Annotated in this window: 13 protein-coding genes (1 of these 13 only partly in view); 4 read left to right on the forward strand and 9 right to left on the reverse strand. The window is 68.0% G+C overall.

Annotated elements, in window-relative coordinates:
* A protein-coding gene (locus tag AAF604_09585) for a non-ribosomal peptide synthase/polyketide synthase (protein ID MEM7049902.1) crosses the window boundary here: on the forward strand, positions 1-27,455 show its 3' portion. Its footprint begins 23,113 nt before the window's first position; only the last 27,455 of its 50,568 coding nucleotides appear in the window; the start codon falls outside the window, past its left edge; its stop codon occupies positions 27,453-27,455.
* A gap of 108 nt (positions 27,456-27,563) precedes the next feature.
* Positions 27,564-29,972, forward strand: coding sequence for an ABC transporter permease (locus tag AAF604_09590; GenBank protein MEM7049903.1), 2,409 nt, complete (start codon positions 27,564-27,566; stop codon positions 29,970-29,972).
* Between the two features lie 43 nt (positions 29,973-30,015).
* On the opposite strand, the gene AAF604_09595 is transcribed toward AAF604_09590, so the two are convergent.
* Both AAF604_09595 and AAF604_09600 read right to left on the reverse strand, forming a co-directional pair.
* Complete coding sequence (locus AAF604_09595) at positions 30,016-30,996, reverse strand: GNAT family N-acetyltransferase (protein ID MEM7049904.1); 981 nt, start codon at positions 30,994-30,996, stop codon at positions 30,016-30,018.
* A complete protein-coding gene (locus AAF604_09600) occupies positions 30,993-31,397 on the reverse strand; it encodes a rhodanese-like domain-containing protein (protein MEM7049905.1) in 405 nt (134 codons plus the stop codon). The genes AAF604_09595 and AAF604_09600 overlap by 4 nt, the downstream gene beginning before the upstream one ends.
* Positions 31,398-31,500: 103 nt before the next feature.
* Between AAF604_09600 and ftrA the strand changes: the two genes are divergently transcribed.
* Together ftrA and AAF604_09610 are read left to right on the forward strand one after the other, a co-directional pair.
* Positions 31,501-32,490: a transcriptional regulator FtrA gene (ftrA, locus tag AAF604_09605; GenBank protein MEM7049906.1), complete on the forward strand. Its 990-nt coding sequence runs from the start codon at positions 31,501-31,503 to the stop codon at positions 32,488-32,490.
* Between the two features lie 88 nt (positions 32,491-32,578).
* Complete coding sequence (locus tag AAF604_09610) at positions 32,579-33,004, forward strand: prepilin-type N-terminal cleavage/methylation domain-containing protein (protein MEM7049907.1); 426 nt, start codon at positions 32,579-32,581, stop codon at positions 33,002-33,004.
* A gap of 201 nt (positions 33,005-33,205) precedes the next feature.
* On the opposite strand, the gene AAF604_09615 is transcribed toward AAF604_09610, so the two are convergent.
* The 7 genes from AAF604_09615 to AAF604_09645 form a co-directional block, all read right to left on the reverse strand.
* The gene (locus tag AAF604_09615; protein MEM7049908.1) at positions 33,206-33,427 is read right to left on the reverse strand and encodes a hypothetical protein; all 222 of its coding nucleotides are present in this window, start codon (positions 33,425-33,427) and stop codon (positions 33,206-33,208) included.
* 85 nt (positions 33,428-33,512) lie between these two features.
* The gene (locus AAF604_09620) at positions 33,513-34,037 is read right to left on the reverse strand and encodes a hypothetical protein (GenBank protein MEM7049909.1); all 525 of its coding nucleotides are present in this window, start codon (positions 34,035-34,037) and stop codon (positions 33,513-33,515) included.
* Between the two features lie 28 nt (positions 34,038-34,065).
* A complete protein-coding gene (locus AAF604_09625) occupies positions 34,066-34,566 on the reverse strand; it encodes a hypothetical protein (GenBank protein ID MEM7049910.1) in 501 nt (166 codons plus the stop codon).
* Positions 34,567-34,843: 277 nt separating this feature from the next.
* A complete protein-coding gene (locus AAF604_09630; protein MEM7049911.1) occupies positions 34,844-35,371 on the reverse strand; it encodes a barstar family protein in 528 nt (175 codons plus the stop codon).
* Positions 35,372-35,407: 36 nt separating this feature from the next.
* Positions 35,408-35,785: a hypothetical protein gene (locus tag AAF604_09635; GenBank protein ID MEM7049912.1), complete on the reverse strand. Its 378-nt coding sequence runs from the start codon at positions 35,783-35,785 to the stop codon at positions 35,408-35,410.
* A gap of 1,387 nt (positions 35,786-37,172) precedes the next feature.
* The gene (locus AAF604_09640) at positions 37,173-37,535 is read right to left on the reverse strand and encodes a hypothetical protein (protein MEM7049913.1); all 363 of its coding nucleotides are present in this window, start codon (positions 37,533-37,535) and stop codon (positions 37,173-37,175) included.
* On the reverse strand, positions 37,532-41,168 hold a 3,637-nt coding region (locus AAF604_09645), incomplete at its 5' end, for an RHS repeat-associated core domain-containing protein (GenBank protein MEM7049914.1). The genes AAF604_09640 and AAF604_09645, both read right to left, overlap by 4 nt.

Raw genomic sequence — 41,168 nt, forward strand, 5'->3', positions numbered from 1 at the left:
CCCTGGCAGGACACCTCGCCGAGCAGCGGGTCGAGACCCTCTACTTGCCCTTCGTCGCCCTCCAGGGGCTGGCCGAGGCGGTGCGCGGCGGGGCGCCCGTGCCGCACAGCCTGCGCGACATCATCACCGCCGGCGAGCAGCTGCGGGTGACGCCACAGGTGCGGGCATTGCTCGATCGCCTGCCGGGGGCGCGGTTGCACAACCACTACGGTCCTTCCGAGACCCATGTCGTCACCGCCTGGACCGGCGAGGCCGGCGAGGCGCTGCCGGAGCTGCCGCCGATCGGTGGTCCGGTGGCCAACACGCGCGTCCAGGTGCTCGCTACCGGCGGCACCCTGGCCCCCCTCGGCGTCCCCGGAGAGCTCTGCTTCGGCGGTGAATGCCTGGCCCGCGGCTACCTGCATCGGCCTGCTCTGACGGCGGAACGCTTCGTTCCCGACCCTTGGGGGCCGCCCGGCGGACGCCTCTACCGCACCGGCGACCTCGGCCGCTGGCTCGGCGCCGGCGAGCTCGAGTTCCTCGGTCGCCTCGATGGCCAGATCAAGGTGCGCGGATTCCGCGTCGAGCCCGGCGAGATCGAACAAGCGCTGGGCGCCCATCGGGCCGTCGAGCAGGCGGTGGTGGTGGCTCACGGCGAGGCTGGCGGCCGGCGCCTGGTGGCCTACGTGACCCTCACCGAGGATGGACCCGAGGCGAGCAGCGAAGAGCTCATCGATCACCTCGTCGACCGCCTGCCGGAGCCCCTGGTGCCGTCTGTCGTGGAGATTCTCCCGGCGTTGCCGCTGACGCCCTCGGGCAAGATCGATCGCCGCTCTCTACCGGCTCCTTCCTTTGCCGACGCGGCTTCCGGAGGCGCCTCGCGGCCGCCCCAGGGGGCCGTCGAGGAGCAGGTGGCGGCCATCTGGGAGGAAGTCTTGGGAATCTCTGGCATCGGCGCCGAAGAATCCTTCTTCCGGCTCGGCGGCCACTCTCTCCTCGCCACCCAGGTGGCCTCGCGGTTGAGCAGCGCTCGGGGACGCCAGGTGCCCGTCCGGCTGCTCTTCGAGGCGCCCACCGTCCGACAGCTGGCGCGGCGCCTCGACGACCTCTCGGCGGCGGTCGAGGCGGTGACCGTGGGGGAGCTCGAGGATTCCGCCCCGCCGCTCTCTTTCTCCCAACAGAGGCTGTGGTTCCTGGAGCAGCTCACTCCCGGCAAGGCGACCTACAACCTGGCGGCGGCGGTAGCCCTCGAGGGCGATCTGGCGGTCGGACCGCTGCGGGCCGCCCTGGGCGAGATCTATCGTCGACACGAGGCTCTGAGGACCACCTTCGCGACGGTCGCTGGCAGTCCAGTCCAGGTGGTCCGAGGAGCCCGGTCGACGACCTTCCCGGTAATCGACCTGAGCCGATTGCCGGCGCCGCTGCGCGACGCCGAGGCCGATCGCTGGCGCCGCTTCGAGGTCGCCACCGGCTTCGACCTCGAGCGCGGGCCTCTGCTGCGCGTCCGCCTGCTGCGCCTCGACAAGGGCTGTCATCACCTGCTCTTCGCCATGCACCACATCATCTCCGACCTGTGGTCGATGGGTGTCTTCGTAGGCGAGCTTTCGACCCTCTACGAGTGTGCCCGGGCGGGCCAGCGGTCGCCCTTGGCGGAGCTGGAGATGCAGTATCCGGAGTTCGCCCGCTGGCAGCGTCGCTGGCTTTCGGGCGAAGTCGAGGAGGAGCTCGCCAGCCACTGGCGCGAGCACTTGGCCGGTGCACCGGAGAGCCTCGACCTGCCCTTCGATCGGCCACGACCGGCGCTGCCGACCTATCGCGGCGACAACCTCGAGATCACCCTGCCGGAGGATCTGTCGGCCTGGATGTCTGACTTGGCGCGGCAGCACGACGGCACCCTGTTCATGGTGCTGGTGGCGGCTTTCTCGGCGTTGTTGAGTCGCTACAGCGGTAGCGACGATCTGCTCCTCGGAACCCCCGTCGCCAACCGCAACCGTCTCGAGACGGAGCCCCTGATCGGCTTCTTCGTCAACACCCTGGTGCTGCGTGTCGGCGTCGAGCCGGGGCTCACCTTCGGCGAGCTCCTGGAAGGCGTTCGGTCGACTACCCTCGACGCCTACGGCCATCAGGACTACCCCTTCGAACGTCTCGTCGAGGCGGTCGGCGCGCAGCGCGATCTGCGCCGCGAGGCGCTCTTCCAGGTGCTGGTGGCGGTGCAGAACGCTCCCCTCAGCAGGTTCGAGCTGCCGGGCCTCGAGCTGCGCTCCCTCGACCTGCCGAGCCCGGTCGCCAAGTTCGACCTCTCCCTCTACGGGGCGGAGCGGTCCGGTGGCGTCGAGCTCGACTTCAACTTCAGCACCGACCTCTTCGACCGGGTCACCATCGAGCGTCTGGCGGGGCATCTGACGGAGCTCCTCGAGGCGGTGCGTAAGGAGCCCGCCACGGCGCTACGCCGGCTGCCTCTGCTGACCTCCGGCGAGCGCCTCCAGCTCAGCTCCATGGGGCGCCGCCGCGCCACCTTCGAGGACCGCCGCTCGCTGCCCGATCTGTTCCGCCGGGTGGTGGTCTCGGCTCCCGATCGGGTGGCCTTGGTGTGCGGCGAGCGTCAGATCACCTACGGCGCCCTCGACCAGCGATCGACGGCCCTGGCGATCCGCCTCGGCGTCGCTCCGGGGGCACGGGTCGGCCTCGCCGTCGAGCGCAGCGAGGACATCGCCGTGGCGATCTTGGCGATCCTCAAGGCCGGCGCCGCCTACGTGCCGCTCGATCCCGCCTATCCGGCCGAGCGCCTGCGCTTCGTGGCGCGCGATGCCGACCTGGCGGCGTTGGTGGTGGCGGGCTCGGGGGACGATGCCGCTTGGAACGACGGGCCTTGGGACGACCTGCCCAGAATCGACCTGGAACGGGTCGACCTGGCGGCGCAGCCGTCTTCGGGGCCCTGGCGACCGCCGGCGATCGCCGCCGACAGCCTGGCCTATCTCATCTACACCTCCGGCTCGACCGGGCGACCGAAGGCGGTGGGTGTGTCGCACCACAACGTCATTCGGCTGTTGCGGGCGGCGGAGGAGGGTTTCGACTTCGGGGCCGACGACGTCTGGACCCTGTTCCACTCCTACGCCTTCGACTTTTCCGTTTGGGAGCTGTGGGGCGCTTTCGCCTGGGGTGGCCGTCTGGTGGTGGTTCCTCACTGGACCAGCCGCTCACCGGAAGATTTCTGGCAGCTCCTGGTGGCGCAGCAGGTGACGGTTCTCAACCAGACCCCGTCGGCCTTCCTGCAGCTGGTGCCGGCGGCCCTGGAAGATCGCGCTGGGGACGGTGGCTCGACGGCGGGCGATGCCCTGCGCGAGGTGATCTTCGGGGGCGAAGCCCTCGAGCCCTCTCTGCTGACTTCCTGGGCCCAAGACTTCGCCCTCGGCCGGCCTCGGTTGGTCAACATGTACGGCATCACCGAGACCACCGTCCACGTTACGTTCCGGCCCCTCGTCGCGGCCGATCTGGAGCGGTCCGAGCGCAGTCCCATCGGTGCGCCGCTGGCCGATCTCTCGCTGCAGGTGGTCGAGGCCAGCGGGGAGCCGGCGCCCTTCGGCGTCGCCGGCGAGCTGCGGGTCGGTGGCGCCGGCCTGGCCTGGGGCTACCTCGGCCGTCCGGCCCTCACCGCCGAGCGTTTCGTCCCCGATCCCGAGGTCGCCGGCGGCCGGTCGTACCGCAGCGGCGACCTGGCACGCCGTCGGCCGGACGGCGAGATCGAATACCTCGGGCGCATCGATCAGCAAGTGCAGCTGCGCGGCTTCCGGGTCGAGCTGGGTGAGATCGAGGCCGTCCTCGCGGAAGACCCGCGGGTGTCGCGGGCGGTGGTTCTGGTGGTCGAGCCGGGCAGCCGTCTGGTGGCCTTCTGGACCACCCGCGAGGGTGGTGACCAGGCGCCGATCGGAGACCTCCGGGAGCTGCTGCAGCGGCGCCTGCCGGACTACATGGTGCCGGGGCAGCTGGTGCCCATCGAGCGCCTGCCGTTGACTGCCAACGGAAAAGTCGATCGCGCTCGCTTGGTCGCCGCCGCCGAGGCCGGTGCGGAGGCCGCGATGGCGCCGCGCAACGATCTCGAAGCGAGTCTGGCCGAGATCTGGTGCGAGGTCCTCGGGCGGTCCGAGGTCGGAGTCTTCGACAGCTTTTTCGAGCTCGGCGGCCATTCGCTGCTCGCCACCCAGGTGGTGTCGCGGGTGCGCAGCCGCCTCGGCCGGGAGATCGCGCTGCCGGCCTTCTTCGCCGCTCCGACGATCGCCGCCATGGCCGGCTCTCTCGGCCACGAAGTCGCTGCCGCGCCGGAGCGCCGGCCCGATCTCGAGGCCTTGGCCCCGCTGTCCTTCGCCCAGCAGCGCCTGTGGGTGATCGACCAGCTCGACCCCGGCAATCCGGTCTACAACGTTCCAACCGCCCTCGAGCTCGCCGGCGGCCTCGAAGTGCCGGCGCTGGCCGCCGCCTTGAGCGAGATCGCGCGCCGGCACGAAGCCCTCCGGACGGTGTTCGTGCCTGGTCCTTGGCAGGAAGTCCAGCCGGCGCGGCCAGTGGCGCTGCCGCTGGTCGACTGGAGCGGTCTCGCGGCGGCCCATCGCGAAGCGGAGGAGGCGCGCTGGCTCGAGCGCGAGGCGGCCCATCGCTTCGATCTCGCGCGCGGGCCGCTGTGGCGCGTTCTCCTCTTCCGCCTCGGTGCCGAGCGCCACCTGCTGTGGGTCAATCAACACCATGTGGTTTCCGATGGCTGGTCGATGGGGGTCCTGATCGAAGAGCTGTCGCACCTCTATGGCGCCGCCCGGGTGGCGGCGGGAGAGGATTCTCCTGGGCCGCGCACGGTGACCTCACCGCTGCCGGCGCTGGCGCTGCAGTATCCCGACTTCGCCCTCTGGCAGCGCCGCTGGCTCGAGGGGGATGTTCTGCAGGGCCAGCTCGACTTCTGGACCGAGGCCCTCGGCGGCGGCACGCCGGAACCCCTCGACCTGCCCACCGACCGGCCGCGGTCGGCGGTGCAGAGCCATCGGGGGTCGGATGTCGAAGACCGGATCGACGACGAGCTGGGACGCCGACTGCGACAGTTCGCCGGGGAGGCCGGAGCGACCCCCTTCATGGCTCTTCTGGCTCTGTTCGGAGCCCTGCTGGGGCGCTATGCCGAGAGCCGCCGGGTGGTCATCGGGAGCCCCATCGCGAACCGCCACCATGCCGACCTCGAGCCGCTGATCGGCTGCTTCGTCAACACCCTGGCGTTGACCTGCGATCTGGCGGCGGACCCGAGCCTGGAGGAGCTGTTGGCGCGCACCCAGCGGTCGACTCTGGCGGCCTTCGCGCACCAGGACCTGCCCTTCGAAAAGCTGGTCGAGGCTCTGCAGCCGGAACGCGACTTCTCTCGTGAGCCCATCTTCCAGGTCCTCTTCACGCTGCAGAACGCGCCCGCCGGAAAGCTCGAGCTGCCCGGGCTGGAGGTCGCCGGCCGGGGCGGCGCCAGCACCGTCGCCAAGTTCGATCTCACCCTGACGGCGGAGGAGGCGGGCGATGGTTTCGTCCTCACCCTCAACTACGCCACCGACCTCTTCGAGTCAGCCACGGCGACGCGCCTGCTGTCTCACTACCAGGCCCTGTTGAGGCGCTCCCTGGCGGCTCCGGACGAGCCCTTGGCGCGCCTTTCCCTGCTGTCCGACGAGGAGCGTCACCAGCTGGTGGTGGCCGGCAACCGCAACGCCGCGCCCTACGAGCGTGAGGCCTCGATCGCGACCCTCTTCGAGCGGCGGTCGCAGGCAGCGCCCGACGCCATCGCGCTGGTCTGTGGCCCGCGCCATCTCACCTACCGGGCCCTCGATGCGGCGGCGGACCGCCTGGCGGGCGCCCTGTGCCACCGGGGAGTGGGCGGTGAGGATCGCGTTGGCCTATGCGTCGAGCGCTCCCTCGAAACGGTGGTCGGTGCCCTCGCCATTCTCAAGGCCGGCGCCGCCTATGTCGCCCTCGACCCGTCCTATCCGGAGGAGCGCCTGCGCTACCTGATGACCGACTCGGGGATGACCGCCCTGGTCGCCGATGCCGAGTCCCGTGATCGCTTGCCGGCGGAATCTCTGCCGGCGGTCTGGCTCGACCCGCGACCGGAGGCGCCTTCGCCGGAGGCCGAGTTCGCTGCGGCGGGATCCGCCGAAAGGCGACCCGAGGTGGGGCCGCAGCACCTCGCTTGTCTGCTCTACACCTCCGGCTCGACGGGACGACCCAAGGGGGTCGGCATTTCCCATCGCGGGGTGCTGCGCTTGGCGGCGGCCCTCGAGCAGGGCGGGCGCGACCAGGTCTGGCTGCACCTGGCGCCGATCGCTTTCGATGCCTCGACCCTCGAAATCTGGACTCCGCTGCTCGCCGGTGGGCGTTTGTCGGTGGTCGAGGCGGGGCCCGTGGGTCTCGAAGCGCTGGGCCGAGAGGTCGAGCGCCATGCCGTCACCACCCTGTTCCTGACCGCCGGACTGTTCCACCAGATGGTGGATCACAACCCGGAGCCGCTCCGCCGTCTCGAGCGCTTGATCTCCGGCGGCGATGTGCTGTCGCCGGCCCAGGTGGCGGCAGCGCGGGACCTTCTCGCGCCCGCCGGCCGGGTGGTCAATGCCTACGGTCCGACCGAGAACGCCACCATCACCACCCTCCACACGGTGGCTCCGGAGGAAGACCTCGGCCCTTCCGTTTCTTTGGGTCGAGCCCTCGACAACACCACCGTCTACCTCCTCGACCGGCACCTCGCGCCGGTGCCGGTGGGGGTGTGGGGCAGCCTGTTCACGGGCGGCGACGGACTCGCCCGGGGCTACCACGGCAAGGCCGCCCTCACCGCTGCCGCCTTCCGGCCGGATCCCTTCGGGGCTCCCGGAGGGCGTCTCTACGACACCGGCGACCGCGCCCGCTGGCGCGCCGACGGCCGCCTCGAGTTCGGCGGGCGGCGCGATTTCCAGGTCAAGGTGCGGGGTTATCGCATCGAGCTCGGTGAGATCGAAGCCGCCCTCGGTGCCCTGCCGGGGGTGGATCGGGCGGCGGCCTCGGCGCGCTCCGACGGTGCCGGGGGCAAGCGCCTCGTGGCCTACTTCGAAGGTGAACCGGACATCGAGTCGGAGGCCCTGCGCGCAGCGCTCCGCAGGTCTCTGCCGGACTACATGGTGCCGGACCTCGTGCTCGCCCTCGATCGTCTGCCGATGACCCGCCATGGCAAGGTCGATCGCGCCGCCCTCGCCGCAGTCGAGGTCGAACCGGGAACCGATCGCGGTGAGCTGGTGGCGCCTCGCAACGCGATCGAGGAGCGGCTGCTGGCGTCCTGGCGACAGCTCCTCGGGCGCGAGGATATCGGCGTTCACGACAGTTTCTTCGAGCTCGGCGGTCACTCCCTGCTGGCCACGCAGCTGGCCTCCCGGCTGCGTCTCGTGCTCGGTCGGGAAGTTCCCCTGCGCGCGATCTTCGAGGCGCCAACGGTGGCCGGTTTGGCGACCTCCATCGGTCAGCTCGTCCTGCCCGAGCTCTCCGCCACCGCCATGGCGACTCCCCTCGGCCAGGGTGTCGCCGAGGGTCCGGTTCGCCGGCCGAATCCCCAGGCGGTCGCTCCGGTGTCCTTCGCCCAGCAGCGGCTGTGGCTGATCGACCGGCTGTCGCCGGGGGACCCGGCCTACAACCTGTCGGCCGCCCTCGAGCTGCGCGGTGACCTCCGGATTGCCGCTCTGGCGGCCGCCTTCGGCGCCATCGTGCAGCGTCACGAAGTGCTGCGCTCGGTCTTCGGTGAGGTCGAGGGGGAGCCCGTCCAGGCGGTCCAGCCGAGTGGCGATGTCGCTCTGCCGATGGTCGATCTCGCTGACCTGCCGCAGCCCCAGAGGGTCGCCGAGGCGGAGCGCTGGGTGGCCCACGAGACCGGCCGTGGCTTCGACCTTTCGTCGGGCCCGGTGCTGCGCCTGCTGCTGCTGCGTCTGGCGGCCGACGAAGCCCGCTTGGCGGTCACCCTGCACCATATCGCCGGCGACGGTTGGTCGCTGGGGGTCTTCGTGCGCGAGCTGTCGACCGCCTATGGCTCCTTGGTCGCCGGTCGGCCGCTGCCCCTCGAGCCGCTGCCGCTGCAGTACGCCGACTTCGCCGTCTGGCAGCGGGATTGGTTGACGGGCGAGCGGCTCGCCGCTCAGCTCGAGCACTGGCGGCAGCGCTTGGGTGATCCCCCGGAGCCCCTCGAGCTACCGCTCGATCAGCCGCGTCCGGCGACCTTGAGCACTCGCGGCGACACCTTCGCCGTGGCCCTCGACGAGGGCACCGCGGTGGCCCTCGAACGCTATGGCCGGCAGCGCGAGGCGACCCCCTTCATGGTTTTGCTGGCGGCTTTCGGGTTGCTGCTGGCGCGCTACGGCGGTCAGCGCGATCTGGTGATCGGGACGCCCATCGCGAACCGCAATCGCGCCGAGATCGAGGGCCTGATCGGCTTCTTCGTCAACACCTTAGCGCTGCGTCTCGACCTTTCCGGCGAGCCTTCCTTCGAGGAGCTGGTGGGGCGGGTGCGAGACGTCACCCTCGGCGCCTACGAGCATCAGGATCTGCCCTTCGAGCGCCTCGTCGACGAGCTGCGGCCGGAGCGCTCCCTGGCGCGTCATCCGTTGTTCGAGGTGATGTTCTCGCTGCAGAACGCACCGGGTGGTGCTCTCGAGCTGCCCGGCCTGGCGATTCGCCAGCTCGCCAGCGGTCCGCCGGCGGCCAAGTTCGACCTCACCGTCGACGTGGTCCTGCAAGACGGGGTCGGCGCCGTGACCTGGAACTACTGTCGCGATCTCTTCGATCGCGCCACCGTCGAGGGCCTGGCCGAAGCCTACGGCCATTTGCTCGCGGCGGCCCTGGAGCGACCGTCCTCTGCGGCCTTCGACCTGCCGCTGATTCCGACGACCGCCCGCCAGCGGCTGCTCGACCGCGGCGCTGGCTCGGCGGCGGCGCCCCTGCCGGCGGGCGGCCTGCACGGTGCGGTGGCGCGGCAGGCTGAGGAGACGCCGGCGGCGCTGGCGGTGTGGGACGGTGAGCGCCGCCTGACCTTCGCCGAGCTCGACGAGCGGGCGCGCCTCATCGCTTGGCGTCTGCGCCGTCGCGGTGTCCGCCGCGGCGACCGCGTCGGTCTGCTTCTGGCGCGCTCGGTGGACTGGGTGGCCGCCGTCCTCGGGGTTTGGCAGGCCGGTGCCGCCTATGTGCCCCTCGATCCCAGCTTGCCGGCGGAGCGGCTCGCCTGGATGATCTCCGACGCGGCGCCGACGGTGCTGCTCTCGGACCGTGTCGAGAGTCCATCCGCGGCGGTCCCCTGCCTCGATCTCGCAGGCCTCGAAGACGAGCCACCGCACCCCTTGCCGGCGACCTGCGATGCCGCTGAGCCCGGTTATCTGATCTACACCTCCGGCTCGACCGGTCGCCCCAAGGGGGTGGTGATGAGCCATGGTGGCGGGCTTCATCTGCTCGCCGGCTTGGAAACGACCGTCTTCGCTGGCAGACGGGCTCCGCGGCGCGCGACCTTGAATGCGCCGCTGGTGTTCGACGCCTCGGTGCAGCAGCTGGTGCAGCTCGCCCTCGGCCACGCCCTGTTCGTGGTCCCCCAGGACCTCCGGCAGGACGGTGCCGCCCTGCTGGCGCGGCTGGCGGCGGAGGACATCGAAGTTCTCGACACCACCCCGTCGCAGGTTCGGCTGCTGTTGGCGGCGGGCCTGGCGGAGGTAGCGGAGCGACCGGCGACGCTGCTGGTCGGCGGGGAGGCCATCGAGCAGGATCTGTGGCGCGATCTGGCGAACCTCGAAGGCAGCGCGGTGTTCAACGTCTACGGTCCGACCGAGTGTGCCGTCGACACCACCGCCCGGCGCCTCGAGATGAGCTGTCGCCGGCCGAGCCTCGGCCGACCTCTGCCGGGGGCGGCGGTGGCGCTGCTGGACGAGCGCGACGAGCCGGTGCCGGAGGGGGTTCTGGGTGAGATCGCGATCAGCGGGCGCGGCCTCGCCGACGGTTACTGGCGGCGGCCGGCGCTGACCGCCGAGCGCTTCGTGCCCAATCCCCATGGGGCTGCCGGGGAGCGTCTCTACCGCTCCGGTGACCTGGCGCGCTGGCGCTCCGACGGCGAGCTCGAATCGGTCGGTCGGCGCGATCACCAGGTGAAGGTGCGCGGCTACCGCATCGAGCTGGGCGAGATCGAGGCCGCCTTGGCGACGCTGCCGGAGGTCGCCCAGGCGGTGGTGGTGGTGCGCCAGGAGGAGGCCGGGGATCGCCGCTTGGTGGCCTATCTGGTGGCGGCAGCGGGGGAGGCGCCGGAGGTGGAAGGGCTGCGCGCCGCCCTGCATCGCCGGCTGCCGGATTACATGGTGCCGTCGGCCTTCGTGGTCTGCCCGGAGCTGCCGGTGACGGTCGGCGGCAAGGTCGACCGCCGCGCCCTCGCGGGGGCGGCGTGGGCGCCCGCCGAGGAAGCCCTGCGGGCCACCTACGAAGCTCCCCGGGACGATCTCGAAGCGGTCCTCTGTTCCATCTGGGGAGAGCTCCTGGGGGTCGAAGAGGTCGGGATCTACGACGACTTCTTCGCCCTCGGCGGGCACTCTCTGCTGGCCACCCGCGCCGTGGCCCAGGTGCGCGACCGGCTGGATGTCGAGACCAGCCTCCGAACTCTTTTCGAGGCGCCGACGGCGGCTCGTCTGGCGGTGCGCCTGCGTTCTCTGACGGAGGCCGAGGCGGAGGAACCGGAGGCCGCTCTCGACCTGCCGGAGCTACCGGCCGGGGTCTATCCCCAGTCCTTTGCGCAGCAGCGTCTCTGGTTGCTCGACCGGTTGGATCCCGACAGCGCGGTCTACAACGTGCCCTCGGCAACCCGGCTGCGCGGTGCTCTCGATGTCGCGGCCCTGCAGGCGGCCCTCACCGCCATCGTCGATCGCCACGAGGTGCTGCGCAGCACCTTCGCCGAGGTCGAAGAGCTGCCGGTGCAGCGGGTCACCGAAGATCGCTCGGCGGCGCGGCTGGCGATCATCGACCTGGCTCATCTCGGAGCGGCGGAGGAGACAGCGCTGGCCCTCGGTGCGGTCGAGGCTGGGCGACCCTTCGACCTCGGTCGCGGTCCTCTGCTGCGGGTTCGCTTGCTGCGCTTGGCGCCGGACGATCACGTCCTCCTGCTGGTGCTGCACCACACCGTCAGCGACCTCTGGTCGGTCGGCGTCTTCGTGCGCGAGCTGACCCTCCTCTACGGCGCCGCCCTGGCCGGCGAGGCGCCGCGGCTACCGGCCCTGCCGGTGCAGTACGGGGCTTTCTCGCGCTGGCAGCGCCGGCGCCTGCAGGGCCAGCGGCTGGCAGAGCAGCTGGCCTTCTGGCAGGACCACCTGGGCGATGATCTCGCCCCCCTCGAGCTGCCGACGGACCGGCCGCGACCGGCGCAACAGACCTTCGAGGGGGCCAACTACCACTTCGTCCTGCCGCCGGCATCGGAGGCCTCCCTGCGCTCCCTCGCCAGCGCCGAGCGCGGCACCTTTTTCATGGCCTCGCTGGCAATCTTCTCGGCCTTCTTGTACCGCCTGACGGGGCGGTCCTCGATCATCGTCGGCACCCCGATCGCGAACCGCGGCCATGGCCGGGTCGAGCACCTGATCGGCTTCTTCACCAACACCCTGGCGCTGCGCACGGAGGTTTCCGGCGAGCTCACCCTGCGCCAGATCCTGGCCCGGGTGCGGCAGCAAACGCTGGCCGCCTACCAGCACCAGGAGCTGCCCTTCGAGCGCCTGGTGGAGGCCCTCGAAATCGAGCGCGATCTATCTCGCGAGCCGCTCTTCCAGGTGATGCTGGTGGTGCAGGCGGCGATGCGCGAGCGCCTCGCCCTGCCGGGCGTCGACCTGCAGCCGCTGCTGCTCGACGGCGCCACCTCGAAGTTCGACTGGACTCTCTTCCTGCAGGAGGCGGAGGGCGGCGTTTTGGGAACCGTCGAGTACGCCAGCGCCCTGTTCGACGAGGCCTCCGTCGAGCGCCTGGTGGGACACTTCCTGGAGCTCCTCGACGGTGCCGGCGCCGAGCCCGATCGTCCACTGCGCGAGATCTCCCTGCTGCGACCTGCGGAGCGGCGCCAGGTGCTCCAGGAGTGGAGTGGAGAAGAGCTTCCGGCGGCGCCGGCGGCTCTGCTGCATCGCGCCTTCGAGGAGCAGGCCCGTCGCCGCCCGGACGCCCTCGCCGTCTGTGGTGCCGGCGAGCACTGGAGCTACGGCGCCCTCGACGCCGAGGCCAATCGCCTGGCCCATTACCTGCGGCAGCAAGGCGTGTCGGCGGATCGGCCGGTCGGGATCTGCGCCGAGCGCACGCCGCGGCTGGCGATCGCGGTCCTCGCGGTGCTCAAGGCGGGGGGCGCTTGCCTGCCCCTCGATCCGACCTACCCGCGGGAGCGCCTCGAGTACATGCTGGAGGTCTGCGGCCAGCCTGCGATCTTGGTCGACAATGATCTGCTGGCGGACCTGCCGGCAGCTCGCGTGCAGCTCGACGACCGCCGGCCGTGGCAGCCTCTGGCAGCCACCGCTCCGCAGTCGGCGCTCGATCCCGCACAGCTGGTCTACGTCATCTTCACCTCCGGATCGACCGGCCGGCCGAAGGGTGTCGCCATGCCCCATCGACCGCTGGCCCAACTGGTCCACTGGCAAGGCGTCGCTGCCGAGCGCATCCTGCAGTTCGCCGCCCTCGGCTTCGATGTCTCCTTCCAGGAGATGTTCACCGCCTGGAGCGCCGGCGGCACGCTGGTGCTTGCCGACGAGGCGGTGCGGCGCGATCCCCACGCCCTCCTCGAGCTGTTGGCGAAGGAGCAGGTGGAAACTCTCCACTTGCCCTTCGTGGCTCTGCAGCAGCTCGCCGAGTCTGCCGCTGGCGGCTCCTTGCCGCCGGCCCTCTGCCGCCTGGTGACGGCCGGCGAGCAGCTCCGCATGACGCCCCAGATTGCGGCTCTGGCGGCGCCCCTGTCGGGCGGTCTGCACAACCATTACGGCCCCTCCGAGACTCACGTCGTCACCGCCTGGAGCTGGTTCGGAGAACCGCCCGTGCCGGCGCTGCCGCCGATCGGCAAGCCGATCGACGGGACCGTCGCCAGGGTGCTCGATGACGAGGGCTGCCCCTTGCCGGTGGCGGTCTCGGGAGAGCTCCTGCTGGGCGGTGCCAGCCTGGCCCGCGGCTACTACGGTCGGCCGCGGGAAACCGCCGAGCGCTTCGTCCCGGATCCGTTCGGCGGCCCCGGCGCGCGGCTCTACCGCAGCGGTGATCTGGCGCGCTGGAGCGGCGCTGGCGAGCTCGATTTCCTCGGCCGGCGGGACACCCAGATCAAGGTGCGGGGATACCGCGTCGAGGTGGGCGAGATCGAGCAAGTGCTGGAGCGGCGGCCGGAAGTGCGCGAGGCCGTGGTGGTGGCCCAAGGAGAGGGCACCGGCAAGCGGCTGGCCGCCTTTATCGGCCTCCACGAGGACCTCGAGGTGAGTGTCGAAGCTCTCGCCGAAGGCCTGCGCCGGGAGCTTCCGGACTACATGGTGCCGAGCCTCTTCGAAGCCGTCGAGGCCTTCCCCAAGACGCCCAGCGGCAAGGTCGATCGTCGGGTCCTGGCCGAGCGTCGGCCGACGCTGGCGGAAGGTGATCTGGTGGCGCCGCGGGACGCCCTCGAAGAGGCCGTCGCCGAGGTTTGGTGCGACCTGCTGGAGCGCGACCGTGTGGGCATCACGCAGGACTTCTTCGCCCTCGGCGGGCACTCCTTGCTGGCCACCCGCCTGCTCTCGCGGCTGCGCGACCGCCTCGATGTCGAGCTGCCCCTCAAGGCGATCTTCGAGACTCCGACGGTGGCCGGTCTGGCGGCGCGACTGCGGCAGCAGCGGGCGCCGGCGGCGAGCGATGCCATCGTCTCCGGCGATCGCTCGGGACCGCTGCCCTTGTCCTTCGCCCAGCAACGCCTCTGGTTCATCGATCGTTACGACCCCGGTGCCGGGGCCTACAACCTGGGGACCGCGGTGCGTCTGCGCGGGCGCCTCGATCTCGCCGCCCTGGAGAGCGCCATGGGGGAGATCGTGCGTCGCCACGAGAGCCTGCGGACCGTCTTCGAAGAGGTCGATGGCGAACCTCGGCAGCGCGTGCTCGCGCTCGGCGACGGTGTGCCGCGGGTGGTCAATCTGCGGGCCCTGCCGGTGATTCGCCGGGAGCAGGAGCAGCGGCGCCTGGGGGCGGAGGAGGCGCTGCGCCCCTTCGATCTCGTCGCCGGCCCCCTGGTGCGAGTGCTGGTGGTCTGCCTCGAACAGGACCTCCACAGCCTGGTGGCGACCACCCACCACATCGTCTCCGATGGCTGGTCGATGGCGAACTTCGCCCACGAGCTCTCGGTCCTCTATCGGGCGGCGCGGCAGGCCGCTCCAGAAGCGGCTCGATCGCCCCTCGCCGAGCTGCCGATCCAGTATGGCGACTTCTCTCGCTGGCAGCGTAGTGACGCCGTCTCGGCGGAGCTCGATCGGCAGCTCACCTACTGGCGTCAGCGGCTGACGCCGTTGCCGGAGCCCCTCGATCTGCCGGGTGATCATTCGCGTCCGGCGGAGCGCAGCTTCCGCGGCTCGACCTTCGCCAGTGGCCTACGGCGGCCGTTGGCGGATCGGCTGCGAGCCTTCGCCGCCGAACGCGGCGTGACGCCGTTCATGGTCCTGCTGACCACCTACCAGGTGTTGCTGTCGCGCTACTCGGGCCAGAAGCGGCTGGTGGTCGGAACCCCGATCGCCAATCGCCACCGCTCCGAGCTCGAGGGCTTGATCGGTTTCTTCGTCAACAGCCTGGCGCTGGCGGTGGATCTCGATGGGCGGCCGTCCTTCGAGGCGGCGCTGGCACAGGTGCGCGACTCCACCCTGGGGGCCTTCGCGCACCAGGATCTGCCCTTTGAGCGCCTGGTGGAAGCCTTGCAGCCGGAGCGCGACATGGCCCGCGAGCCGATCTTCCAAGTGATGTTCGTGCTGCAGAACGCGCCGCCGAGTCGCCTCGCCCTGCCCGGCCTCGAGGTTGAGGAGCAGGGCCTCGAGTACGAGATCGCCAAGTTCGATCTCACCCTCACCCTGACGGAAGCTCCGAGCGGGGCCTTCAGCGCTGCCTGGAACTACCGCACGGACCTCTTCGGTGGCGCCACCATCGAACGGCTGGCGGCCGCCTATGAACGTCTGCTGACGGCGGCCCTCGAGGATCCCGCCTTGCCGATCCGCGCCCTGCCCCTGCTCAGCTCCGGCGAGCGCCGCCAGCTGCTCGAGGTCTGGGCCCTTGCTCCGGACCAGGGGCGGCCGGAGGGCACGGTGCTCAGTCACTTCGAAGAGCAGGTGGCGCTGGGGCCGCAGCGCATCGCCCTCGATCTCGACGGCGAGACCTGGACCTACCACCAGCTCGACCAGTGGGCCAACGGCATCGCCCATCGCCTGCGCGCGGCAGGCGTCGGCACCGAGGTGCGGGTCGGCCTGTGTCTGGATCGCTCGCCGCAGCTGGTGGCGGCGATCCTCGGCATCCTCAAGGCCGGTGGCGCCTACGTCCCACTCGATCCCGACTACCCCGAGGAGCGCTTGGCCGGGATGGCCGAGGACGCTCGCCTGGGTGCTCTCCTGACCCGCCAGGAGTGGCTGCCGCGGCTGCCCTCGGTGGAGGGTGAGACGGTGCTGCTGGACGGCGAGCCGGTGACCGCGGAGGAGCCTCCGGAGCGCCTCGAGCTGCCCGACGCCCTGGCCTACGTGATGTTTACTTCCGGCTCCACCGGCCGCCCCAAAGCGGTGGGGGTGAGCCATCGCAACGTCGTCCGCCTGGTGCGCTCGAACCCGTTCCTCGACTTCGGTCCCGACGAGGTCTTCCTGCTGCTCGCACCCACCGCCTTCGATGCCTCGACCCTCGAGCTCTGGGGGCCGCTCCTGAACGGCGGCCGGTTGGCGATCATGGCTCCCGGAGCGCACGGTCTCGAAGCCCTCGAACGCACCGTTTCGAAGCGCCGGGTCACCGTCCTGTGGCTGACCGCCGGCCTCTTCCATCGCTGGATCGAAGAGGCGCCGGAGGGATTGATCGGAGTCCAGCAGCTGCTCTCCGGAGGCGACGCCCTGTCGCCGACCCACGTCGACCGGCTGCGTCGGCTGCGGCCGGCCGGTAGCCGGCTGATCAACGGTTACGGGCCGACCGAGAACACCACCTTCACGACCACTCACGTGGTGCGTCGCGACGAGCCCCTCGACGGCACCGTGCCGGTGGGCCGGGCAATTGCCAACACCACCGTCTACATCCTCGACGACAACCTCGAGCCGGTGCCGCCGGGAGCCTGGGGCGAGCTCTACAGCGGCGGCGACGGCGTCGCCCGCGGCTATCTCGGCCGGCCGGCGGCCACCGCCGAGGTCTTCGTGCCGCATCCCTTCGCGGATGACGGCCAGCGCCTCTACCGCACCGGAGATCGCGCCCGCTTCCGCTCCGATGGAGTCATCGAACTGGGCGGACGCCGCGACCTGCAGGTCAAGATCCGGGGCTTCCGGATCGAGCCGGGAGAGATCGAGGCCACCCTGGTCGGACTGCCGACGGTCCGGCAGGCGGTGGTGCTGCCGCAGGCCGAGGGCGCCGATGGCAAGATCCTGGTCGCCTACCTCGAAAGCGAGACCGACGAGTCGTCCGAGGCTCTGGATGAGGCGGCGGTGCGCGGCGCCCTGCGGCGATCCCTGCCCGAGTACATGGTGCCGTCGGCCTTCGTCTTCCTGCCGGAGCTGCCGCTCAACGCCAACGGCAAGATCGACCGGCGCGCCCTCGCCGCCCTGGGGATGGGGGAGCGCGGCCCGGCGCAGCCGGTGGAGGCCCCTCGCACCGCCCTCGAAGGACAGCTCGTCGAGATCTGGCAGGGACTGCTGCCGGAGCGCGAGATCGGCATCCGGGACAACTTCTTCGAGCTCGGTGGCCACTCGCTGCTCGCCACCCAGCTCGCTTCCCGCCTCCGCCAGCTGGCCGGGCGGGAGGTGCCCCTGAAGGCGGTGTTCGAGTCTCCGACGGTGGCCGATCAGGCCGTCTTGCTGGACCAGAGCGGCCTTGGCGACGAGGTCGAGCGGCCGCCCCTCGTGGCCCGCACTGACGACACCGCGCCTTTGCCCCTCTCCTTCGCCCAGCAGCGCCTCTGGTTGATCGATCAGCTCGATCCCGGAAATCCGGTCTACAACATCCCGGCGGCCCTCGAGCTGACCGGTGCTCTCGACGTCGCCGCCCTGGCGGCGGCCCTGACGGAGATCTCGCGCCGCCACGAGGCCTTGCGCACGGTGTTTTCGGCGGGGCCCCATCAGGTGGTTCGGGCGGCGGCGCCGGTTTCCCTACCGCGGATCGACTGGAGCGGCCTCGCCGACGACCGCCGCGAGGCGGAAGAGGCTCGCTGGCTGGGTCGCGAGGCGGGCCACCGCTTCGATCTCGAGCGCGGCCCTCTGTGGCGGGTGCTGCTCTTCCACCTCGCCGACGAGCGTCACCTGCTGTGGGTCAACCAGCACCACGTGATCTCCGATGGCTGGTCGATGGGGGTGCTGGTCGATGAGCTGTCGCAGCTCTACGGGGCCGCCCGCGGGGCCGCTGCCCTCGGGACCTCTGTCGGCGGCTCGGAGACGGGCAGCGCCGTGGCGGTGACTTCGCCTCTGCCGGAGCTTGAGATTCAGTACCCCGACTTCGCCCTCTGGCAGCGCCGCTGGCTCGATGGCGAGGCCCTCGATGCCCAGCTCGATTTTTGGACCGAGGCGCTCGGCGGCGCCACCCCGACACCCCTCGACCTACCCACCGACCGGCCGCGGCCGGCGGTTCAAAGTCACCGCGGAGCCGACGTTCATCGTCTGCTGGCGGAGGACCCGGGCCGCCGCCTGCGGCGCCTCGCCGGGGAGGCCGGCGCGACTCCCTTCATGGCTCTTTTGGCGCTCTTCGGCGCCCTCCTCGGCCGCTACGGCGAGAGCCTCCGGGTGGTGATCGGCAGCCCGATCGCCAACCGTCACCAGGGCGACCTCGAGCCCCTGATCGGCTTCTTCGTGAACACCCTCGCCCTGAGCTGCGACCTGACCGGCGATCCCAGCCTCGAGGAGCTGTTGGCGCGCACCCGGAAGTCGACCCTGGCCGCCTTCGCGCACCAGGATCTGCCCTTCGAGAAGCTGGTCGAAGCGCTGCAGCCGGAGCGCGACCTGTCGCGGGAGCCGATCTTCCAGGTCTTCTTCGCCTTGCAGAATGCCCCCGGCGGCGCCCTCGACCTACCGGGTCTCGAGGTCACCTCGCGGGGCACCGCCAGCTCCATCGCCAAGTTCGATCTCACCCTGACGGCGGTCGAGGCCGGCGACGGCTTCCACCTCACCCTCAACTACGCCACCGATCTGTTCGAGGAAGCCACCGCCGCGCGCCTGCTGTCGCACTACGAAACCCTCCTGCAGCGCTCCCTGGAGGACGCCACGCGGCCCCTGTCGCGCCTTTCCCTGCTCTCCGCCGCCGAGCGCCACCAGGTGGTGGTGGCCGGCAACCGCACCGCGGCCCCGTACCCGCGGGACGAGTCCGTGGCGTCGGTTTTCGAGCGCCGGGCCGAGGCGGCGCCGGACGCCGTTGCCCTGGTCTGTGGCGATCGCCATCTCACCTTCGGCGCCCTCGATGCGGCGGCCGATCGCCTGGCCGGCGCCCTGCAGCGCCAGGGCGTCGCCCCCGAGGAGCGCGTTGGCCTGTGTGTCGAGCGCTCCCTCGACACGGTGGTCGGAGCCCTCGCCATCCTCAAGGCCGGCGCCGTCTATGTCGCCCTCGATGCCGCCTATCCGGCGGAGCGCCTGCGCTACCTGATGAGCGATTCGGCGATGACCGCCCTGGTCGCCGATCCGGAGTCCCGGGATCGCCTGCCGTCCGACGTCGTGCCGTCGATCTGGGTCGATTCGCGGGCGGAATCCCTGGAGAGTTCGGCCTTCGGCGAGGCGCCGCGCCGGCGCCCAGAGGTCCGGCCGCAGCAGCTCGCCTGCCTGCTCTACACCTCCGGCTCGACGGGGCAGCCGAAGGGCGTCGGCATTCCCCATCGCGGCGTGCTGCGGCTGGCGGCGGCTCTCGAACAGGGCGGCCGGGACCAGGTGTGGCTGCACCTGGCGCCGATCGCCTTCGATGCCTCGACGCTGGAGATCTGGACGCCGCTACTGGCGGGCGGTCGCCTGGCGGTGGTCGAGGCCGGACCGGTGGGGCTCGAGGCCCTCGGCCGCGAGGTCGAACGCCAGGACGTCACCACCCTTTTCCTGACCGCTGGGCTCTTCCATCAGATGGTCGACCACCATCCGGAGCCCCTGCGGCGCCTCGAGCGTCTGATCTCCGGCGGTGACGTGCTGTCGGTGGCCCAGGTGGCGGCGGCGCGGGATCTCCTCGCCCCCGACGGGCGAGTGGTCAACGCCTACGGCCCGACCGAGAACTCCACCATCACGACCCTCCATGCGGTCGCTCCGGAGGAGGAGATCGGCGCTTCCGTATCGCTCGGGGGAGCGATCGACAACACCACCGTCTACTTGCTCGATCGCCACCTCGAAGCGGTGCCGGTGGGGGTGTGGGGCACCCTCTTCACCGGTGGCGATGGCCTCGCCCGGGGCTATCTCGGCAAGCCGGCGCAGACCGCCGCGGTCTTCCGGCCGGATCCCTTCGGGGTGCCCGGCGGTCGCCTCTACGACACCGGCGATCGTGCCCGTTGGCGGGCCGACGGCCGCCTCGAGTTCGGCGGTCGCCGCGACTTCCAGGTCAAGGTGCGCGGTTACCGCATCGAGCTCGGCGAGATCGAGACCGCCCTCGGCGCCCTGTCGGGGGTCGACCGGGCGGCGGTGCTGGCGTGCGATGACGGTGCTGGCGGCAAGCGTCTCGTGGCCTTCGTCGAGGGCGATCAGGCGGGCGAGGCGGCGGCGCTGCGCGCCGCCCTCGAGAGCGCTTTGCCGGACTACCTGGTGCCGGACACCTTCATCGCCGTCGACGCCCTGCCGCTCACCGGCCACGGCAAGGTCGATCGCGAAGCCCTCGCTGCCCGCGACATCGACCTGGGAAGCCCCCGTGGAGAGCGGACTGCACCTCGCAACCCCCTCGAGGAGAAGCTGCTCGAGGCCTGGCGCGAGCTCCTCGGGCGCGACGACATCGGCATCCACGACAGCTTCTTCGAGCTCGGCGGCCACTCCCTGCTGGCGACCCGGCTGGCTTCGCGCCTGCGCCTCGTCTTGGGTCGCGAAGTGCCGCTGCGGGCCATCTTCGAGGCTCCGACGGTGGCCGGGCTGGCGGCGTCGGCCTCTCAGTTGGCGGCCGAGGGACCGTCCCTGCCGGCCCTCGAGCCACTGGACGGAGAGGGCTCGCTGCCCCTCTCCTATGCCCAGCAGCGCCTGTGGGTGATCGACCAGCTCGATCCGGGGACGCCGGTCTACAACATACCGATCGCCGTTCGCCTCGACGGTGCCCTCGAGGTGGCGGCTCTTTCGGCGGCTCTGGGAGCGATCGAGGACCGCCACCAGGCCCTGCGCACGGTGTTCGCCGACGGCCCCCGTCAGCGGGTGCTGGCGGCGCGCCGTCAGCCCTTGCCGGTGATCGATCTCGGCGGTCTGCCGGCTCCTCGGCGGCGCGCCGAGGAGGCCCGTTTGCTGGCCCGCGAGGCGGACTTCCGGTTCGATCTCGCTCGTGGCCCGCTGTGGCGTGCTCTCCTGCTGCGGCGCGTCGCAGCACAGCACGTCCTGACGGTGACGCAGCACCACGTGATCTCCGACGGTTGGTCCCTCGGGGTGTTGGTCGAGGAGCTGTCGCAGCTCTACGGCGCCGCCCTGGCCGGGCAGGACTCGCCGCTGCGACCGCTGTCGCTGCAGTATCCGGAGTACGCCCGCTGGCAGCGTCGCTGGCTCGCCGGTGACGAGCTCGAGCGTCAGCTCACCTTCTGGGTCGAGCGCCTGGGTGGGGCGGTGCCGGAGCCCCTCGACTTGCCGACGGATCGGATGCGACCGGCGGAGCAGAGCCACCGCGGGGCCGATCGTCAACGCTTCCTCGATGCCGCTCTGGTGGCCGACCTGAGAAAGGTCGCCGCCGCCGGCGAGGCGACGCCCTTCATGGGCCTGCTGGCAGCCTTCGCCTGGCTCCTCGGGCGCTGGGCCGAGCAGGACCGGGTGGTGGTGGGCACCCCGATCGCCAACCGTGGCCGCGCCGAGCTCGAAGCGATGATCGGCTACTTCGCCAACACGTTGGCCTTGCCGGCGGAGCTCGCCGGCGATCCCTCCTTCGAGGAGCTGGTGTCGCGGATCCGCGACACCACGCTGGCGGCCTTCGCCCATCAGGATCTGCCCTTCGAGAAGCTCGTCGAGGCGCTGCAGCCGGAGCGCGACCTGTCGCGGGAGCCGATCTTCCAGGTGCTCTTCGCGCTCCAGCAGGCGCCGCGTGGTGGCCTCGATCTGCCGGCGGTCGAAGCCACCCCGATCACTCCGCCGAGCACGATCGCCAAGCTCGATCTCACCCTCACGGCGGTCGACGAAGAGGATGGCCGTCTGCGCCTGACCCTCAACTACGCCACCGACCTCTTCGAAGGGGCGACGGCGGAGCACCTGCTGGCCCAGCTCGAAACCTTGCTGCGCCGCGCCGTGGCCGAGCCGCGGCGGCCGATGGCGCGCCTGTCGCTGCTCGACGACGTCCAGCGGCAGCAGATCCTGCTTTTCGGCCGCGGGCCGGCGGGTCCTTCCGGGGCCGCTGAGACCCTCGCCACGGCATTCGCTCGCCGGGTGGCCGAGGCTCCCGATGGCGTGGCCCTCTCGTGCGGCGAACGGCAGCTCACCTACGGCGCCCTGGACGCGCTCTCGAATCGCCTCGCCCATCGTCTCCGGCAGGCGGGAGTGGGAGTCGAAGACCGGGTCGGGTTGTGCGTCGGGCGCTCGCCGGAGACGGTCATCGCCGCCCTGGGCATCGTCAAGGCCGGGGCCGCTTACGTGCCCCTCGATCCTTCCTATCCGGCGGCGCGCACCCGTTTCCTGGTCGCCGATTCCGGCCTCGTAGCGCTGGTCGCCGACCGTCCTTCGCGCGCCGCTCTGCCGGCGGAGGGGCTGCCCGAGCTTTGGCTGGAGGTCGAGGCCGACGGCTCTCCCGCCGCGCCGCTGCTGGCGATTGCAGATCACCCGGACCGCCTCGCCTGCGTGCTCTACACCTCGGGGTCGACCGGTCGTCCCAAGGGAGTCGGCGTGCCGCAGCGCGGTGTGCTGCGACTGGCCTCCGGTCTGCGCGAGGCCGAGAGGGATCAGGTGTGGATGCATCTGGCGCCGATCGCCTTCGACGCCTCGACGTTGGAGATCTGGACCCCGCTGCTCGCCGGCGGTCGCCTGGTGGTGATGGAGGAGGGGCCGGTGAGTCTCGAGGCTCTCGGCGAGCGCCTCGAAGAGGAGGCGGTGACCACCCTGTTCCTGACCGCCGGGCTGTTCCACCAGATGGTCGATCATCATCCGGAGCCGCTGCGCCGGTTGCGGCGCCTGATCTCCGGGGGCGACGTGCTGGCGGTGGCGCAAGTTGCCAAGGCGCGCGATCTCCTGGCGCCGGGGGGGCGGGTGGTCAACGCCTACGGCCCGACCGAGAACGCCACCATCACCACCACCTTCGAGGTCTCGCCAGCGGACGAGCTGGGGGCCCGGGTGCCCCTCGGTGGAGCCATCGAGGACACCACCGTCTACCTCCTCGATGAGCGCTTCCAGCCGGTCCCGCCGGGAGTCTGGGGCACCCTCTACACCGGCGGTGCCGGCCTGGCGCGGGGCTATCTTGGCCAGCCGGCGCGCACCGCCGAGGCCTTCCGTCCGGACCCCTTCGGCAGCCACGGCGGTCGCCTCTACGACACCGGCGACCGGGCTCGCTGGCGCCACGATGGTCACCTCGACTTCGGTGGTCGACGCGACCATCAGGTCAAGGTGCGCGGCCACCGCATCGAGCTGGGGGAGATCGAAACCGTTCTCGGCGAGCTCGATGGTGTTGATCGGGCGGCGGTGCTGGCTCTGCCCGATGGCTCCGGCAACCAGCGGTTGGTGGCCTATGTGCAAAGCGTTGGCGAGTCGGAAGGTCCGCCTGCGGAGGCTCTGCGCCGGGCCCTCGAAGAGCGCTTGCCGGACTATCTGGTGCCGCAGGCCTTCGTTGCGGTCGCCGCCTTGCCGCTGACCGGACACGGCAAGATCGACCGCCAGGCGCTGGCCGCCCTCGAGATCGCCGAGGCACCGCGGCGGCGGCCTCTCGAAGCGCCCCGCAATCTGGTCGAGGAGCAGCTCCTGGGCCTTTGGCGGGAGCTCCTCGATCGCGACGATGTCGGCATCGGCGACAGCTTCTTCGAGCTCGGTGGCCACTCCCTGCTCGCCACCCGTCTGGTGTCGCGGCTGCGCCAAGATCTCGGTTACGAGGTGCCGCTGCGGGCGATCTTCGAGAGCCCGACGGTGGCGGCGCTGGCACCCTCCCTCGCCCAGGCCGGCGCGGCCGGCTCGGTGCTGCCGCCGCTGCGCCGCCGTGCGGCAGAGGGGCCGGTGCCGCTGTCTTTCTCGCAGCAGCGGTTGTGGTTGATCGATCGCCTCGAGCCGGGCAATCCGGTCTACAACATTCCGGTGGCGGTGAACCTCGCCGGCGATCTCGACGTCGGCGCCCTCGACGCTGCCCTGAGCGCCATCGTCGCTCGCCACGAGGCCTTGCGGGCCCGTTTCGGGGTGGTCGACGGCGAGCCCGAGCAGGAGTTCCGGGACGAATCCGGCGAGGTGCTGGCGCTGGTCGATCTCGCGGCGTTGCCGGCGGAGCGCCGCGGCGGTGAAAGCGAGCGTTTGCTCCAGCTGGCCGCCTGGCGACCGTTCGATCTCGAGCGCGGTCCCATGCTCCGCGCCCTGCTGGTGCGGCGGTCGGCGCGCGATCACGGCCTTTCCCTCAGCCTGCATCACATCGTCGCCGATGGCTGGTCGATGGGGGTGCTGGTGGGGGAGGCGTCGCAGCTTTACGGGGCGATTCTGGACGGCGCTTCTTCGCCCTTGTCGGCGCTGCCGGTGCAGTACGGCGACTACGCCTCATGGCAGCGTTCCTGGCTGCGCGACGAGGCCCTCGCCGAGCAGCTCGCCTTCTGGCGCGACCATTTCGGCGGCAGCGCGCCGCCGCCCCTCGAGCTGCCCACGGACCGGCCGCGACCGGCCATTGCCAGCCACCGCGGCGGCGATCGGTACGGTCGTCTGCCGGCACCTCTGACGGCCGCCCTCCGAAAGCTCGCGGAGGAGCGCGGCGCCACCCTCTTCATGGTTTTGCTGAGCGCCTTCAGCCTGCTCTTGGGACGCTACTCGGGGCAGTCCCGCGTGGCGGTGGGAACGCCGATCGCCAACCGCCGGCTCGGTGAGCTCGAGGGCTTGATCGGGTTCTTCGCCAACACCCTGGCGCTGGCCACCGAGCTGCCCGTCGGCGGCACCTTCGGCGACCTGCTCGCCACGGTGCGAGATCGCACTCTGGCCGCCTTCGGCCATCAGGACATGCCCTTCGAGAAGCTGGTCGAAGAGCTGCAGCCGGTTCGCGATCTGTCGCGGGAGCCGCTTTTCCAGACCATGTTGGTGCTGCAGAACACGCCGCCAGCGGTGCTCGACCTGCCGGGCCTCGAAGTCTCGATGCCGCCCAGCCCGCCGCCGCCGGCGAAGTACGACCTGACGCTGACCGCGGCGGAGCGGGGAGCCGGCCTCGACCTGGGCTGCAACTACGCCGTCGAGCTGTTCGACGACAGCACCATCGACCGCTTTCTCGGCCACCTTACGGAGATCCTGCGCAAAGCGGTGGCGGATCCCGATCGCCCGCTGCGGGCCGACGACGCCATGACTCTGGCCGAGCGGCGCCAAGTGCTCGGCGAGTGGAACGACCGTCGCCAAGGGCTGCCGGAGGATCAGACCCTCCACGGCCTGGTGGCGCGCCAGGTCGCTCGGACACCGCAGGCGGTGGCCCTGGTGACGCCCGCCGGCGAGTTGACCTATCGCGACCTCGACGGGCGCGCCGAGCGCCTCGCCGAGCACCTGCGGCGCCTGGGCGTCGGAGCCGAGGTGAGGGTCGGGGTCTGCCTGAGCCGCGATTCCGATCTGGTGGTCGCCTTGCTGGCGGTGCTCAAGGCCGGGGGTGCTTACGTGCCTCTCGATCCGGCCTATCCGCGCGAGCGCCTGGCCCTGTTGGTGGAGGATGCCGCCATTGCCGTGCTGGTGAGCGCGCGCCGCTGGCTCGAGGCGCTGCCGCGGATCGACGGCACGACCGTTTGTCTCGACGAGCCGCTGCCGGTGTTGCCACCGCTCCTCCAGATCGGCTCACCTCGGCCGGCGATCGCCGATTCGTTGGCCTACGTCATCTACACGTCCGGCTCGACGGGCCGTCCGAAGGGTGTGGCGATCAGCCACCGCAGCGCCGTGGCGATGGTCTCTTGGGCCGGCGAGGCCTTCTCGGCGGAGGAGCTTTCGGGGATCCTGGCGGCGACCTCGACCAACTTCGATCTCTCGGTCTTCGAGCTCTTCGCGCCCTTGGTCCACGGCGGCCGGGTGCTGCTGGCGCGCGACGCTCTGGAGCTGCCGCAATTGCCCTATCGGGACCAGGTGAGACTGGTCAACACGGTGCCCTCGGCGATGACCGAGCTGGTGCGGTCCGGCGATTTGCCGGCCACCGTCAAGACCGTCAACCTGGCCGGCGAAGCCCTTTCCGCCGAGATGGTGCGCCAGGTGCGACGCAGCGGCGTGGAGCGGGTTCTCAACCTCTACGGGCCGTCCGAGGACACCACCTACTCGACCGAGGCGCAGGTCGATGGCGAAGGCAATCCGGCGATCGGTCGGCCGCTGCCCAACAGTCAGGCCTACGTGGTCGACGAGCACCTCGACCCGCAGCCCCTCGGAGTGCCCGGAGAGCTGCTGCTGGGCGGCGTCGGTCTGGCCCGCGGCTACCTCGGCCAGCCGGCCCAGACGGCCGAGCGATTCGTGCCGGATCCCTTCGGCAGCGTCGCCGGCGGACGCCTCTACCGCACCGGCGACCTGGTGCGCTACCGCCCCGACGGGGAGCTCGATTTCCTCGGTCGGCGCGACTTCCAGGTCAAGATCCGGGGCTTCCGAATCGAGTTGGGAGAAATCGAGGAGGCCCTGCGCGAGCTGGCGCTGGTCCACGCCGCGGTGGTGACGGCGCCGCGCGATGCGGTGGGCGATCGCCGGTTGGTGGCCTACGTCGTCGCGACCGGCGAGGTGCCGCCGGAGAGCGAGCTGCGGGCGGCTCTGCGCCGCCGCCTGCCGGACTACATGGTGCCCGCTCTCTTCGTCTGGCTCGATGCCCTGCCGATGACCCCGAACGGCAAGATCGACCGCCGTGCCCTGCCGACACCGCGGGCCGCCGGTGCTCCCGCCGGCGGCGAGGTGGTGGCGCCGCGCAATCGTCTCGAGAGTTCCCTCCTGCAGGTTTGGATGGACCTCCTCGACCGCCGCGACTTCGGCGTGCGCGACAGCTTCTTCGACCTCGGCGGCCACTCGCTGCTGGCGGTCCGGCTGGTATCGCGCCTCGAGCAGGAGCTGGGGGTCTCGCTGCCCCTCTCGACCCTCTTCACGGAGAACACCGTCGAGCGCCTGTCGGCCAGCCTCGGACACCGCCTCGCCGCCCTCGAGGGGCGCGCCGCCGCCGGCCCGGCACCGGAGCTGGTGGAGATCCAGGGCGAAGGAACGGGCGATCCCCTGTACTTCGTGCACGGTGCCGGCGGCGGTGTGCTCGGCTTCGCGGAACTCGCCCGTCAGCTGGGTCGCGATCAGCGTTTCTATGCGTTCGAAGGCCGTGGTTTCGAGGCCGGCGAGCCGCGCGATTCCATCTCCGAAATGGCGTCCGCCTATGTCGCCGCCCTACGCCAGGCGCAGCCGGCCGGTCCTTACACCCTGGGAGGTTGGTCGATGGGTGGCGTGGTGGCTTTCGAGATGGCCCGCCTCCTGGTCGCCGATGGCGACGAGGTCGGATTGGTCGCCTTGGTCGATGCCTGGCTGCCGGAGGCCTTCCCGGCGCCCCTCGACGAGGTTGCGGCGCTGCGTGGCTTCGCTCGCGAGCTGGGGCTGCCGCCGAGCCTCGACGGCCTGCTCGGCGAGCGCCTCTCCGGGGCGACCGATCTCGAGGCGACCTTGGCGGCCCTGGTCGACGAGGCGATTCGCGCTGGCGCTCTGCCGACAGACCTCGGGCCGGAGCGGGTGCTGCGCCTGCTGGCCGTCTACCGGGCCCATCTGCGTGCCCTCGAGGCCTACCGGGCGCGGCCCTATGACGGGCGCGTCGTGCTGCTGCAGGCGACCGGCGACGGAGCCGACTCGGTGCGCCAGCGGCAGACCTGGGAGCCCTGGGCGCCGGGCCTCGAGGCGGTGCCCCTGGAGGGCGATCACTTCTCGCTGTTGCGACCGCCGCGGGTGGCGACCCTGGCGCGTCATCTGAAGCGTTATCTGGGCGATGCCGAAGCGCGCGTCCTGGGTCCCTCGGGATCGGGGCCCGGTGACTGAGAAACACTTTCCGGGAGAGCGACTCCCGTGCGAATCCGGCCGCCGGCGACTCGCGGCCGCTGGACCCCGCCGAAGCGGGGGGATTGGAGGACAGACGTGGAAAGCTTGATGAGGAATCTCAAACTGGCGCTGCGGAGCTTGCGCAAGAGCCCGGCCTTCACCGGCATCGCGCTGCTCACCTTGGCCCTCGGCATCGGCGCCAACGCGGCGATCTTCAGCGTCGTCAACGCGGTCATCCTGCGGCCCCTGCCCTATGACGATCCGGAGCGCATCGCGGTGCTCTGGGAAGAGAAGGATGGTCGCCCCTGGACCATCTCGCCGCCGAATTTTCTCGATTGGCGAGAGCAGAACCAGACCTTCGAGTCGATGGCTCTGGTCCATCCCGCCTATCTCACCCTGACCGGCGGCGACGAGCCGGAGCGGCTGCTCGCGATGCAGGTTTCGCACGACTTTTTCGCCGCCCTCGGGGCGCAGCCCAACCCGGGCCGCGGCTTCCTGCCGCTCGAGGACCAGGCGGGACGGGACAAGGTGGCGGTGATCAGCTACGGCCTGTGGCAGAGCCGCTTCGCCGGCGATCCGGACCTGGTCGGCAAGACCGTCTCCCTCAACGCCTCGACCTACGAGGTGATCGGCATCATGCCGGAGAAGGCGCGCATTCCCTATCTCTCCAATCCGCAGGTCTTCGTGCCCCGCGTGCTCAGCGACGACGAGCTCACCCTCGAGGGTCGGGCGACGCGCAAGTTCCGCATCCTGGCGCGCCTCAAGGAGGGGGTGACGGTGGACCAGGCGCAGCGCGACATGGACGCCATCACCGATCGCCTGGCGAGCGAGTACCCGACCGCCAACAAGGGCTGGAGCTCGGGCATGGCGTTGCTGGTGGAGGACGCCCTCGGTCCGATCCAGAAGAATCTCTACCTGCTGCTGGCGGGCGTCGGCCTGGTTCTCCTGATCGCCTGCGCCAATCTGGTCAACTTGATCCTGGCGCGCAGCACCGGTCGCCAGCGGGAGCTCGCCCTGCGCATGGCCCTGGGGGCCGATCGCGGCAGCCTGGCGCGCCAGATGATGACCGAGACGGCGCTGCTGACCCTCGGCGGCGGCGCCCTCGGCCTAATGCTCTCGTCTTGGGTGCTGAAGATCGTGGTGCGCTATGCGCCGCGCTCGATCATGCGCCTCGACGAGGTTGGCATCGACGGCCGGGTGATCCTCTTCACCCTGGGCGCAACCATCCTGACGGCGCTGCTGGTGGGGCTCTTGCCGGCCCTGCGCGGGGCGCGCTTCTCCTTGGTTCCGGCGCTCCAGGATGGCGGCGGGCGGACCGCCGGATCGGCGCGCCAGAATCGCTTCCGCAACGCCCTGGTGGTAGCTCAAACGGCGCTTTTGATGGTGCTCTTGGTGGCCGGTGGATTGGTGGCCCGCAGCTTCTACAAGCTGCAGTCGAAGAGCCCCGGCTTCGAGACCGAGGGACGAGTGATCATGGCGATGTCGGTACCGACCTCGAAGTATCCGGACCGTGACGCCATCGCCGAGTTCTATCGCCGCGCCCTCGAAGAGGTGCGGTCCCGGCCGGGAGTGCGAGAAGCCGGCGGCCTGACCACTCGGCCCCTCACCATGGGTGGCCTGGAGCTGCAGTACCACGTTGCCGGCCAGCCGGTGCCGGATCCGGCGGATGTGCCGGTGGCGGCCTTCGACCTGGTCACGCCGGGATACTTCCGCACCCTTGGCATTCCGCTATTGCGCGGACGCACCTTCCGAGACAGCGACCATGGCGAAGCGCCGCTCGTGATGGTGGTCAACCAGACCCTCGCCGAGCTGGTGTGGCCGGGAGAGAACCCGGTCGGCCAGCGCCTCAGCACCGCCGGACCGGACGGTCCCTATGCCGAGGTGGTCGGGGTGGTTGGCGACGTGCGCGAGTCGGGGATGGACCTCGAGCCGCGGCCGGCGATGTACAAGCCTCATCCCCAGATGGCCTTCCCCTTGCCCTATCTGCAGGTCGTGGTGTGGGGAGAAGAGGACCGCCTCGGGGGTCTTTCGGAGCAGGTGCGCTCGGCCATCTGGAAGATCGACGCCGATCAGCCGATCGCCCCCAGCCTGACCCTCGAACGCTTCGTTTCCGACAGCGTCTCGCGGCAGCGTTTCTTGCTGATGGTGCTGCTGGCCTTTGCCGTCCTCGCTTTCATGCTGGCAGCGGTGGGGATCTATGGCGTGGTGAGCTACGGCGTCAGCCAACGCACCCAGGAGATCGGCGTCCGCATGGCCCTGGGCTCCCAGGCCAACGAGATCCTGAGCTGGGTGCTGCGCCGGGGCCTCAAGCCGGTTCTACTCGGCATCGGTCTCGGTGTCGTTTTCACCCTGTTGGTCGGCCGACTACTCGAGAGCCTGCTCTTCGAGGTCAGCTCGACGGACGTCATGACCATCACCTCGACCGCCGTTCTGCTGTTGGCGGTGGCGGTGGCGGCGGTCCTGCTGCCGGCGCGGCGGGCGTCGAGGGTGGACCCGATGCTGGCCCTGCGCGACTGATCTTGGTCTCGCCCGCGCCTCCGACTACGGGTGAGGGGTAGGTCTAGATGTCGCCCTCGAGCACTCGGCCCAGGTAGGTCCCTTCGTCGACCGCCGAGGGCCGGGCCATGCCGGCCTCGATCCAGGCTCGCCGCTCGTGATCGATCACCGCCAGCTCCCAAACGCAGGCGGTGATTTCGGGATCGCTGACGGCAACGAACCCTGATGCCTGGTCGAGGGGCGCGGCGAGCATCTTCTGGCGCAGAATGCCGCCGTCGGTCCACCAGTCCACCAGCAGCCAGTTGGCCTCGGTACCGGCGTGGAGGATGGCGAAGCCGAGGCCGAATCGGCCGGGGCCTTGGCCGGGCGTCGGCAGGGTCGCACGCACGGCTTGGCGGGCGGCGTCAGCCTGTTCGGCCGAGATCTCGGCTCCTCCCCGCGTGATGCCGTAGAGCTTGCACTGCCAGTCCTGCCAGGTTTCGATCCCCAGAAAGCGGCACTGGCGCGGGGCATAGGTGTCTGGGCCGGGCTCGGGGTCTGGCGCCGTGGGCTCCGTCGGTCGATCGGCCAGCAGGTCGGCGAGGGCGGTGCCGCCGAGGGCAAAGCGCAGCTTGTGGCGAGCCGTCGCGCCCAGCCGACGATAGAAGCTGGCGGCGCGGTGGTTCCACACCGGCGTCTGCCACTGCAGGTGATCGCTGCCGACCGCTTCGGCGGTCGCGGCGACTCGGCGCAGGAGTTGTCTTCCCAGCCCGCTGCCGCGGGCCTGCGGACGCAGGTAGAGACAGTCGAGGTGGACGTACTGGGACGCCGACCAGGTGGCGGCCTCGGTCGAGCAGCTCGCGAAGCCCACCAAGCCGGTCGCGTCTTCGGCCACCCAGCAGCGCAGCCGCGGCTCGCGACCGAGGATCATGTCGCGCCAACGGAGCTCTTGCTCGCCGCGCTCGAAGCGCTGCCGCTCGTAGGCGGCGTGCTCGGCGCAAAGCTCGAGAAGCTCGGCGAGGTCCGCTTCCGCCAGCGGGCGGATGTTCACCAGTCCACTGTTCATGCGCCGCCGTCTCCGACCAGCTCGAATCCCTCGTCGAGCCAGCCCGTGACGCCGCCGATCATCATCTTCACCGGCCGGTCGAGGCGCGCGATCCGCAGGGCGGCCCGATTCGCGCCGTTGCAGTGCGGACCGGAGCAGTAGGTGATGAACAGGGTTTCGTCGGGGTATTCGGCGAGGCGCTCTCGACTGATCTCGCTGTGGGGGAGGGACAGGGCCTTCGGTAGGTGTCCCTTGGCGTAGAGGTCCGGCGAGCGCACGTCGAGAAGAACGAAGTCCTGCTCTTGCTCGGTGAGGGCGAAGTGGACGTCCCAGCAGTCGGTCTCGAAGCTCAGCCGGCGGGCGAAGTGGGTCACCGCGGCGGCGGAGGGGGCGGGACGAAACTGCTGAACGGCGGATCGGATTCTCATGGCGGCCTCCCGGGTTCGATCGGTTCGAGGCTCATCCTAGAGTCGCTGTGCTCGCGGGACGAGTGGCAGGTATGACAATCTTCGGTAAGATCCTGCCATGGCTGCTCGGTCTCTCCTCGTCGTCGCGCTGACCCACGATCGTGCCAGTGCCCTCGAGCTCGGCATCGTCACCGAGGTTTTCGGTCTGCAACGGCCGGAGATCGACCCGTGGTATCGCTTCGAGCTGCGTTCGATGGACCCGGGACCGCTGCAGGCCACCGGTGGGCTCGGCTTGGTGGTGGACGACGATCTGTCCATTCTGTCGCAGGCGGACCTGGTGATCGTCCCCGGCTGGCGTGGCCCGGAGGATGCCGTGCCCGAACCGGTCATCGCTGCCCTGCAGCGTGCCCATCGGCGCGGCTGCCGCCTGGTGTCGATCTGCTCCGGGGCCTTCGTGCTGGCAGCCACCGGCGTGCTCGCTGGCCGGCGGGCGACCACTCACTGGCTGTATGCGCCAATCCTCGAGCGGCTCTATCCGGAGATCGAGGTCGACCCCGACGTTCTCTATGTCGACGAAGGACAAATCCTCACCTCCGCCGGCAGCGCCGCGGGCTTCGATCTCTGTTTGCACCTAGTGCGCCAAGACTACGGTGCCGCCGTCGCCAACCGGGTGGCTCGCCGGCTGGTGGTGGCGCCCCACCGCGAGGGTGGCCAGGCGCAGTTCATCGAGCGTCCGTTGGCCGGCGACGGCAGCGGTGACCTGGCGCCGACCCTCGACTGGCTGCGCGACCGTCTCGCCGAGCCCCACACCGCCGAGTCCGTCGCCGCCGGCCTGCACATCAGCGCCCGCACCCTGGCGCGGCGCTTTCGGTCCCACCTCGGCACCACCCTCCATCGCTGGCTCACCGGCGAGCGCGTTCTCCACGCCCAGTCCCTTCTCGAAACCACCGCCGACGATCTCGAGACCATCGCCCAGCGCAGCGGCTTCAGCGACGCGCGCCTCCTACGCCTCCACTTCCGCCGCACCCTCGGCATCAGTCCGAGCGCCTACCGCAAGAGGTTCGCGGCCGGGGACGGGGTGGAGAAGGCCGCTGTCTCGTTGCGATAGGCGAGCCGATTGCCATTGAGGCCTGGGCGGCCTTCTGCTCGAAGCCGTAGAAGTTGTCGAGGGTCCTATTCAGCGAGGAGGCCAGGGGATGAAACGGCAAGCTTCCACGAACCAGCAAGGGTTCACACTGCTGGAACTGATCATCGTGGTGGCAATGATCGGAATTCTCGCCACGATCGCGTTACCGAGTCTTCGAGACTATCCGATGCGGACCAAAGAGGCTGTCCTGCGAACGAACCTTCACACCCTGAGGTTTGTCCTCGATCGATATCACGGTGACACAGGGCACTACCCGAGCTCGCTGCAAGCGCTCGTGGATGGAGGATACTTGCGTCGCGTTCCGGTCGATCCGCTGGCCGGGACGGGAGGCGCATGGGTGCTTCTCTTCGAGAATGAGGAGCTCCACGAAGTCGAAGCGGTGAACATGGATCTGTCTGATAGCGCCGGAATCATGGACGTTCGCTCGAGCTCGGCGCTCACCAGCCTGGATGGAACCTTGTATTCAGACTGGTAGGGACTCTGTTCTTCTCTTCCTGTGCCAGCCTTTGATGCGACTTGGGAGGAGATGATCTCACCGGGCGGGACGAGGATCTACAAGCTCGGGCCGATCATTGAAGCTGTCGAAGTCCTCGACCACCGAAATTCTTCCGCTTTCGATTCGAAAGATGAAATCGTCGATCTCCAACGTATCTCCATGGCGACCGATCAGAGCTCCCTATTCCTCCAGTTCAAGTGCCATCTCATCGACCTGCTGCCTCGGCTTTCCGGTCCACTGGTAGTTGATGATCTTCAATGCCATCTGCCGTCTTTCCCATAGTCCCTTCGTCACCGTATCGGCGCCATCCAGTAGAGCGGCGATATAAAGTACGTAGGAACAAAGAACGATATTGGCGATGAGGGAGCTGATCAGAATTATCGTGTAGAGAGCCTTCTTCATGGCCATCTCTCATTAGGTTTGGGATCAATTTTTACGGAATTCGGTCTGAGGTCGCCACTTGTCGCCAAGCTCAATGGTGCGGTGTTCAACCATGATGTGTTGAGCTTGGTTTCCCTGGGGGTGAGGAGATGACCTCGTCCCGCGGGCTGATACTCTGGAGAAGAACTGTAACGGTGTCCTCCGGTTGAAGTCTGAAGGCTTCTCGCAGAATTAGTCGACTGCAGTCTCCTGCGGGCTTAACGTCGTTCCCAAAATCGGCGAGCGTGAACTCGCGAACTGTTTCGTCGCCAGTGCTGCTACGGAAGTATGCCCAGTTGTTGGACTCCAGTATTTCCCTCACTTGACTGTAGAACTCGGTTGACCAGGGGGCCAATGGAAAACCAAGTTCAATTGAGAATCTTCTGTTAGGTTTGAATATTTTTTTGAATTGGATGAACTCTTCTGTCTTTGGAACCTCGATGATCGCGAGGCCTCCCTCTAGTCCAGATCTCAGGAGCCTGTCGAGGTATTTTTCCAACTCGAGTTGCGGCACTCGTCGGTGCTTTCCAGGGCGACGGCTGAGCCAGAGCATGAGCATCACTCCGGCCAGAATCACCAGAGTCCAAATCACTGCATGACCTCCGGGCGTGGGTGGAAACTCACTTAGGCTCTGATTCAACGTGCACTTCCTTCAGGCTGCAATTGGAGAGCTCTACAGTGACTTTGACGTCTTCTTCAACGCCAAAGACCTCTCGGAGGATTCTTCTGGCGAGGTCGCCAGCGCGATGGAGGTCGCCGTTGAAATTAATGAGTGTGAATTGGGTTACAGTCCCTTCTTCCGTGCTTTCTGTGAAATAGGCGATTTTTCCTCTTTCAACGAGTTTGACGAAATTTTCGTAATACCCGGAAGACCAGGAGGCAAGAGGGAAACCCAATTGAATGTCCGTCGTTCCATCGTCGAGAAATCTTCTGCGGAATTGAATGAACTCTCTTCGTCTTGGGATCGTGATCACTGCGGTGCTGTTTGGGAATCCGCAGCGGTACAGGATGTCCAGGTAGATCTCAAGGTCCATTTGCGAGACCTTGCGATTGACCCCAGGGCCGTTGAGAAGCCACCAGACGAAGACTAGTCCTCCCAAGACTAAGACTAACCAGATCATCGGAAGAATCCGTAGTCGCCTTCGCGGACTGCGTTCTTGTTCCTTCTCGGAGCTGGACCTGAGAAGATTTCGATGTCTGGATACGCGGCCCTGCAGTCATCGAGCAGGCTGATGCTGCCGGGTAAGGCCCCAAGATTATCGGACTTTGTCCGGCGGAAGATCTCATCGAGGAAAGTAAACATCGCACGGTACGCAAATTTGGAAGAAAGTCTGCTGTGCTCTAGTCGGCTGGAACTTCGAGGCTCTTGTTTTTCCATGGGAGACTTTTCGGAGTGATTCAGGACGATTCGTGTAGGGGAACCCCGGCCTGATTGGCGACTTCTCTGAGCCTTCTAAGCTTCTTCCCTGAGTCTTGCGAAAAATGGAGGAGAACATTGAAGGGAATTGCCTTTCGGCTGAAACGGGACTTGTCATCGATGGTCTGCGACCAGAACGAGCCCACCGCATGAAGTACCTTGAGGAATGTCGTTAGCTCGCCAGGCTCATCTTTCAGAAGCTCTTCACATCGCTCGATGACGAGGATGTAGGCGTCGGCCGGGAGCCACTCATCCAAGTAGCTGAGACACTCTTCGAGCGCGTACCAATTTTCTCCGAAGTCGTCGAAGAACTGCAGGGCTGCCGGGAATTCATTCATCAGTCCTTGGACCGTTCTCATCTTCGGGCCCCTGAGGTTGCGCGCACAGCATCTCAGGCCCGGTCGAGCGTAAAACGCCTGGGTGTTCCAGTTCCTTCGCTCGCTCTCGCCGAGCCCGGCTGACACATATGGACCGCCGGGTTCGAACAGGTGGTCGAGGTGAGTCCGCATCGTCTGATTTCTTCTTGACGGTTTGACTTCGATGGGCTACTTCCAATCGTTGAGAAAAGGGCCTAGATGGCCCCAGTCGCGTTGATCCTCATTCTTGTAAGAAAGCGAGAAATCGACAATCTCTCGAGGCCAAGGCTCTTCGAAGGAGTATCCCTCCAAGAGGTCAAGCTGCCCTTCTCGGAGGTAGAGCAAGAAGCCGGCACCGTGAGCTAGGCCGGTGATGTTGGCGATGACGTCTCCGAACTGAATATCAGGGATGTCGATTCTCCGCTCTGGACTAATCTCGAATTTTGAGAAAAATCCTGAACCGGTGATTTTCCGAGAGACGACTTGAAGAGTCTTCAGCTGTGCTCGAAGGAGCTCGAGCGCTCGAGATTCTCCCTTGAGGGTCTTCCTGAGGACTGCTAGCTCCAAACGGGTGGGCTCCGACGTCACTGGATGATCGTCCCGACACTGCGGCGAGTTCACCGGGGTTTGGTGTTCTGCAGTCGAAGTTGAATGTCGACGGTACCTTGAGTCGCTTGTCGGACGGCCGTCTGCCATTCGTGGAAGATCGCTTGGTCTGCTGGTTTCCCATCGGACAAGAGGCACATACTGCCCAGTAGGGAACCAAGGTCGTCTGATTTGGTTCTCAGGTAGATATCTCTGAGGAAGATGATCATAGCCCGATATGCGTCATCGCTAGATATCTCTTCTTTTCTATTGATCATTGGTGTGATTTTGAATTTGGTCAGATCGCTGGATCGATTTTCAGGCGACGAAAAGAATCCGTTGAGCGGAAAGTCGAGTCACCACTCGTCGTCAAGAGCAAAATGAGGCCCTGGCCGGGTTTGGGCGAAGATGCGGTATTGCAGGGCCTCTCTAGTAGCACGCCAGGGTCCGAATTCTAAGTGGATCCCTTGGGGCAAGAGTTTTAATGTAGGGTCCAAGGGTTCTGATTCATAGCGATATTCGAAGGACTTGACGCCTCGTATTCTTGCGACGATGTCTGGTACTCCTGGGTATTGGGATCCTACTCCGAGGAAGAGCGATCCGTAGCCGTCTTGTCCAAGTGCTCCGTTCGTCGAGATAAATGCGTTGCCCTTCCAAGAGACGACGGTAGTTACTGAGTCGTGGAATCCCATCGTGATTTCCAAGAGCTGGTTGACGTCGAGTTGCGAGGTTACGCTAGTCCATCGGGATGTCTGGCCCATGTCGAGTCTCTAGATTCAGTCTTCGTCTCTGGTGATTAGATCGATAATTGGTAGCTCCCGACCAAGTCCCTCACTGTAGTATTTGATCTTGCTTCCGTCGTTTAGTTCGGATTGAACCATTTGGCAGAGTGTTAACCCTCGATTGTCAAGATCTTGAATCACACCTCTCGTTTCTGGGTCAGATTGCAAGTCTTCAGAGGGTGGTACTTTTAGGAAGTACTCTGCATTCCAGTTCTCGAGTTCACGTTGCAGGTTTCCTGAGAGTTCGAATGGGGTCTCACTCAGATTAGGTCCCGGGAACTCCAATTGAAGTGGTGAGGAAAAGAGGTTTGCGGAGAGCTTGAGATAGTGCAAGGTTGATGGCTCTGGAAATCGCTCTTGACCGTCTCGACTCGACTTCTCCAGATCGACGAGTGGTGGTCACCTTCACGATCGGTGTTCTTGTTCCTTCTCGGGACTGCAGCTGAGGAAGGTGCGATTTCTTCGGTTTGTACCCGATCAATGGACTATAGATTCAATCCACTGGGCCAGCGGTGTTTCCATGGGCGAGCAGGCTCATGCTGACGAGTGACGCCGGGCGCGGATCAGTGGAGGTTGGAGTGTCGTGGTTAGTCAGGCCAGGTTAGATTCTCGTTGATTCCGAATCTCTTAATCTTGAGGTCCTGAAAGTCGAACTTGAGAAGACCCTGTTCTTCGTGAGCGCGAAAACCGAAGTCCGTTTCGAAAAGTTCAATAAATCCTAGCGAGGCCAAGCTGAGCTCTGGTTGTTCGAATCTGAGATTGTAGATGCCCAGAAACCGGAGACCGAGGCGCTCTCCTGATAGCTCGATTCCCTTTGCAAGAATCAGTCGAAGTTCTCGAACTACGATGTCATCGTCTTTCGTCAGGTCCTCATGCTGAGTGAAGTTTAGTGAGACTATCGGTCCGTACGAGGCTGGCTTATTCGCGAGATAAGTTTCGATTAGGTTCATGGTCTTACTCCGGGAAATTCACCAGGGACGTGATCCCCTGCCGATTTTCCGTGGGGGAATTGAGCACTGTACTCCGTCCTATGATAATGAGTGTCGGGGATTCCTTGAGAACGGTTTCCTGCATTAAAGTCCGTCCGACCTACTTGCCTGCCGTACTCGTCGTAGTGTGCCTTCCATGGCTGAACTCTCCCAAGGTCATCTATATACTGCCCTTCTAGGGTTCGAACTCCGGGAGGGACCTGATTGGGTGCCTTCCTGGACTGCCTTTTTGCGACGTCTTTGAGTAGATCCGCAGCCTTTCTCGCCTTGTACCACCGATACAGCTTCCTCGCGAGCCAGCCGTAGCCCCCTCCGACGGCGGCGATGCCGAGGGTGGCTCCGATGGCGGTGAGGAGCTTTTCGCAGTCGCTGACGGTGGGATCTTGGAGGGTGTTGAGGAGATCGTAGATGTCATAGATGGTGAATCCGATCTCGGCCAGGAGGTAGAGCACCGCCAGAGGAGCGATTTCGCCGCTGGGATCGATGAGATTGATCGGATCATTGGCGACATAGGCATAGAGGTTGGTGTCTCCTCCGGCAAAGCCGATGGGGTCTTTGGCGGTCCAGCGGCCGATCTCGGGGTCGTAGTCTCTGGCGCCAAATCTTACCAACCCGGTCTGCGGGTCCCAGAGGCCGCCGGCATAGCCGAAGGGCTGGAAGCCGGGGTTGGTGTCTTGGAGGACGCGGCCGTATTCGTCGAAGTCGAGGCGTTGGACGATGGCTCCGGTGGCGGCGTCGACGACCAGTCGTACGCTGCCGCGCAGGTCGCTGAGGATGCGATAGGTGACTCCGCCCTTGACGAGATAGTCGGGCACCCAGCCTTTACTTCCGTAGACGAAACGGGAAAGAACGGCGCCAGAGCTATCGAGCTCGGCGATGGGGTTGAGGCGATCGCCGTAGAGGAAGCCCTGCCCGAGAACGCCTTGCACCTTCTTGCCGATGCGCCGGCCTTCGCCGTCGACCAGGTACTCGATGGAAATGCCGTCCGGCAGGTCGACGGTCCGGAGGTTGCCGAAGGCGTCGTAGCCGTATTGGACGGTCTGGCCGTTCTGGGTTTTGGTGGCGAGCTCGCCACTTTTTTTGTAGGTGAAGGTGAGGTCGCCATAGGTGGTGAGTCGGTCCTGGTCGTCGTGGACGACGGCAGTGATGGTCTCGTTGGGACTGCTGAAGGACGTTCGGTTGCCGTTGGCGTCGTACCCGTAGGTGGCGACAAGGGTGCCGTTCTTGGTGACCGTCTCGAGGCGGCCGGCCGGGTCGTAGTCGTAGATCACGGTGTCGGTGACGCCTTGGATCGTCTCGCGGGTCTCGACAATGCGGCCGAGCGAGTCTCGCACCGGTACGTCGATGCGGAAGATCTCCGTGGAGACGGCTGTCGCGCTCAGGCTCGAGATCTCGCCGAAGGGGCTGTAGCCCGTCGCCGTGGTGACCGACTGGAGGGCGGTGCCAGTGAGGAACCCGCTGCTCGCCGACCGGATGAGGTCGAGGTCGCCCGCCCCTTCGAGCAGGCCATCGTCGTCGTAGACGAAGGTGACGGTGTGGAGACCGTTGACGGACTCCGTGGTGAGGCGGAAGTCGTCGTCGAAGCTGCGTGCGACGGATCCGGCGACAGGGCCGCTCCAGGTCGTCGACGTCGGTAGGAAGCCGTCGAAGCCGTAGGTCAGGGCCTGTCGATCTGGTGCGGCGGCGGGACCGGTGAGGCTTTCGAGCTGTCCGGTGGTGTCGCTGTAACCATAGGTCAGTGCGTCGCCGTCGACGGCGATGGATTCGAGTCGGCCTTCCGGGTCGTATCCCAGGTCGACTTCCTGACGGCCGGCGCGAGTGATGAGCTCGGGGCGTCGATCGTTGTCGAAGGTCGAGCTCGACGACTCGAAGTTGCCCCCCAAGGTGGGGGGCCGATAGAGCTCGGGAAGGTCGTCCGGGGTGTACTCGAAGGTATGGTCGGGGCGTCCCGGCGGGGTGACTCGATTCAGGTTGCCGTTGCCATCGAAGCCAAGGCCCAGGGTGCGATTCCCAGGCAGCACTTGGGAGCTCGGGAGATCGTCCGGATCGTGGGTGTAGGTCGTGGTGCGAGCTTCGGGATCGGTGTGAGTTTCGAGACGGCCCAGGAGGTCGTAGTCGAAGGCCATTTCACGACGATCGGTGCCCGAGCCCTGGGCGATGCTCCGGACGAGGCCATCGGTGTCATAGGACATCTCGACGGCGAGGAAGCCCGGCAACTTGGTCTCGAGAGGCCGGCGCTGCTCGTCCACCTTGACGGTGACGATGCGTCCTTCGGGGCTGGTCAGCGTATAAGTGCGGGTCGCAGCGTCCCAGGCCCGGGTGGAGGTCTTGCCGTTGACGGTGACGGTGTCGATCATGGAGGTCACCGACAGCGGATCGAGGGGATCACCCAGTGTGACGGCTCGATCGTGCTGGGTGACGCGGGTCTTGCCGCCGGGGGTGGTGGTGACCACTTCGGCGGCGATCGCCGAGGTCATTCCGAAGCGCGGATCGGCGGCCAGGCGGGTGGTGGTGACGGTGCCGTCCGGCGCCACCTGCTGGCGGGTTCCGTCGGCGCTGCGCGACGTGGTAGTGGCGAAGCCGTCGGAGCGGGTGCGGGTGTTCTCGGTCGCTCCGGAGCCTTGCCGGTTGACGTGGTAGCGGGTCGCCAGGCCCGAGGGTGAGGTCTGCAGCACGCGGTAGTCCTCACCGAATCCGAAACGGGTGAAGGTCTGGGTGGTGCCGGCGCGATTGGTGGCGGCGATCAGGTGGCCGGTCTCGCTGAACAGGTACTCGGAGGTGGCGCCCCGAGCATCGGTGTGACGGTCCATCAGGCCGTCCTCGGTGTAACGGAAGGTCTGCTGCCGACCGGCGGGGGTGGTGACGTCGTTGAGCCAGCCGTTGGGGTCGAGGCCGAGCTCGGTACGGTGGCCGTAGGGGCCGATGAGGGCTTTCGGCACTCCGGCGATCCGCTCGATAGCGGTGGTGAGGTTGTCGCCATCGGTGAGCGTCAGCAGGCGGCCCTCCGCGTCGTAGGCGAAAGCCCAGAGGTCTGCCTGGGTGAGGCTGTCGACGGTCTTGAGGTGGCGCCCTTGGCGGTCGAAAACCCAGACCTCGGTGCCCGAGGGATTGGGGATGCGGATTTCGTCGCCGCTGTAGCCAGGCAAAGGCTCACCGATTTGAAAGACCACCGAGAGAAAGCCGTCGCCGACGGCCAGCGTGCCGTCGGGCATCTCGTTTGGGCTCCACAAGTTGCCGAAGTCGCCGTTCAGCGACGGCACGCCGGCGACGATGGGATTCGCCGTGCCGCCGCCCAGGAGGGTGCGCAAACGCCCGTCCGGGTCGACGGCGAGAAGCCGGTCGAGGCTGGCGATGACGATCGTGCCGTCTCGCCGGACGGTGACCGACTTACCATCGGGCACTGCCACTGCGGTCGCCTGCTGTCCCTCGCTCGCCGGGTCGAAGGTGGTGCCGCCGTTGCCGGCGACGGTGGTGATAACTCCCGCAGGCGTCACCCGACGAATGCGGTCGTGGCCGCGATCGGCGATGTAGAGGTTGCCTTCGGCGTCCCTCGCAAGGCCGGTGGGGTTCGACAGCCGAGCCGAGCGAGCCATG

Source organism: Acidobacteriota bacterium (assembly GCA_039028635.1).
Lineage (GTDB): Bacteria > Acidobacteriota > Thermoanaerobaculia > Multivoradales > JBCCEF01 > JBCCEF01.

What these genes read in the sequence shown, in the direction of transcription:
- AAF604_09640 (MEM7049913.1), bottom strand. Translation starts at nt 37,535, where the DNA reads ATGAACCTAATCGAAACTTATCTCGCGAATAAGCCAGCCTCGTACGGA.
- AAF604_09615 (MEM7049908.1), bottom strand. Translation starts at nt 33,427, where the DNA reads ATGAAGAAGGCTCTCTACACGATAATTCTGATCAGCTCCCTCATCGCC.
- AAF604_09625 (MEM7049910.1), bottom strand. Translation starts at nt 34,566, where the DNA reads ATGATCTGGTTAGTCTTAGTCTTGGGAGGACTAGTCTTCGTCTGGTGG.
- AAF604_09595 (MEM7049904.1), bottom strand. Translation starts at nt 30,996, where the DNA reads ATGAACAGTGGACTGGTGAACATCCGCCCGCTGGCGGAAGCGGACCTC.
- AAF604_09590 (MEM7049903.1), top strand. Translation starts at nt 27,564, where the DNA reads ATGAGGAATCTCAAACTGGCGCTGCGGAGCTTGCGCAAGAGCCCGGCC.
- AAF604_09630 (MEM7049911.1), bottom strand. Translation starts at nt 35,371, where the DNA reads ATGCGGACTCACCTCGACCACCTGTTCGAACCCGGCGGTCCATATGTG.
- ftrA (MEM7049906.1), top strand. Translation starts at nt 31,501, where the DNA reads ATGGCTGCTCGGTCTCTCCTCGTCGTCGCGCTGACCCACGATCGTGCC.
- AAF604_09610 (MEM7049907.1), top strand. Translation starts at nt 32,579, where the DNA reads ATGAAACGGCAAGCTTCCACGAACCAGCAAGGGTTCACACTGCTGGAA.